This window comes from Vibrio sp. A11, assembly GCF_013048705.1.
In the GTDB taxonomy this organism is placed as follows: domain Bacteria; phylum Pseudomonadota; class Gammaproteobacteria; order Enterobacterales; family Vibrionaceae; genus Vibrio; species Vibrio metschnikovii.
Genome location: NZ_VHSI01000005.1, coordinates 1 through 57671, shown reverse-complemented (window position 1 = coordinate 57671; position 57671 = coordinate 1). Strand labels below are relative to the sequence as shown.

At 43.3% G+C, this 57671-nt stretch carries 49 protein-coding genes and 3 pseudogenes (1 of these 52 running past the window's edge); 29 read left to right on the top strand and 23 right to left on the bottom strand.

Annotated features, from left to right (window positions below):
• On the bottom strand, positions 1-240 hold the 5' portion of the coding sequence (locus FKQ60_RS07030; RefSeq protein ID WP_170905163.1) for an ABC transporter permease. Its footprint begins 2202 nt before the window's first position; the window shows 240 of its 2442 coding nt (coding positions 1-240); the start codon lies at positions 238-240; the stop codon falls past the left edge of the window.
• Entirely contained in the window at positions 237-932 is a 696-nt protein-coding gene (locus FKQ60_RS07025) for an ABC transporter ATP-binding protein (protein WP_158137276.1), read from the bottom strand. Before FKQ60_RS07025 ends, FKQ60_RS07030 begins: the two co-directional genes overlap by 4 nt.
• On the opposite strand from FKQ60_RS07025, the gene tesA reads away from it, so the two are divergent.
• The 3 genes from tesA (at position 931) to FKQ60_RS07010 (ending at position 4761) form a co-directional block, all read left to right on the top strand.
• Positions 931-1548, top strand: coding sequence for a multifunctional acyl-CoA thioesterase I/protease I/lysophospholipase L1 (gene tesA / locus FKQ60_RS07020; protein WP_154171151.1), 618 nt, complete (start codon positions 931-933; stop codon positions 1546-1548). The genes FKQ60_RS07025 and tesA overlap by 2 nt on opposite strands.
• A gap of 154 nt (positions 1549-1702) precedes the next feature.
• Positions 1703-2899 (top strand): enoyl-ACP reductase FabV, encoded by a 1197-nt coding sequence (gene fabV / locus FKQ60_RS07015; RefSeq protein ID WP_170905164.1) that lies wholly within the window; start codon positions 1703-1705, stop codon positions 2897-2899.
• Between the two features lie 206 nt (positions 2900-3105).
• A complete protein-coding gene (locus tag FKQ60_RS07010; RefSeq protein WP_170905165.1) occupies positions 3106-4761 on the top strand; it encodes an ABC-ATPase domain-containing protein in 1656 nt (551 codons plus the stop codon).
• Between the two features lie 108 nt (positions 4762-4869).
• On the opposite strand, the gene FKQ60_RS07005 is transcribed toward FKQ60_RS07010, so the two are convergent.
• Complete coding sequence (locus FKQ60_RS07005; protein ID WP_158145436.1) at positions 4870-5493, bottom strand: DNA-J related domain-containing protein; 624 nt, start codon at positions 5491-5493, stop codon at positions 4870-4872.
• A 641-nt stretch (positions 5494-6134) separates the two neighbouring features.
• Here FKQ60_RS07005 and FKQ60_RS17790 point away from each other — a divergent pair.
• Positions 6135-6362 (top strand): hypothetical protein, encoded by a 228-nt coding sequence (locus tag FKQ60_RS17790; RefSeq protein WP_306687226.1) that lies wholly within the window; start codon positions 6135-6137, stop codon positions 6360-6362.
• Between the two features lie 25 nt (positions 6363-6387).
• Here the strand turns inward: FKQ60_RS17790 and FKQ60_RS06995 are convergent, their stop codons facing one another.
• Positions 6388-7089, bottom strand: coding sequence for an HAD-IA family hydrolase (locus FKQ60_RS06995; RefSeq protein ID WP_161425700.1), 702 nt, complete (start codon positions 7087-7089; stop codon positions 6388-6390).
• Between the two features lie 300 nt (positions 7090-7389).
• The gene (locus tag FKQ60_RS06990) at positions 7390-7923 is read right to left on the bottom strand and encodes a hypothetical protein (protein ID WP_244262437.1); all 534 of its coding nucleotides are present in this window, start codon (positions 7921-7923) and stop codon (positions 7390-7392) included.
• 171 nt (positions 7924-8094) lie between these two features.
• Here FKQ60_RS06990 and FKQ60_RS06985 point away from each other — a divergent pair, with 171 nt between their 5' ends.
• Together FKQ60_RS06985 and FKQ60_RS06980 are read left to right on the top strand one after the other, a co-directional pair.
• A complete protein-coding gene (locus FKQ60_RS06985) occupies positions 8095-8568 on the top strand; it encodes a CreA family protein (RefSeq protein ID WP_170906228.1) in 474 nt (157 codons plus the stop codon).
• Between the two features lie 112 nt (positions 8569-8680).
• Positions 8681-9442 (top strand): annotated as a pseudogene (locus FKQ60_RS06980) (IS5 family transposase).
• Positions 9443-9543: 101 nt separating this feature from the next.
• On the opposite strand, the pseudogene FKQ60_RS06975 reads toward FKQ60_RS06980, so the two are convergent.
• Positions 9544-10176: pseudogene (locus FKQ60_RS06975) on the bottom strand (SprT family zinc-dependent metalloprotease); the annotation flags it as partial.
• A gap of 483 nt (positions 10177-10659) precedes the next feature.
• On the opposite strand from FKQ60_RS06975, the gene FKQ60_RS06970 reads away from it, so the two are divergent.
• The 3 genes and pseudogenes from FKQ60_RS06970 to FKQ60_RS17785 all read left to right on the top strand — a co-directional run bounded on the left by FKQ60_RS06970 (position 10660) and on the right by FKQ60_RS17785 (position 13105).
• Positions 10660-11481 carry a DUF3100 domain-containing protein gene (locus tag FKQ60_RS06970; protein ID WP_170906226.1) on the top strand — a complete coding sequence of 274 codons (822 nt, stop codon included), beginning with the start codon at positions 10660-10662 and terminating at the stop codon, positions 11479-11481.
• Entirely contained in the window at positions 11478-11927 is a 450-nt protein-coding gene (locus FKQ60_RS06965; RefSeq protein ID WP_170906224.1) for a hypothetical protein, read from the top strand. Before FKQ60_RS06970 ends, FKQ60_RS06965 begins: the two co-directional genes overlap by 4 nt.
• A pseudogene (locus FKQ60_RS17785) lies at positions 11927-13105 on the top strand (M20 family metallopeptidase). Before FKQ60_RS06965 ends, FKQ60_RS17785 begins: the two are co-directional and overlap by 1 nt.
• Before the next feature lie 47 nt (positions 13106-13152).
• Here the strand turns inward: FKQ60_RS17785 and FKQ60_RS17425 are convergent.
• Positions 13153-13671, bottom strand: a complete 519-nt coding sequence (locus FKQ60_RS17425; RefSeq protein ID WP_212752399.1) for a LysR substrate-binding domain-containing protein — start codon at positions 13669-13671, stop codon at positions 13153-13155.
• Positions 13650-14123: a LysR family transcriptional regulator gene (locus FKQ60_RS17420; protein ID WP_212752398.1), complete on the bottom strand. Its 474-nt coding sequence runs from the start codon at positions 14121-14123 to the stop codon at positions 13650-13652. Before FKQ60_RS17420 ends, FKQ60_RS17425 begins: the two co-directional genes overlap by 22 nt.
• A 530-nt stretch (positions 14124-14653) precedes the next feature.
• Here FKQ60_RS17420 and FKQ60_RS06950 point away from each other — a divergent pair.
• Both FKQ60_RS06950 and FKQ60_RS06945 read left to right on the top strand, forming a co-directional pair.
• Positions 14654-15958 (top strand): inosine/guanosine kinase, encoded by a 1305-nt coding sequence (locus FKQ60_RS06950; protein WP_158137271.1) that lies wholly within the window; start codon positions 14654-14656, stop codon positions 15956-15958.
• Positions 15959-16224: 266 nt separating this feature from the next.
• The gene (locus FKQ60_RS06945) at positions 16225-17922 is read left to right on the top strand and encodes an EAL domain-containing protein (protein WP_170906222.1); all 1698 of its coding nucleotides are present in this window, start codon (positions 16225-16227) and stop codon (positions 17920-17922) included.
• A gap of 5 nt (positions 17923-17927) precedes the next feature.
• On the opposite strand, the gene FKQ60_RS06940 is transcribed toward FKQ60_RS06945, so the two are convergent.
• From FKQ60_RS06940 to FKQ60_RS06930, 3 genes are all read right to left on the bottom strand, one after another.
• Positions 17928-19028 (bottom strand): trypsin-like serine protease, encoded by a 1101-nt coding sequence (locus FKQ60_RS06940; protein WP_170906221.1) that lies wholly within the window; start codon positions 19026-19028, stop codon positions 17928-17930.
• A gap of 377 nt (positions 19029-19405) precedes the next feature.
• Complete coding sequence (gene gcvT, locus FKQ60_RS06935; protein WP_170906219.1) at positions 19406-20539, bottom strand: glycine cleavage system aminomethyltransferase GcvT; 1134 nt, start codon at positions 20537-20539, stop codon at positions 19406-19408.
• Between the two features lie 239 nt (positions 20540-20778).
• Complete coding sequence (locus tag FKQ60_RS06930; RefSeq protein WP_004396627.1) at positions 20779-21402, bottom strand: XRE family transcriptional regulator; 624 nt, start codon at positions 21400-21402, stop codon at positions 20779-20781.
• Between the two features lie 324 nt (positions 21403-21726).
• On the opposite strand from FKQ60_RS06930, the gene gcvH reads away from it, so the two are divergent.
• The 6 genes from gcvH to msrB all read left to right on the top strand — a co-directional run bounded on the left by gcvH (position 21727) and on the right by msrB (position 29572).
• A complete protein-coding gene (gene gcvH, locus FKQ60_RS06925; RefSeq protein WP_004396628.1) occupies positions 21727-22107 on the top strand; it encodes a glycine cleavage system protein GcvH in 381 nt (126 codons plus the stop codon).
• Between the two features lie 189 nt (positions 22108-22296).
• Positions 22297-25161, top strand: coding sequence for an aminomethyl-transferring glycine dehydrogenase (gene gcvP / locus FKQ60_RS06920; protein ID WP_170906218.1), 2865 nt, complete (start codon positions 22297-22299; stop codon positions 25159-25161).
• 178 nt (positions 25162-25339) lie between these two features.
• Complete coding sequence (locus FKQ60_RS06915) at positions 25340-25576, top strand: RNA-binding protein (RefSeq protein WP_004396630.1); 237 nt, start codon at positions 25340-25342, stop codon at positions 25574-25576.
• A gap of 312 nt (positions 25577-25888) precedes the next feature.
• Positions 25889-26101 (top strand): cold-shock protein, encoded by a 213-nt coding sequence (locus FKQ60_RS06910; protein WP_004396631.1) that lies wholly within the window; start codon positions 25889-25891, stop codon positions 26099-26101.
• Positions 26102-26491: 390 nt separating this feature from the next.
• Complete coding sequence (locus tag FKQ60_RS06905) at positions 26492-28231, top strand: formate--tetrahydrofolate ligase (RefSeq protein WP_170906217.1); 1740 nt, start codon at positions 26492-26494, stop codon at positions 28229-28231.
• A gap of 216 nt (positions 28232-28447) precedes the next feature.
• Complete coding sequence (msrB, locus tag FKQ60_RS06900; protein ID WP_170906216.1) at positions 28448-29572, top strand: peptide-methionine (R)-S-oxide reductase MsrB; 1125 nt, start codon at positions 28448-28450, stop codon at positions 29570-29572.
• A gap of 168 nt (positions 29573-29740) precedes the next feature.
• Here msrB and folE read toward each other — a convergent pair whose 3' ends face one another.
• Positions 29741-30394, bottom strand: a complete 654-nt coding sequence (folE, locus tag FKQ60_RS06895) for a GTP cyclohydrolase I FolE (protein WP_004396634.1) — start codon at positions 30392-30394, stop codon at positions 29741-29743.
• Positions 30395-30544: 150 nt separating this feature from the next.
• Here folE and moeA point away from each other — a divergent pair, with 150 nt between their 5' ends.
• The 3 genes from moeA (at position 30545) to FKQ60_RS06880 (ending at position 33451) form a co-directional block, all read left to right on the top strand.
• Entirely contained in the window at positions 30545-31780 is a 1236-nt protein-coding gene (gene moeA, locus FKQ60_RS06890) for a molybdopterin molybdotransferase MoeA (protein WP_170906214.1), read from the top strand.
• A gap of 8 nt (positions 31781-31788) precedes the next feature.
• Positions 31789-32541: a molybdopterin-synthase adenylyltransferase MoeB gene (gene moeB, locus FKQ60_RS06885; protein WP_170906213.1), complete on the top strand. Its 753-nt coding sequence runs from the start codon at positions 31789-31791 to the stop codon at positions 32539-32541.
• 79 nt (positions 32542-32620) lie between these two features.
• On the top strand, positions 32621-33451 hold the full coding sequence (locus FKQ60_RS06880; RefSeq protein WP_170906212.1) for a sulfurtransferase: 831 nt from the start codon (positions 32621-32623) through the stop codon (positions 33449-33451).
• A 40-nt stretch (positions 33452-33491) separates the two neighbouring features.
• Here the strand turns inward: FKQ60_RS06880 and FKQ60_RS06875 are convergent, their stop codons facing one another.
• Positions 33492-34481 carry a sugar-binding transcriptional regulator gene (locus tag FKQ60_RS06875; RefSeq protein WP_004396638.1) on the bottom strand — a complete coding sequence of 330 codons (990 nt, stop codon included), beginning with the start codon at positions 34479-34481 and terminating at the stop codon, positions 33492-33494.
• A gap of 487 nt (positions 34482-34968) precedes the next feature.
• Between FKQ60_RS06875 and tal the strand changes: the two genes are divergently transcribed.
• Entirely contained in the window at positions 34969-35919 is a 951-nt protein-coding gene (gene tal / locus FKQ60_RS06870; RefSeq protein ID WP_158137263.1) for a transaldolase, read from the top strand.
• Positions 35920-35997: 78 nt separating this feature from the next.
• The gene (gene tkt / locus FKQ60_RS06865; RefSeq protein WP_158137262.1) at positions 35998-37989 is read left to right on the top strand and encodes a transketolase; all 1992 of its coding nucleotides are present in this window, start codon (positions 35998-36000) and stop codon (positions 37987-37989) included.
• Positions 37990-38071: 82 nt separating this feature from the next.
• Here the strand turns inward: tkt and FKQ60_RS06860 are convergent, their stop codons facing one another.
• The 3 genes from FKQ60_RS06860 to FKQ60_RS06850 all read right to left on the bottom strand — a co-directional run bounded on the left by FKQ60_RS06860 (position 38072) and on the right by FKQ60_RS06850 (position 41631).
• Positions 38072-39274, bottom strand: a complete 1203-nt coding sequence (locus FKQ60_RS06860; protein WP_170906211.1) for a nucleoside phosphatase — start codon at positions 39272-39274, stop codon at positions 38072-38074.
• A 3-nt stretch (positions 39275-39277) separates the two neighbouring features.
• Positions 39278-40837, bottom strand: a complete 1560-nt coding sequence (locus FKQ60_RS06855) for a PAS domain-containing methyl-accepting chemotaxis protein (RefSeq protein WP_158145398.1) — start codon at positions 40835-40837, stop codon at positions 39278-39280.
• Positions 40838-41004: 167 nt separating this feature from the next.
• Entirely contained in the window at positions 41005-41631 is a 627-nt protein-coding gene (locus FKQ60_RS06850) for an OmpA family protein (protein ID WP_161425570.1), read from the bottom strand.
• A 152-nt stretch (positions 41632-41783) separates the two neighbouring features.
• Between FKQ60_RS06850 and FKQ60_RS06845 the strand changes: the two genes are divergently transcribed.
• Together FKQ60_RS06845 and FKQ60_RS06840 are read left to right on the top strand one after the other, a co-directional pair.
• A complete protein-coding gene (locus FKQ60_RS06845; RefSeq protein ID WP_154171180.1) occupies positions 41784-42410 on the top strand; it encodes a thiol:disulfide interchange protein DsbA/DsbL in 627 nt (208 codons plus the stop codon).
• A gap of 15 nt (positions 42411-42425) precedes the next feature.
• The gene (locus FKQ60_RS06840) at positions 42426-42896 is read left to right on the top strand and encodes an FKBP-type peptidyl-prolyl cis-trans isomerase (protein ID WP_170904454.1); all 471 of its coding nucleotides are present in this window, start codon (positions 42426-42428) and stop codon (positions 42894-42896) included.
• 107 nt (positions 42897-43003) lie between these two features.
• On the opposite strand, the gene FKQ60_RS06835 is transcribed toward FKQ60_RS06840, so the two are convergent.
• Positions 43004-43624 (bottom strand): beta-phosphoglucomutase family hydrolase, encoded by a 621-nt coding sequence (locus FKQ60_RS06835; protein ID WP_161438524.1) that lies wholly within the window; start codon positions 43622-43624, stop codon positions 43004-43006.
• Positions 43625-43813: 189 nt separating this feature from the next.
• Between FKQ60_RS06835 and FKQ60_RS06830 the strand changes: the two genes are divergently transcribed.
• Together FKQ60_RS06830 and dcuC are read left to right on the top strand one after the other, a co-directional pair.
• Positions 43814-44938 carry a fatty acid desaturase gene (locus FKQ60_RS06830; RefSeq protein WP_170906210.1) on the top strand — a complete coding sequence of 375 codons (1125 nt, stop codon included), beginning with the start codon at positions 43814-43816 and terminating at the stop codon, positions 44936-44938.
• Positions 44939-45403: 465 nt separating this feature from the next.
• A complete protein-coding gene (dcuC, locus tag FKQ60_RS06825; RefSeq protein ID WP_154171184.1) occupies positions 45404-46771 on the top strand; it encodes an anaerobic C4-dicarboxylate transporter DcuC in 1368 nt (455 codons plus the stop codon).
• 99 nt (positions 46772-46870) lie between these two features.
• On the opposite strand, the gene FKQ60_RS06820 is transcribed toward dcuC, so the two are convergent.
• Genes FKQ60_RS06820 through FKQ60_RS06810 form a run of 3 tightly spaced genes read right to left on the bottom strand, consistent with a single transcriptional unit; the run spans position 46871 to position 49636 of the window.
• Positions 46871-47632, bottom strand: a complete 762-nt coding sequence (locus FKQ60_RS06820) for a zinc ABC transporter permease (protein ID WP_170906208.1) — start codon at positions 47630-47632, stop codon at positions 46871-46873.
• On the bottom strand, positions 47632-48531 hold the full coding sequence (locus tag FKQ60_RS06815; protein ID WP_158137255.1) for a zinc ABC transporter substrate-binding protein: 900 nt from the start codon (positions 48529-48531) through the stop codon (positions 47632-47634). Before FKQ60_RS06815 ends, FKQ60_RS06820 begins: the two co-directional genes overlap by 1 nt.
• The gene (locus FKQ60_RS06810; protein WP_212752400.1) at positions 48515-49636 is read right to left on the bottom strand and encodes a TonB-dependent receptor; all 1122 of its coding nucleotides are present in this window, start codon (positions 49634-49636) and stop codon (positions 48515-48517) included. Before FKQ60_RS06810 ends, FKQ60_RS06815 begins: the two co-directional genes overlap by 17 nt.
• A 153-nt stretch (positions 49637-49789) precedes the next feature.
• Between FKQ60_RS06810 and FKQ60_RS06805 the strand changes: the two genes are divergently transcribed.
• On the top strand, positions 49790-51073 hold the full coding sequence (locus tag FKQ60_RS06805; protein WP_170904459.1) for a hypothetical protein: 1284 nt from the start codon (positions 49790-49792) through the stop codon (positions 51071-51073).
• Positions 51074-51440: 367 nt separating this feature from the next.
• Positions 51441-53072, top strand: coding sequence for a methyl-accepting chemotaxis protein (locus FKQ60_RS06800; protein ID WP_158137252.1), 1632 nt, complete (start codon positions 51441-51443; stop codon positions 53070-53072).
• Positions 53073-53143: 71 nt separating this feature from the next.
• Here FKQ60_RS06800 and FKQ60_RS06795 read toward each other — a convergent pair whose 3' ends face one another.
• The 3 genes from FKQ60_RS06795 to FKQ60_RS06785 all read right to left on the bottom strand — a co-directional run bounded on the left by FKQ60_RS06795 (position 53144) and on the right by FKQ60_RS06785 (position 56188).
• Complete coding sequence (locus FKQ60_RS06795; protein WP_154171190.1) at positions 53144-54331, bottom strand: PLP-dependent aspartate aminotransferase family protein; 1188 nt, start codon at positions 54329-54331, stop codon at positions 53144-53146.
• A gap of 14 nt (positions 54332-54345) precedes the next feature.
• Positions 54346-55341, bottom strand: a complete 996-nt coding sequence (locus FKQ60_RS06790; RefSeq protein ID WP_158137249.1) for a 2-oxoglutarate and iron-dependent oxygenase domain-containing protein — start codon at positions 55339-55341, stop codon at positions 54346-54348.
• 259 nt (positions 55342-55600) lie between these two features.
• Positions 55601-56188, bottom strand: coding sequence for an alpha/beta hydrolase (locus FKQ60_RS06785; protein ID WP_170906207.1), 588 nt, complete (start codon positions 56186-56188; stop codon positions 55601-55603).
• Positions 56189-56418: 230 nt separating this feature from the next.
• On the opposite strand from FKQ60_RS06785, the gene FKQ60_RS06780 reads away from it, so the two are divergent.
• Positions 56419-57420 (top strand): sigma-54 dependent transcriptional regulator, encoded by a 1002-nt coding sequence (locus tag FKQ60_RS06780; protein ID WP_233268121.1) that lies wholly within the window; start codon positions 56419-56421, stop codon positions 57418-57420.
• Positions 57421-57671: the final 251 nt, after the last annotated feature.

Genomic DNA, 57671 nt, shown 5'->3' with positions numbered 1-57671 from the left:
CGCCAATAAAGAGTCTGGAATAGGATTAGCCGACACATACACGCTGTCGGCGGTAAGCGCCTCTTTCCCCTGTTTGACGACCACTTGTTCCATGCGCTCAGCTAAAGCGCTTAATGCAAACAAACAAGCAATAATCAAGGTTAACGCCAACGAAATCGGCCACAACTGACCATGACGAATTTCACTCAAACTCCAACGTAAAAACCGCTGATTCAAAGTAAGGGCTGGGCTTGTTTTCACTCGCGTTCCTCCAACTTACCCGCTTGCATGTAAAAGCGGCGCTGACAACGTGCTGCCAGTTTAGGGTCATGAGTCACCAACACTAGCGTTGTGCCATGTTGTTGATTGAGTTCAAACAGCAAATCAATCACTTTACTGGCCGTTTCTTGATCTAAATTGCCGGTGGGTTCATCGGCAAACAGCACTTGAGGTTCAACCATAAAGGCCCGAGCAAGGGCAACGCGCTGCTGCTCACCGCCAGACAGTTGATTGGGTGAATGGTGTAAACGGTGAGCAAGACCAACCGAGGTCAATAACGCCTCAGCTCGCGCTCGATTTTCAGGTTCCCCTTTTAACAGGCAAGGTAGAGTGACATTATCGAGCGCCGATAAGCTTGGGATCAGTAAAAAACTCTGGAATACAAACCCAATCGATTGACTGCGGATCGCCGCTCTCGCTTCATCATCGAGTGAAGAGAGTCCCTGACCAAGTAGATACACTTCGCCTTGTGTTGGCGTATCTAAACCGGCTAATAACGTCATTAGGGTTGATTTACCTGCGCCAGAGCTACCGACAATCGCTACGCTTTCACCAGCACCGATGGTAAGATTAATATCATGAAGAATGGTCAAGGTCTCCTGTTCAGTGGAGACCACTTTTGAAACCGACTGTACTGAAATTACAGATGGTACTGAGCTAACGGAGCTTTGCATGGCGAAACGACTTCCTTTGTTATTTTTAGGGTTTATTTTTTCTAGCATGATGCTATTTACAACGACGGCACGCAGTCAAACCTTACTAATTTTGGGTGATAGTTTGAGCGCAGGCTATCAAATGCCGATTGAGCAAGCATGGCCGACCTTACTTGAAAGCCAATTAGCATCACACCACGAGGTTACGATTATTAACGGCAGCATTTCTGGAGATACCACAGGTAACGGGTTAGCGAGACTTCCTTCACTACTTGAGCAGCATCAACCTCAAACCGTACTGATTACCCTTGGCGCGAATGATGGCTTACGTGGTTTTCCACCTCAAGTAGTAGAAAATAATCTGCGCACAATGATCGAACAAATTAAACAAGCCAATGCACAGTCTGTGTTAATGCAAATTAAAACACCGCCCAACTATGGTAAACGTTACAGTGACTCATTTGCTGACGTCTACCCTCGCTTAGCCAAAGAGTTTGACCTACCTCTGATCGATTTTTTCCTTGAGCAAGTGATCATCAACCCCGAGTGGATGATGAGCGATGGGCTACACCCAAACTCAGCCGCTCAACCTTGGATCGCTCAATTTATGGCCCAAAAACTCGCGCCGTTACTGTAAATAATCATTCATGACGGCAACACCAGCTTGACGATTTAATCACCCTAGCAACCGTAAATTGCCTAAAACTGTCTGATTTAATGGTTCAGCTCAATAAACTTTACCATGCTTTACGTTATTTTATTGGTTCATCCACTGCACACAGGCCATCTTTATGCGCATTGAACCACTCATTCAAGGCATGGTTGCTCGCTCTGCTCATCCCTATGGATGCCAGCAAGCCGTTCTTCAACAAATTCATTACGTAAAATCCGCGCCATCGATCAGTCAAGGCCCTAAGCGAGTATTGATCTTAGGCGCTTCATCCGGCTTTGGGCTCGCCGCTCGCATTGCCTTGACCTTTGGTGGTGCAGACGCCGATACCATCGGTGTTTCATTAGAACGCGGACCTTCGAGTAAAGGCGTTGGCAGCGCGGGGTTTTATAATAATCATTTTTTTAAACAATACGCCGAACAAGCCGGACGAGTAGCGATTAATATTACTGGTGACGTTTTTTCGAAAAACATCAGAGACCAAGTGGTGGAAGCGATTGAAACCTATTTTGAAGGTGAAGTCGATTTAGTGATTTATAGTATTGCCAGTGGTATGCGCCGCAAAGGCGATAGCGAAGAATTTTGGCATTCAGTCATCAAGCCGATTGGTGACAGTGTTACGGGTGCCACGGTCTTATTAGAAAATGATCAGTGGCTAGACACCACCTTAGCGCCAGCGTCAGAACAAGAAATTGCAGACACGTTAAAAGTGATGGGCGGCGAAGATTGGGAAAACTGGATCGACACATTGATTAACCATGATTCTTTAGCCCAAGGATGTAAAACCATAGCGTTCTCTTACGTGGGTTCTGAACTGACTCATCCTATCTACCTTGATGGCACATTAGGCCGAGCAAAAGTCGATCTGCACCAAACCAGCCATGCTTTAAACTTGAAACTCGCTAATTACGATGGCAACGCTTACGCCGCTGTCTGTAAAGCATTAGTAACCAAAGCCAGTGTGTTTATCCCCGCATTTACCCCCTATATGCTTGCCTTGTATCGCGTGATGAAACAAAAAGGCACCCACGAAGGGTGTATTGAGCAAATGCAACGTCTATTTAGCGATAAGCTTTATACAGGTAAGCCTGTTCCCGTCGACAGTGAACGATTAGTGCGAGTCGATGAATGGGAATTAGCTCCTGATACTCAAGCACAAGTTCAAGATCTGGTTCATCAAATGAATGGCTCTAACTTCACTGAATTGGGTGACTATCAAGGCTTCAAGCAAGAATTTTTACGCTTAAACGGCTTTGGTTTTCCTGAGATTGACTACCAACAAGACGTCGACCTTTCGCCCTTTATGGACCACATTTAACATGTGATGGGTGTTCTACTCCGTCAATCAACCATCATCTCCCCATGATGTATCGATAAGTTGGCGCTTGGAGATGATAGTACTAAACCAGTAAAGCCGTAAACCTTAACAGGTAAAGGTGATGAGAAGATCGGATGATTGCTTTACTCTGTCTATAGCGGTCCCTATAATCGCGCCTTTGTCATTCTCAATAAGTGATACTCGAGATGGATCTATTAATTGCAAACCTGAAAAAACTCGAAAAACAGAACTACCGTGCCTATCAGAAAATTAAGGGCCAGTATGACTTTGGTGATTTTACCCTGTCTATCGATCACGTTCAGTCCGATCCTTACGCATCAGCCTCTCGTTTGCGAGCACAACGTGCTTGGTCACTGACTGGATTAGAGTGGTTAAAAGACTGCTCAGCCACATATCAACAAGCCGCCCGCGACTTTATCGCTCGCCGCTTTGCTGAATTAGCCAAACAAGAAAACAGCCTATCTATCTCATTGACTGGGCAAACCGTATTGGACAGCACGTCTGTTCTGTTCAATCAACAAGGTATTGAGCTTCGTTTTCGAATCAATTTACCCGCAGAAGGTCGTGATATTTTGGCCAAAAAAGCCATTAATATTTTAACGTTTCATCTGCCAAAATTTATCCGTCGAGCCACCTTAGAGCGTGAACTGGATAAACCCGCGTTGATTACCCATTGCCAAGTGATTGAAGATCAGCAAGCGCTGCGTGATCAGTTATCAGCTAATGGATTGGTTGCTTTTGTTGCTAATGGTAGTGTCTTACCTCGTGTTGCGGGTAACTGCGATCTACCGATGAAAGAAGCGGTGCCTTTTCAAGCGCCAAAAACCCTGCAGATAACACTTACGACGCCAAACCAAGGCCCGATCACCGGCATGGGAATTCCTAAAGGTATTACCTTAATCGTCGGTGGTGGTTTTCATGGTAAATCAACCTTATTAACCGCATTAGAGCGTTCGATTTACAATCACATCCCCGGAGATGGTCGAGAAGGTATCGTGACCGATCCGCAAGCCATGAAAATTCGTGCGGAAGAAGGACGTTGTGTTCACAACTTAAACTTATCAAATTACATCAATCATCTACCTATGGGTAAAAACACCCATGATTTTAGTACTCAAGATGCTTCAGGCTCAACCTCACAAGCCGCTTGGTTACAAGAGTCTATTGAAGCAGGCGCAAGCACTCTGTTGATTGATGAAGATACTTCTGCCACCAACTTTATGATCCGTGATGAAAGAATGCAGGCTTTAGTCGCGAAAGGCGATGAACCCATCACGCCATTGGTGGATAGAATTGGTCAATTAAGAGATGAACTCGGCATTTCAACCTTGTTAGTCATGGGTGGTTCGGGAGATTATTTAGATATCGCAGATACCGTGATTCAAATGCATGATTATCAAGCGATCGATGTTACTGCGAAAGCACAACAAGTGATCCAACAGCATCCAACCTTACGTCGCAATGAGTGTGAAACGCCATTAACCGCTTTCCCTCCTCGATCATTAAACCGCAGTGTTTTACAAAAAATATTGGCAGAGGGTAAATTTAGAGTATCGGCTAAAGGCACCAGTTCACTACGCTTTGGTAAAGAATTTGCTGATATCTCGGCACTGGAACAGTTAGAGTCCTCTGCGGAGATTAACGCTATCGGCTGGCTTTGTTTTCAACTTGCCCAGCAGCCTGGTTGGGCAACTCATCCGGCACGAGAGCTGGAGGCATTATTGGAAGGTGAATGGTACAGCAAGATGCCCAATCAAGGCGATTTGGCGAAACCACGTATTTTAGATGCGATGGCCACCTTAAATCGTCTACGTAAAGCACAATTTAAAATAGCCGAATAATCCACGTCGCTTAAAGATGGTCATTTTCAATATCCTCAACACACATGATAACAAACCGTTTCTGTGAGTTGGGGATATTATACAACGACGATAAATGCTCAATCCTATCTAATGCTCATGCCTCAAGACATTCCAAGCGGCGCACAAGATTCGAAATTGAGCAGCATTACCATTATCGCGATCCGGGTGCCAACGCAACGCTAATCGACGCCAAGTCTTACGAATTTCAAAAGAAGAGGCATCAGCGGGCAATTCAAATAATCGTAAAGCTTGAGAACGATCGAGGGTTTTAATGTCGTCCCCACCCACAAAACGCTGATAACGGGTCCAAAATTCATTCAGTAACCGCTTCACTTCCCCTTCACTGACTTCATAGTGCTCCCAACGCGAATAATAATCACGCAGTGGATCATCAGGATCTATCGCATAGTGCGAATGACTAAATACTGGCAATAGCGCAATATCCATCGCTTCAACTTGTAACCAGTTTTTCGGATACAACATCTCTTGTAACTGGTATAACGCGTTCATGATCAGAAAGTTTCGCTTAAAAAGATCTTTATCAGCAGCACTATCAAGCACAGGAATTAAGCCCTGCTCGCTAAGATGAGCCGCTAAGGTATGTACCTTCCAACCAGAAGATTGCCGTTTCAAAACTTCTAGGATCGGCCATAACAAAGGGTTTTCCATATAGGTTTGAAAGGTGGTACTCAAAGCCTGTGAATTCGCCATACTCTACTCACGCTACGTTGTCTCATTCCCATTCAAAGCTAAAGCTAGGCATTTGTCGAGTTTCCATCTGCAGCTTAGCGTCAGTTTTTGAACTGGTCTGCGCTTCTCATGTAATTGTTGAATGTAAATCCTCATTTTGCCACTTATCTGGCTTACTGAAGCAGAACAAAAAATCACCTCAACCGATCAATATCACAAATAAAACAGAAAATATGAAACCACTCTCAAAAATGAATCAAAGCCATCTTTATTTACTCAGTATCGTCACAAAGCCGATTATGCTTAATGCACTATTCCTAAACACTCATGCTTAGAGCGCGGAAAATTGCTGATAATAAAAACCGCCATCCTTGCTGTATACTCAAACGACTTGAAGTTGCAGGAAGGCGGCAAGTGAGTGAATCCCCATGAGCGCAAACTATGTGATTGGGGTGAACGAACGTAGCTAATACCGCTGAACCTTCAAGTAGAAAGGGTATAGCATCAGATAAGATGAATAGATGACCTAATAAAAGTAACCCCCGATACTGCTTGGAATGGTGAAAATAATTTCAAGAATGGAGCGAATGGCGAAGTTTGTCGCAGCTTCAAGGTAAGAGAGGGAAGATGAGCAATTTTTTTTATGCTGCTGAGTAACAATTATGACAACAATAACCCCAAAAATTGATATTGACGCTTGCCCATTATGTCAACATGACGAGTTTTTCATCTCTCAGAATGGCGAAAAGTTTTTTTGCGCACAATGCGGTTTTCATACCCATCAGTTGCCGCAGATCCAACAACAAGTCTTATTAAGCAAACCACCTGTCACACTGGCAGCCACTTATCTCCCCCATCAGTTGCATCCCTTAACCCCAACTCAGCATTGACACGAAAAATAGCAGCATAAAATGCTCAGCGCTTAAGAGCCTGAGCTTGCCTGCTATCGGTTAATGAGTAGTTAAGAAACGCCATTAATTGATCCAAATGATCAAGGGCAATGACATCAGCATGCGATACAGGATGAACAAGTAGCGGTGAACACAGTTGGAACGTCACAACTCCAGCACGGATCCCCGCTTCAACACCTTTCGGTGTATCATCGACGTATACGCAATCCGCTAATGAGAATCCCATACTCATGGCACAGTAGCGCACCAGATCGGGTTCAGGTTTCCAACTATTCGCCTCAAAGGCGGAATAAATGCGCCCACCAGTAAAATAGCGCTCTAGACCCGCTAATCTTAATTCAGCGACCATTTTGTCGTGTGGCGCATTTGAAGCAACACAATATTCAATATTATGCCGTTTGAGCTGCTCTAATAAATTAATCGCACCTGGCATAGGCTTAAGCTCAGTATCAAACAATGAGGTAAGCTCTTGCCGGTAACGAAGTTCTAGTTGATCAATATCAGCACTGATACCTGCAAATTGACAGGTATTAACCAGAATATCGGCAATTTTACCACCAGAAAAATGCTGCAAAACATTCTCAAGCGTTAATGAAACACCCAGCTCATTAAACACTCGCACTAGCGCGATACAGCTCAAACGCTCGCTATCAATCAACGTTCCTTCACAATCAAAAATCACACAGCGAATGGTACGGTTTTTCATGGCTGTCCTTATTATGCTTTGTGATGGCTAACGGCAGTTAAACAATCCCTATGCGATTTAACCTTATCACTCATTGCCGATCATTGATTGATAACCTATAGCGTTAATCATCAACACCAAGGCGACTTCAGGGGAAAGGGATAAGCCCCAAAGTAGTGTATACCGATGAGATAGCACTCGAATGATAGAGTTAACAAAATAAAGGAAAAGACCGACAATAATCCCGTATCTTCAGGCAACATCACGATTCTCTTCTATAGAAGCAAGGTGAATGCAATAACTCAACGACGCCGAAAAGTGTTATGGCTGGGAATGCTCAATATAGATAGAACCGGAGACTAGGTTTTCTTGCTGATATTTAGCCACGACAGCAGAAACAAACTCATCACTAGAGGTAAAGATCGGGTTGTTTTGCATCACCACATCAGAGATAAGCAGTGACGAGCCATCACTGGTCACAATGGCAGCAGCCATCGGTTGAGCGTCAGCAAATCCCAAATATAAGCGACAAGGCGGCGAATAAATGATCTGCGTGAAAAACTCGACTAATAAAGCTTGTTGGGCCGCTTGCTCACAACGCGTCGCTTGTAATAACGCAAACATAATGGTTAAACGATGAAAGTCCACCAAATAAATGGCCGCTAAATGACTCTCGGCAACGTGATGCTGCGCCGTAAACGCTTCACTGGGTAAGGCTTGATTTAATGTCTGATAAACCGTAAGGCCTTGCAGACTTTCTGGCGTCGGGAACTGGACATCAACCTGGTCATACAGCCATTGATTCTTCGCATCAATCAGCGCTTGCATGTCGTTAGATGAAGATAAATGTGTCATAGTCGTTTCTTCTTTGGCGAGCAATTTTGCCCAAAGCACTTACCCATCGCAGGGTGAAGAGGCAAAGTTAGGATAGGTTCTCAATATTTTTCCTATCATAGCACAGTTATCTACACGCTTTTGTTTTGCTTACTGTTATTATCATGCTCTGTTTTGTCGAGGATCCCAGATATGCTCAAAAAATTAACCATCCTAGCCGTAAGTTCTTTATTACTATCCGGCTGTGATCGCTCTGCCGTCGGTGATGTCAGCTTAGGCTTGTTTACCATGAAAGACATTAAACTCCATCATTTAACGGATCCCATCGTTACGGGGGTCACCTGCCATATTGCCAGTATTGAAGCAGATTTGAGCCTAGCCGATCCTTCTGACTCATCAATTTCGTGCCGCCAAACCGGAGAAATTACTGCACAGATGATCGCTAACATCGACAAATCCAAATCTGGTGAGGTCGTGTTTAAAAAATCGAAGAGCATTTTCTTTAAAAGCATGAAAATCCGACGTATTTATGATCCGCAAACGCAAACCTTAATGTATGTGTCTTACTCGACCAAAGAGACTTCAGGTAGCTTTAAGCACAGTCTTTCCACTGTGCCATTGTGGGGAACCGCGGCGTATGTGGAGCCCACTTCGGTTGCAAACTAAGTAAAACAAAGCTAGCGCTCTTAGCTTTGGCTACTAGGGCGTGATGGCTTTTTGAGCAGCATGGTAAGGCGTTATAATTTGTTTCGCCAAAAATAAACTGTAACTCCATACCATGCCGAGACTAATGCTAACTGATAAGCGGTGGCAAAAGCTACTTCAAGTAATGCAAAACACTGGCCGCATTTATAATAAATCTGAACATAGAATGACCTTTGAAGGGATTCTTTACTGCATGCGAACAGGAGTTCAATGGCGTGATCTTCCAAAAGAGTTTGGGGACTGGAACACGGTTTATCGTCGCTTTAACCTGTAGTCGAAGAAATGCCTGTTAGATATATTATTCAAAGAGTTATCAAAACTTTCCGATTATGACTGGGTGTTTGCAGACGGCTCAATAGTCAAAGCTCATCAGCATAGTACAGGAACAGCGACACCAGATAATAAGTGTATTGGAAATAGTCGCGGCGGTAACTCAACGAAAATTCATTTGGTTGTGGATAGCGGCGGATTACCAATCTATTTTGAGCTATCAGAAGGCCAGAGAAATGATATTGCTCGAGCCGAGAGCCTTGTTGACAACCTTAAGCAGGTCAACGTATTTATCGCTGATAAAGGCTATGACAGCGAAGCTTTAAGGGCTTATGTTGACTCTAAAGGTGGTGAAACCGTTATACCGAAGCGAAATTATGGACAAGATATCGACAAAGAAAGCATGGATTGGTGTCTCTTTAAGTATCGACATTTGGTAGAGAATGCTTTCGCGAGAATTAAGTACTTCCGAGCAATATCAACGGGATATGATAAGTTAGCAAGAAATTACGCCAGTATGGTATCGCTGGCGTTTACTATAATGTGGCTGCCGATGTATTGTTGAGCGAAATATGTACAGTAAAGATCAACAGGCCCTAGGATCAATCCAAATAATAAACTTGCACCGCCCCATCGATTTTGCCAGTGCGGATGCACTGGCTTTTTTTACTCACTCAAATACAACTCTGCCATGCCATCTAAGCGGCTTTTTACTTCTTTCCAGTTGGGCATCACGCTAGTTAGCAAACGCCAGAATCTGTCGCTGTGGTTGTGCTCCGCGATATGACATAGCTCATGTAAAATTACGTAGTCGATACACTCTTTGGGTGCTTTGACCAAATGTGGATTCAGCATGAGATTACCTTTCGTCGAGCAGCTTCCCCATTGTTTGGTCATCGGCAAAACCCGAAAACTCGGAATTCCTTTAACCCAAGTGGTTTGAGGAAGCAAAGCGGCTAAGCATTGGTGAAAAACACGCTCAGCACGCACATTATACCATCCCGAAACTAACGCTTTGGTCAAGGCTTGCTTTTCTTTGTTAAAGCGATTCAACGTAACCAGCAACTTGCCTCGTTCCATTTTAACATTCGCAATCGCATCTCGGTCTTCAACCACTTTGAGCACATAACGACGGCCAAGGTAAAACTGCATCTCACCGCTAACATAATCTTTGCGTTGGACATATTGTAAGTGACCATAAAACTCCTTAAGCGCATCGTAAATCCATTTCGCTCGCTTCATTACCGCTTCATGGATATCGCTACGTTCGGCATCATCAGGGGCAGTAACCACCACTTCGTGAGGAAAGGCGAGATGTTGTGGTGCTGGCAGAGTTTAAACGATAAAGGGGATCGACATAACATCGACACACTTTAAATTACCGGCTCGATCAGGCTATAGGCTCATCACTAGACAATTGCTAACCGTGAATTATTATGCATTGTTTTGTGTATTGATAATCATACTTTTGGTGTGTCCTACTTTTGCTCTTGGTTGTAGTGGTACAGTAAATTTGGCCACCTAAATAGAGGAGTTAAAAGACATCTCTATACTAGATAACCGTAAACTTGCCCCACAAAAACACCTACAAATAATAAACAAAATTAACACAAGAAATACTCGACTATTAACATTAGGTTAAGCTTCCTATCCAAATTCCCCATTACTTTATTTCATAGTCCATGAAAAATAGGCATAGCATAAGTATGACATAAGTCATACTTGTAAAGGCAATAAATCACTTACAATTGGAATGGTTAAATTTATTGTTAAGGAAAAAGCATGGAAAATAATAAATCACAGCTAAAGACTTTTGCTATTAGCATTCTTTTAGTTATGTTTTTAATATTAATTTCTCAGTATATAATTGGTAAGCAAGAGATTAAAATTGGTATAGCTACTATACCAATTTTGCCAATGTTATTTGCAGTGATATTGGGCATGATATTATCCTCTTTACCAACCCGTAATCGCTTTAAAATCTGGGGTAAAATATTCACAAAAGAAGAAGAAAGTTTTTGTGGTAAAATGGTTGGTTTTAGTCTTTTAATATTAGGGACGCAATACGCAGGGATGATAATACCAAACCTTAAAATGATTTTAAGTGTTGGTTTACCTTTATTACTACAAGAGCTAGGAAATCTTTTACCAATATTAATTGCAGTTCCTTTAGCTGTTAAATTTGGTTTCGGTAGACGAGCAATAGGCGCATGCTCTTCAATTAGTAGAGAACCGTCAATTGCAGTAATTCAAAATAAATTCGGCACTGGCTCTCAAGAATATATTGGAGTACTTGCTATTTATCTATGTGGTTCTGTAATTGGTACATTATGGTTTAGTGTATTAGGCAGTATTGCACCATTAACAGGCTTACATCCTTTAGCGCTAGCTGCAGGTTCTGGTGTAGGCTCTGGCTCAATGCTTAGTGCGGCATCGGGAGCACTAATTAACGGTTTAGATGAAGTATTAGCTCAACAGGTTCTCAGTGTCGCTGCCGCTTCCAACTTATTATCATCAGCTTTAGGCGCACTTTCTCTCACTTATTTAGGGCTCCCTCTTTCAGAAAAAATTTTCAAGCTAACCAATAATAGGAAAACTCTATGAAAAATATAATTTTAGATATGAGGTTTGTTTTTCTAGCTATTCTATTAGCCATGTTTACACAAACTTTAACATCAGGAATAGCTATTTACTCAATGTGGGATAGTTTAATATCCATGTCATTAGTGGTTTTTATTTCACTGGTAGCAAAGCACTATCTTCCATCATCACTTCCTGCTTTTGCTTATGCTACGATTATTGGAATAATTATTTGCTTACCAGAAACACAACTAAGGCATTTTTTTATTGATTCTATCGGTAAAATATCATTTTTATCTTGCTGCGTTCCTTTATTAGCCTTTGCAGGGCTATCTGTAGGAGGTCAACTTGATGAATTGAAAAAAATGTCTTGGAAAGTAATCTTAATTTTTATGATTGTTTCCACATGTTGCTTCTTTGGAGCCTCAATAGTTGCACAAATTGGATTCACGATTAAGGGAGTAATTTAATGACAAACTTATACTATATTGATACAAACCTTTTAAAATTAGAATCATTTAGTAAAAAAATACGACAAGATTTACATAAAATACCTGAACTGTCAGGACAAGAGTTTAAAACATCACAATATTGTCGAGAATTAATGACTAGCTTTGGTTATAAAATTAATACATTCGAAGGTTTTACGGGATTTACTGCTGATCTTATTGTAGACAGAATTAAACCATTAATAGCAATTCGAGCGGATATGGATGGTCTAGAAATGCCAGATATGACTGATAACGATCATTCATCTGTCCATGAAGGATGTTCTCATAATTGTGGTCATGATACCCATATGGCAATAGCTTTGACCACGGCAAAATATCTATCTGAAAACAGACCGAAAATGACTCGTAATGTCAGATTTATTTTTCAGATGGCAGAATAAGATATGCGTGTACCTGGTGCAGATAAGATGGTTGAACTGGGATGTATGAATAATGTTGATGAAGTTTACGCTTTACATAATGATGGCGCACTAGAAACCGGATGCATTCATTTCAATAATGGCATAATGTCTTCATGGGGGTCAGCTTGGACATTAACGATCCATGGTGTTTCAGCACATGGTTCTACTCCGCATAAAGGGCTTGATGCTATTAGAGAAGCAACTCGTTTAATTGATTACATGGATTATGTTGTAGCGAAGAAAACTGATCCATTTTGTCCAGCTGTATTTGGTTGTGGAATGATTAATGGTGGAACGATCCCTAATGCCATCGCTGATCATGTTCAAGCTCGTGGTACTATCCGTTCTATGGATGAGAATACCGACAGGATTTTAAAACAAAGCTTTAAAGAAATAGTTTCACGTAGTGAAGCTGGTGGATTTAAGACTAAAATAGATTTTTCTGGCTACCCCGCAGTAGAAAACCATCCACACGCCTACGAGAATATTTTAGCTTCAGCGGAAAAGTTTTTACCAAAAGCAAATATTAATGCAAATGGAAAACCTATGACAGGTAGTGAAGATTTTAGCTACATGATTAATGCTGTACCTAATCGTGTAGGTGCATTATTTTTTCTTGGCAGTGGGAACAAATCTAAAGGAATTAATAATTATTTACACTCTAACCCATATTTCATTGACGATGACTGTCTGCTAGTCGGGGCACAACTATTTATCAATATCGTCACTCGTTGATACCTACAAGGTTTAATACTTGATAAAAAAGCATTAAACCTTTATTTTTATAATAATGGTAACGATTGGTATACCTGTTCATTAATTTTATTTTTTTTATTTTTTTCAGCCAACTGAATCATGTTCTTATTAACATGAGGTGCATACAGAGAAATAAATTCATACATACAGTTAGTTAAACGCTTATTTTTATTTAAACATATGTGAGTATAACTAGGCTTAACAATATGGTCTATGTTAATACAACATAGACCACTTTTATCTTCTTCTGAAAACGCAGTACTTGCAATAACACCCACCCCCATCCCTCTCTTAACGTAATACTTAATTATATCCGTATCAGTCGCAGTCAATGAAATATTAGGCTTTATTTTATATTCAGTAAAAACTTTATCTAATTTAGATTGACCATTAAAGCCAAAAACATACGTTATAAGAGGATAGCTACCAAGTTGATGAATAGTAACGCTTTCTTCTAATTTAGCCAAAGGATGATCATGAGGTACAATAATACTTCTTGTCCAACAATAGCAAGGTATTGTTATCAAATCTTCATAAAGATACATAGCTTCGGTTGCGATAGCAAAGTCAACATCACCATTTTTATCATCTCTGATATTTGTGCTGGAGCACCTTGATGAAAATGCAATGCAGTATTAGGATATTTAGTTTTAAACTTCTCAATAACATCAGGTAGATTATAGCGTATTTGTGTGTGTGTAGTAGCGATATGAAGTTCAGTTGCTTTTCCAACATTTTCATCCGATGTAATATTTTTTATTTTAATAAGTTGATATAAAATATCATTCACAATATCATAAATCTTCTTACCTTCATCACTCAATGAAATTAACTTATTATTTTTTCTGATAAAAAGTTCAATATTTAATTCATCCTCTAACATTTTCAACTGCTTACTTACAGTTGATTGAGATGTATAAAGTTTTTCTGCTGTGGTCGTGATATTAAAATCATTCTTTACCACTTCAAAAAAACTTTTCATTTGATTTATATTCACACAACACCCCATAAAGTAAGATTTACATCGTCAACATCCGTCAATCATATAATACTTTATTAAAATATAAAACTATCAAAAATAAACACAGAATATAGAGTCTATAGCCAAACAACTTGAAGTTGCAGATAGGCGACAAGTGAGTGAGTCCCGATGAGCACAGACAAACGATGTGGTTGGGTGAACGAATGTAGCCAACACCGCTGCTGCTTCAAGTAGGAAGACTATAACTCAGTTAACTAATTCACCGTACCACTACAAACTGATACATAAGATAATTGAATATATGAAAAGTTATTTGCATTTTATATAAGACTAATCACTCCATTCGCCCATCTAAGACCCACGCTGGTATAACAGGCTTTATTTCACCAGTCGAGAATATCGCCAATTAGCACTCGATCTCCACCAACGCGTAAGTAAAGTCCCACCTGTTACCGACCAAATTGGCTATTGATGTAAATATTATAAATTGTTTCATTTTTTTGTGATAATATCCGCGAAACTTTTCCTTACCAATGACTCTGGACATGAAGTTTCCCGGACAACGCAAATCGAAACACTACTTCCCTATTCACGCCCGTGATCCACTTGTAAACCAAATACAACAAACGCCTAAGCTTCGTCATCCAACTGTGGTTGGTGTTGGGCAAACGATTGTTGATATTGAAGCCAGAGTAGATGATGCTTTTTTAGCCAAATATCAATTAAGCAAAGGCCACTCGCTGGTTTTAGAAGAGAGTCAAGCCGACGCTCTTTACGAAGAACTGATCGAACGCAAACTCATTACCCATTTATACCCGGGTGATACCATTGGTAATACGCTGCACAACTATTCTGTGCTCGCCGATAGTAAATCTGTCTTACTGGGTGTCATGTCTAAAAATATCGAAGTGAGCTCTTACGCCTATCGATATTTATGTCAAACCTCTTCACGCATGAATCTAAACCATCTACAAACGGTGGATGGTCCAATCGGTCGTTGCTATACCTTGATCTCAGAAGATGGTGAACGAACGTTTGCGATTAACGAAGGGCATATGAATAAGCTGCGCGCCGAGAGTATTCCTGAAGAAGTCTTTGCTAAAGCTTCTGCATTGGTCGTCTCTTCTTATCTGATGCGTGGTAAAGCCGAAGATCCGATGCCACAAGCGGTACAACGGGCTATTGGATTAGCCAAGGCTCATCATGTACCCGTGGTATTGACCTTGGGGACAAAATACGTCATCGAAGGTAATCAAACTTGGTGGCAAGAATATCTTAAGCAACATGTCACCGTCTTAGCGATGAATGAAGAAGAAGGGGAAGCCTTAACCGGAGAGAAAGATCCGCTCTTAGCTGCCAATAAAGCCTTAGATTGGGTGGATTTAGTATTGTGCACTGCTGGCCCTGTTGGATTATACATGGCAGGTTATGTTGATGATTCAGCAAAACGTGATACTGAACTACCACTACTGCCTGGTAACATTCCTGAATTTAACCGCTATGAATTTAGCCGTGCGATGCGTAAGGAAGATTGTCAACAGCCAGTAAAAGTCTATTCGCATATTGGCCCCTATTTAGGTGGCCCATTAGAAATCAAAAATACCAATGGCGCTGGTGATGGTGCTCTGTCCGCTTTGCTGCATGATATGGCAGCGAACCGCTATCATCAAAACAATGTGCCTAACTCAGCAAAACATGCGTTACCTTATCTAACGTATTCATCTCTTTCGCAGGTTTGCCGTTATGCCAACCGAGTCAGCTATGAAGTTTTAACACAGCACTCACCTCGTCTATCGAGTTCATTACCTGAACGCGAAGACAGTTTAGAAGAAGCGTATTGGGATCGTTAATCTCTCTAACCCACCTTCGTGCATGACATAAAACAATGACTGAAGAGACGTCATCACTTTTGACCACAGCCGGGCTCAACCTAGCTGTGGTCAATTTTATCGAATCGAGCATCATCTTCTTAAACTCAAGAAAACTCATCGAGATTTCCTTAATTATCACAAATTTGACTTATAACTGACTGATAATACACATTGTTAATTGAGCGCTACTAAACGACACGTTATAGTAGGTTACGGATAACAATATTAAGATCAGGTGTACTGGCATGTTGTTGACAGAAGAAAACACTATCGAACCGCCTCATTCACTTCTCAGTCGTCACCAACAGCGTTTGATTCATATCTTCGATATCTTTAGTGAAGGTATTTTCCATATGGACCGATATGGAACCATGACTTTTTATAATCCGAGTTTTTATCAGCAGTTTGGCTTTAATTCGGCCACTATTGGTTTAGAAAATTGGATGGCGTTGGTTCACCCACTCGATAGGATGGCACTAGAACAACGCGTCGATGGTCATCTTAATCAGGAAAGTCGAGTCACCACTGAATATCGCGCAAAAACCGTTGATGGTCGCTATATCTGGTTACTGGGCACTGCGGTAACTAAAGTCGAAAACGGTGAAATGTTTATGGTCGGCAGTCATCGAGATATTTCTGAACAAAAAAAGATGACGTCTTTTCTGCAACAAGCCGCATTTTATGATGTGGTTTCTGGTATGCCGAATACCACAAAGTTATTGCGAGACATTGATGATGCTAAACGTGCTGCATCGCCAGCGACACTGATATATATTCAAATTGAAGATATTAAATCCTACCTAAATCAGTACAGCGCTGAAGTCATTCAACATATTCTTCATCATATGCATAATGCGTTAAGTAATCTGATTCATCACCACTCGACACTGTATCGCGTACGTTCCGACGATTTTGCTATTTTATTACGCGAATCCGTGTCAGACCAAGATTTACCTCTATTGTGTCAATCGATTCTTGAGCGTTACTCTCACTCTGCTCAAGAGCAAGGTCACCTATTGGGTGACCGAATGAACATTGGTGTTTTACCGCATTTTTCGGATCAACTCAGCGCGGTACAAATTCTCAATATTGCGGCACAAACCTGTCAATACGCGGGAGAAAAAAGTCGCTCAAGAATCGAGATTTACGCAGGGAAAACTCAGCATACAGTGGATCGCTACTTTTTTATTGAACGCGGTTTAAAAGAAGCGTTATGTCATCACTCTTTGTCGGTTAAATTTCAACCCATCATTCATGCGCAAACCGGTAAAGTCGCCAGCTTTGAAGCTTTAGTTCGTTGGCGGTCGTCAGAGTTTGGTGAGATCTATCCAGATGAGTTTATTCCGGTAGCGGAAAAAAAGGGACTGATCACCGAGTTAGGCTATCAAGTCTTTGAAAAAGCTTGTCAGTTTATTCATCGTTATCATGTTCAGCATGGTTCAAGTACGCGAGTGAACGTCAATGTATCTGTTTTGCAACTGCTCAACAGCAATTTTCCAGCCAATATCAAAATGATGGCTGATGCCGCTGGCGTCTGCCCTTCATCCATCGTGCTCGAGCTGACCGAAACCGTGATATTGGACGGCAACCGACATGCTTTAAATCAACTGAATACACTCAGTAAGATGGGGTTTCAACTGTCACTGGATGATTTTGGCGCTGGCTTAAGTTCCATTTATAGCTTCTTTGATTTGCCCCTAAATCAAATCAAAATTGATCGAACAATGGCTTTGAAGACACTGACGAATGCCGCCTCTGAAGAGTACTTACGATTTATTGTGCAGCTATGCCGCTCAAGAGGCATGGATATTGTGATTGAAGGGATAGAAAACAGCGCAATGCAGCAAAAATTTTGCCAAATGGGCGTCAACTATCTACAAGGTTACTGGTTCTCGAAACCTCTTTCTTTAGCCACCGCCAGCCGCTATACCCTACTCCATTAAACCTATCACTTCCTCTTTTGCTGATAACGTGCGTACCCTAAAAGCAATAGTACAGCGCTGATCAAGCCATCAATAGCACCACCTCCCGAAGCGTTAGGCGACGCAATACTTCCTGAGTCTGCAGCAATGGGCGCAGGAGAAACCGATGAATTACCACTCCCCGCTAAAAATGCTAAACGCACCTCTTCTGTAACGATATAGTTGGCCGTCAGCTGTCCATTTAATACTTGATCTATCCATTGACGATAACCATAAATCTCCGTAAATACTGAGGTAACCTGTGATTGTGGAAAACCTACGCCACATTCCGCGGGGCCAAAACTTGTGATGCCCACTTGCACCAAATGACCCGCATTATTCCAGTAGATAGGACCTCCCGAATCCCCTTGACAAGTTCCATTAGCAAGACGGCTATCAGGATTAATGCCGTCCCCTTTAAAACAGAGATGATGTGGATTTAACGCTAACGGCGTAATATCCAACTGACAACGAGCATTCGATACATACTGCATAGTGGTAAACAGTAATCGGTCATCTTCATCAAATCCTGAACGCGTATTACCGTGACCCACCGCTTCAAAAATACCGTCATTATCGTCATCATCACGACCATTAAATCCAAGTCGATAAGCTTGGCTCGTTGGTCGATTCACAAACCCTTGCCCATTTAGCCCTCGCTCTAAACGGATGATCGCGATATCGTTCGCCCATAATGAGTTAACGGAATCGTCGTAATTGGGATGATAGAAAAACGCTTCGCCACGTACTGTGGTAATGCTGCTGCGTGGAAAGTCTGATTCATTATCAAATTGCCCTGCGACAGTAAACAATAACCCGGCAATATTAAGCTGCCCTTGCCCGTCAAATAAACAGTGAGCGGCGGTTAAAACATGCCGCTGGTCTAGGAGCGTCCCGCCACAAAAGCTACCCCGACTGAATAGCCCATCATACTCAATACGATCATAAAATAAGCTAACGAATGAAGGATAAGTGGTAATCGTCGTCGGTTTACCATTAACGATACGTGATGTCAGCTCAGCAAAAACCATGGGACTCATCAATAGCGTGAGGCATAAAATAACCATCTGAATGGGTTTCTTTATCATAGACACCTCATATATCTAGCTAAGTAAGATAGTTAAAGTGTAGTTCTAGATAACGGAATCAACCCAAAAAACTTGATGCAGCAAGTGAATAGCGCGTCATCAACCTCGATAAACAGAGGTCAATAATAAGATGAGAATCGGCGAACTGATCCAAACGAGTTAGCGATTCAAATTGTAAGAAGGAAAGAGAAAAGAAAACCAGTAGACTCGTGGTATTTTGCAAACAATTACCGAGTGAGTCATTGAAAAATTAAGGCCTTTGAGCGAAGAGAAGAAGAAGAAGAAGAAGAAGAAGAAGAAGAAGAAGAAGAATAAAGCAGCATGGCCGTGCTGCTCTATTCTTAACATTAACCGAGAAGAGATAAGTAAATAATTCGCTATCCTCGATAATAGCGTTGTGGAACGAATGGCATCTTCTCAATCGTCATCGGCAGCATTTTACCACGGACTTCAGCAAACAACTCATGACCAATCACCGCGAGATTCGCTCGAACATATCCCATTGAAATAGGCTGCTCCGCTGTCGGCCCGACGGTTCCACTGGTAACGATACCCACTTTATTACCATCAGAATCGAACAACTCTGTTCCTTCCCGAACAGGCGCTTTAGTTTGACCCACTAATCCCACTCGCTTACGATCAACCTGTTTGCTCTCTATCTGTTTTAGAATAATTTCAGCACCGGGAAACCCGCCAGCCCGTTCGCCACCGATCCGGCGCACGGGTTGTATCGCCCAAAGCAGACTGGCTTCTACTGGCGTGGTGGTTTCGTCCAAATCATGACCATACAAACACAGGCCACACTCTAAACGTAGCGAATCACGAGCTCCAAGGCCTATCCACTCGACATCGGAATGCTCCGCTAATGCTTGTGCAAACGCGACAGCTTTATCAGCAGGTACGGAGATTTCAAAGCCGTCTTCTCCTGTATACCCACTACGGCTGACAATGCATTCAATGCCGTTGATCGCTAAAGTTTGGATATCCATAAAACGCATATCTGCTACCGCAGGTTGCCACTGAGCCAATATCTGAGCCGCCTTTGGACCTTGCAGAGCAAGTAGTGCTCTGTCTTCAATGACTTCCAAGTGGACTCCAGCAGGTAAATGCGCTGTTAAATGGGCTATATCCTGTGCTTTACAGGCTGCATTAACCACTAAAAAAAGATGATCGCCTAAGTTGGCCACCATCAAATCATCTAAAATACCACCTTGTGGATTGGTGAAAATCGCATAACGCTGCTTACCAACCGGTAAATCGATGACATCAACCGGAACTAAACGCTCTAAAGCCGCGGCCGCATCAACACCATGCAAACGCAATTGTCCCATGTGTGAAACATCAAACAATCCAGCCGCTTGACGCGTATGTAAATGCTCTTTTTTAACACCGAGCGGGTATTGAACCGGCATATCATACCCAGCAAAAGGGACCATTTTTGCGCCTAATTCAACGTGCACAGCATGCAAAGGAGTAGTCAGTAGCGAATTTGAGTGGGGTTGTTGCGTCATTGTTTTCTCCATGTGGCGAGTTGCCGATCAAGCCGCCAGTTGATTGAGCGTTCTCTTGATAGCCATATCATCACGCTCAAGTGTTTGGCTTAAGTTTCCAATAATAAACAAGAAAAACAAGCATGCGCTTATTTTGATTGCCGAACAAGTTGCAGCCAAGACACGCTGCGAGAATTAACACTTAGATCACAATTTACTTATCCGTCTTTGCAACAAAATGGCTTCAACCGACAGGTCCGTTACTTTGCCGTAACCCATAAAATCAAGGCGTCTTGCTCACTAACAGACACTAACATATGCCCCATCGTCGCATCATAATAGACACTATCGCCTTCGCTAAGAGGCACTGGCTCATAAAACTCACTATAGAACAGCACCTCACCGCTCAAAATTAGCAGGAACTCTTCACCGTCATGCCTTACCCAATCGGGATAATCGCTAAAATCTCGAGCGCGGATGGTGCTTTTGAACGGCATCATTTTTTTATTGGTCAACTGTGTTGCCAATAGCTCATGTTCATAAGTAGGCGTTGGATGTGGTTTACCTAGTCCACTACGGGTAATATCTCGACGACCAGTAGCGATAATTTTCTTTGGTGGGTCAAAGAGTTGGGGCATATCGATTTGCAATCCATGCGCGAGTTTTTGCATCGCTTGGAAGGTCGGCGAAATCTGCTCGTTCTCTATTTTACTTAAGGTAGAGCGAGCCAATCCCGTTCTCTGACTCGCCTCTTCTAGGGTAATTCCCAAATTCGCTCTAACTTGCTTAATGCGTGGCCCTAATTTAAGTGGCTCGATGTTTTCTGAGCGATCTTCTTTAGCTAATGTCATGGATGGATACTCATCATGAATGGGCTCTGTCATGCTTATTATCCTGTAGTGAACCGCTATCAATAAGTATCATTGTGCATCAAGCCTGACACAGAAAAAAGAGTCACTCGCAAGTAAAGCGTGCTTTAAGTAGCAAAAACAGCACTCTTGTTTCCTATAGGAAATTTTTAATTGATTGTTGATTTGGCAAGGGGTATGTTACCAACATGTTAGCCAAGCAATCGTTTGGTTCAATGACGTTTAATACCCTCAAAAAGAACAGATTGGCTCAATTCAGTGAGCAAGCACACAAAAGTTCTTTTTGAACTATTGCACACTCGCTCGGCGAGCGTTCGCTACCAATTTGGAGAAAAAACAATGGATAAAACACTGAAGTTTACTGATAGCCATGAATGGGTGCGTGATAACGGCGACGGTACCGTCACGATTGGAATTTCAGAACATGCCCAAGCGATGCTGGGTGATGTGGTGTTTGTCGAGTTGCCCGAGCTAGAGAGTGAATTTGACGCAGGAGATAATTTTTCCTTGGTTGAATCGGTCAAAGCGGCATCTGACATTTATGCTCCAGTATCGGGCATGGTTATCGAAATTAACGAAGAACTATCCGATCGCCCAGAGCTGATCAATGAAGAACCTTATGACTCTGGCTGGATTGTTAAAATTAAAATGTCCGATGCTTCTGAACTCGATGATCTTAAAGATGCCGATGAATATCTGACGTTGATTGAAGAAGATTAATTGATCAACAAGCTGCCACCTAATAGGTCGAAGCCACTTGATATGGTGAAGACCAAGGCAGCTTTTCATCATGATTCTTATTCACGACAACCCAGTGATACCAATTATCCGTCAACGTTTATCGGTATAATTAGCGTTATCAAACATGATGGTAAGCCATACTACAGCTCTATCTATAGGTAAGGGAAAATGACCGAGTTACTGCACCGCCTAAGCACACAAAACGAATTTATTGCACGCCATAACGGACCACGCGTCAATGATCAACAGACCATGTTAGCCACTATTCAGGCTTCCAGTCTTGATGCGCTAATTAACGAAACCGTCCCCGCTAATATTCGCTTAGAAGCCGCCCTTGATATTGGTGAGCCGCAAAGTGAAACCAACATGCTCGCGACGCTGAAAGCCTTTGCTCAACAAAACCAGATTAAGCGTACTTTTATTGGTCAAGGTTACTACAACACGTTTACACCTCACGTTATTTTACGCAATGTACTCGAAAATCCTGGTTGGTACACGGCTTATACTCCTTATCAGCCTGAAATCTCTCAAGGTCGCTTAGAGTCACTGCTTAACTATCAACAAATGATCATCGACTTAACGGGTATGGAGATCGCCAACGCGTCATTATTAGATGAAGCGACAGCGGCCGCAGAAGCCATGGCGTTATGCCATCGTGCTGGTAAAAGCAAAAGTAACGTCTTTTTTGTCGCGGACGATGTCCATCCTCAGACGATTGAAGTCATCAAAACCCGAGCTGGATTCCTTGGCTTTGAAGTGAATGTCGCGCCTATCGAGAGTTTGGCGGAGCAAGATGTGTTTGGCGCATTACTGCAATACCCAAATACTCGCGGGGAAGTGCGCGATTTAACTGCCATCATCGAACAAGCGCATCATAATAAAACTTTGGTCACCGTTGCCACCGATTTGCTGGCCAGTGTGCTGCTTAAACCGGCCGGAGAGATGGGTGCGGATGTTGTGATTGGCTCAGCACAACGCTTTGGTGTGCCAATGGGCTACGGTGGTCCTCATGCCGCGTTTATGGCAACTCGTGATGCTCACAAACGTACTATGCCTGGTCGAGTGATTGGGGTATCTATCGATGCCAAAGGCAATCAAGCGCTGCGCATGGCAATGCAAACGCGTGAGCAACATATTCGCCGTGAAAAAGCCACCTCAAATATTTGTACCGCTCAAGCACTTCTGGCGAACATGGCCGCTTTCTATGCGGTGTACCATGGTCCTGAAGGTTTAAAAACCATTGCGCGCAGAACCCATCACTTCACAGCCATTCTTGCCGCCGGGCTAACCAAGGCGGGCTATGAGTTAGATCATCATAGCTTTTTTGATACGTTAACCATCAACACTGGTTCGGCAACAGAAAAGCTTTATCAGCAAGCTCAGCTAGCCGGAATGAATCTACGTAAATCGGCGCAGCAAATTGGTATTAGCTTGGATGAAACGACGACGGTTGAAGATATCAAAGCCCTATTTGACGTTTTTGCCGTTAACGAAGCGATTGACGATTTATCGACCACCATTGCTGACAATGAATTAGCTGCGATTCCTGAATCTTGCCGCCGCCAATCCAGCTTCCTTACTCATCCTGTGTTCAACACCCATCATAGCGAAACACAAATGCTGCGCTATATGAAGAAACTGGAAAATAAAGATTTCTCTTTAGCTCACGGTATGATCCCACTTGGCAGCTGCACCATGAAGCTCAATGCCACCGCTGAAATGATCCCGGTCACTTGGCCAGAATTTGGCGCGTTACATCCGTTTGCACCAAAACAGCAAGCGCAAGGTTACGCCGCACTGGCTAACGACCTTAAACAGAAATTATGCCAAATTACCGGTTACGACGCTTTTTCACTGCAACCAAACTCTGGCGCTTCTGGTGAATATGCGGGTCTGATTGCTATTCAGCGTTATCACCAAAGCCGTGGTGAAGGACACCGCGATGTGTGTTTAATCCCAAGTTCGGCTCACGGTACTAACCCAGCGACCGCTTCCATGTTATCGATGAAAGTGGTGGTCGTGAAATGCGATAATAATGGTAACGTTGATCTGACTGATCTGGCGGCAAAAATCGACAAACATCGTGCAAATCTTTCCGCGATCATGATCACCTATCCTTCCACTCATGGTGTCTATGAAGAACAAGTACGCCAAGTGTGTGAAATGGTGCACCAAGCTGGCGGCCAAGTGTATCTCGACGGTGCCAATATGAACGCACAAGTTGGCCTCACCTCTCCCGGTTTTATTGGTTCAGATGTGTCGCACCTTAACCTGCATAAAACCTTCTGTATTCCACATGGTGGTGGTGGTCCAGGCATGGGACCGATTGGGGTTAAATCTCATTTAGCGCCTTTCTTACCCGGGCATATTGAAGGTGGTGTGGAAGGCACGGAATACGCCGTTTCTGCCGCGGATTTAGGCAGTGCGTCGATTTTGCCTATTTCTTGGGCTTATATCACCATGATGGGCTCAAGCGGATTAGAACAAGCAACCAAATTGGCGATTCTTAATGCCAACTACATTATGGAGCGCCTGCGTCCACACTACTCCATTTTATATCGTGGTCATAATGGTCGTGTCGCGCACGAATGTATTATTGATATTCGCCCATTAAAAGAGCAAAGCGGGATCAGTGAAGAAGACATCGCCAAGCGCTTAATGGATTATGGCTTCCATGCGCCAACCATGTCATTCCCCGTCGCGGGTACACTAATGGTTGAGCCAACCGAATCCGAAAGCTTAGCTGAGCTCGATCGTTTCTGTGAGGCTATGATCGCTATTCGCCAAGAGATAGATAAAGTGCAAACTGGCGAGTGGCCATTAGAAGATAACCCACTAGTCAATGCGCCGCATACGCAAGTCGATTTAACCGTTGAGCAATGGTCACATCCTTATTCTCGCGAAATCGCTTGTTTCCCATCAGAGCACAGCAAAACCACCAAGTACTGGCCAACCGTCAATCGCGTCGACAACGTCTATGGCGATCGTAATCTGGTCTGTACCTGTCCAAGCATTGATAATTACGAAGAGTAATAAACCGTGACGGTCACTCGTCCCTAGTTCTGTGCTAATTTGAAAAATCAATGGCGAGCTTAATGGCTCGCCTTTTATCCTCTCTTATCAAGGCAAACACTGTTAACACAAAGATTTCCTTGGTTTCACCTTGAGAAACTGAGACAATACAGCGTCAATTCCTACAAGATTATTATTCATGAAACTGTTAGTTAGAAATTTATCCCGTACTACCACCGAACAAGACATCCGCGTTTTATTCTCCGCTTTTGGTGAAGTAAAAGCGTGCAATCTAGTACTGGACCAAATCACAGGTCACTCAAAAGGCTTTGCATTTGTCGAAATGCCAAATCTCGAAGAAGCCAAACAAGCCATCGCGAATCTCAATTTAAGTGATGTCCATAAAAGCAAGATTCGCGTTAAAAAAGCCGATTAAGCGTTTTTTACACAGCGTATACACAAGATATTAGGCGTCAAGCATACACCCTAACTCTTTGTTATTCATACACAAGCTCCCTAAAAACAATCAGACATGAAAAATAGTTCTCGCTATTTAGGATTCTGTGTGTATAGTTAAAGTTGGCTCTTACAGAAGAGTTGTTAATGTAAATTCAGTGTAAGTTTTGTTTTATACAAGTCGCGAAACCTTTCGTTAAACCTGTGTCAACTTCACCTAGATAGACCATTCAATAGCTTGCGTTATCAGCCAAAATTCATTCTATTAAATTTAAGATATTTAGAGGTAACTATGTCTGGTAAAACGACTGGTACAGTAAAATGGTTCAACGAAACTAAAGGTTTCGGTTTCATTTCTCAAGACAACGGCGGTAAAGACGTGTTTGTTCACTTCAACTCCATTGTCTCTGATGGCTTCAAAACATTAGCTGAAGGTCAAAAAGTAAGCTTTAATGTTGAAGAGGGCAAAAAAGGTCCACAAGCGACTGAAGTAACGCCTCTGTAAGCTAAATTTCAAAACGCAGTGCTCTGCACTGCGTTTTACTTCCCCCCTGCACTCTCGTTTATTCTCCGCTTATTGCAGTCTCACTTTATTAGGAAATCTATGTCTAGAAGATCAACCAGACAACGTCAATGGTACAAATTGTCTCGCAAGAAAGAAGCTTTTTATAGCAACAAATAACTCTCCTTTGTCTTAATCTATTGCCTGTTATCCATGGCTCTGCTTAACCATCATACCTCCGATTAGCCTGCTGACATCATTAGTTCGTCAGCATGTAACGGAAGGCTGAGATGTCTCTTTTTACTATCATTCTCCTTTACAAGCATTTTTTACACGTTACTATCGCAGCAAAATGGTCTTCTTCACCCTATTTAGCCTTACTACGAGGGTTTTATGCTGTCAGATAGTGAGATTTGCCGTACAACTCCCCTACAAAACATTGAGCTCATCGCTAAAAAAGCTGGCTTATTGACTGATGAATTTCATAGCCAAGGCTCTTATAAAGCCAAAGTTTCATTACATTGCTTACAACGCCTTAAAAATGTCTCTTCAGGAAAATTAATCTTAGTTACGGCCATTACTCCTACGCCACTTGGCGAAGGTAAAACGGTGAACACGATCGGCTTAGCACAAGGTCTTGCGCACTTAAATAAATCCGTTATCGCTTGTATCCGTCAACCCTCCATGGGACCGATTTTTGGTGTCAAAGGCGGAGCGGCAGGTGGTGGCTATTCACAAGTTGCACCGATGGAAGAGCTCAACTTACATCTTACCGGTGATATTCATGCCGTCACTTCGGCGCATAACTTAGCCGCAGCAGCGATTGATGCCCGTCTATACCACGAAACTCGTCTTAGTTACGAAAATTTCTCCACAAAGACAGGGTTACCTGCACTGCGAATCGATCCTAAACGTATTGTTTGGAAACGAGTGGTCGATCATAACGATCGCGCCCTGCGTTACATCACTGTCGGCCGTAATCCTGAAGGCCAAACAACGAACGGCATTGAACGAGAAGACGGCTTTGATATTTCCGCCGCTTCTGAATTGATGGCGATTTTAGCGCTGGCGAAAAACTTAGCCGATTTACGTCGCCGACTTGGTCAGATTATTCTCGCTTATGATCTCGATGGACAAGCGATCACCGCCGAAGATCTCAAGGTCGCGGGGGCTATGGCGGTTTGTATGAAAGACACGATAATGCCAACGTTAATGCAAACCTTGGAAGGCGTTCCAACCCTCATTCACGCGGGTCCCTTTGCCAACATTGCCCATGGTAATTCATCGATTATTGCTGATGAGATTGCCAGTAAGCTAGCGGATTACACCGTGACAGAGGCTGGTTTTGGCTCTGATATGGGCTTTGAAAAAGCGTGTAATATTAAAGCCAATGTAGCTAATAGAGCCCCAGATTGTGCCGTTATCGTCGCAACTTTACGTGGAATTAAAGCCAATTCAGGGCTATTTGAATTCAAGCCGATAGACAGTCAGTTACTTTTTCAACCCGACAACGCGGCACTGACCGCCGGCTTCACCAACTTACAATGGCATATCGATAATGTGAATCGCTATGGTATTCCAGCCGTGGTGGCCATCAATCGTTTTCCACAAGATAGCGAAGAGGAGCTTCAGCAACTAGTTAGTCTGATTAAACGTCTACCTAATGATGTCAAAGTCACTGTTTCAGATGCCTATTCTCAAGGAGGGCATGGCGCACTAGACCTTGCCCAGCAAGTCATCGCTCAATGCCAAAAAACCACACATTTTAAACCTCTTTATCAAGCGCAAGATTCACTGCTCGATAAACTCACTGCGGTTGCGAAAAGTTATGGCGCAACGACCATCGAGCTTAGTGCACTGGCTAAGCAACAACTGGCCGAATTAGAAACGCTATCTTATCAGCATTTCTCCGTTTGTTTGGCTAAAAATCCGATGTCTCTCACCGGAGATCCAGCCATTAAGGGTGCGCCCAAAGCCTTTACTCTCACCATTAGAGAGTTAAAACCATGTGCTGGTGCGGAATTCATTTATGCCCTATGTGACAACGTGCTTACCATGCCCGGACTTCCAGCAAAACCCAGTTTTATGGCGATTGATCTCGATGATGATGGCAACATCATTGGTTTGAGTTAACCAATAACATGATCAGCAAGAGCAATTTCTTCACTTTGTTGCTCTTTCTTGCTCTATTTTACGTATAGATAACAGAGTCTTGATATTGTCGATAAGACACTACTGCTTAGCGTGCTTAAACAATGGTAATACACTCCGCTTTTTAGCACGACGGCCGTTTTAAATAGGCAATAATCACCATCACTGGTCATCTAAATAAAATAGGTAAAGGGCAAGATGAAGCGTTTTACAATATGGTTTTCCTCCAGCGTGCTAACGCTATTAGTTCTATTCTCTATCACTACTCGAGCGAATAATCCGTCTTTATCCGCAGCAGAGTCGTCTTATGCAATCGCGACTTTAGCGGGAGGATGCTTCTGGTGTACAGAGGCCGATTTAGAAAAACTCGAGGGCGTCGTCAATGTTGTCTCTGGTTACGCAGGTGGTACATTAGCAAACCCAACCTATCAGCAAGTATCATCTGGAAAATCGGGACATATTGAGGTCATTCAAGTCACTTTTGATGAGCATCTGGTCAGTTATGAACAAGTGTTGGATTATTTCTTACGCCACATCGACCCAACAGATGCAAAAGGTTCGTTTGTAGATCGCGGACTACAATATCGACCGGCGATTTTCTACCATGATTCAGCCCAAAAGCAGATCGCTCAACAGCTAATAAAACAGGTTGATGCTTTAGGTATTTATCAAAAGCCCCTGAATACTGAATTGATTGAGTACACCGAATTTTGGCCCGCGGAAGAGTACCATCAAGATTTTTATAAAAAGAATCCGATTCGTTATAAATACTATCGTCATGCTTCAGGACGAGATCAATATTTAGACCAAATTTTTGGTCGTGAGCGTAATAAGAACCCCATCACATTACGTCAATTGATTGACAAATCGCTTGCAGAACAAAACATCAAGACCTACCACAAGCCATCGCCTGAAGAGATTCGAGCCAAGCTAACAGATGTACAATATTATGTCACTCAGCAAGAAGGCACGGAAAGCGCTTTCAATAATGAATACTGGGATAATCATCAACGCGGTATTTATGTAGACATCGTCACTGGGGAACCACTCTTTTCGTCGCAAGATAAATTTCGCTCAGGAACAGGCTGGCCAAGCTTCACCAAGCCGATTAATTCAGCGTACATTATTACCAAAAGCGATTTTCGTCTTTTCTATACCAGAACTGAAGTACGCAGTCGGTTCGGCGACTCACATCTTGGTCATGTCTTTAAGGACGGTCCGGCACCTACTGGCCTGCGTTACTGTATGAACTCTGCGGCAATGCGTTTTATTCCAGAAGAGAAAATGGCAGCGGAAGGATATGGCGATTATTTGCCCTTGTAGCATGAATTGGGCTGATATTGGACGAATAAGGTTGTTGCTCTACAACCCGAGAGATTGAGCTTAACTCGATAACGTCGTGCAATCTCATCACTCGCGCCAGCGGCAAATAAAAAGCCCCTCATTATCTCTGATGAGAGGCTTTTTATCTATTAACACCACAACGAGGTATTAACGTAATCCATGCAAAAATTCGGCGCGGGTGGCAGGGTTAGATTTAAATATCCCCCCTAAAGCGGTCGTGGTGGTTACGCTTGTCGCGTCCATGACACCTCGAGACTTTACACAATAGTGGGTAGCATCAATGGTCACCGCAACATCATCCGACTCAAGTAACGTCTGCAACGCAACTAAAATCTGTTGCGTTAAACGCTCTTGCACCTGAGGGCGCTGAGCAAAAAAACGTACAATGCGATTAATTTTTGATAGGCCAATAATTTTACCACGTGGAATATAAGCGACCGCAGCTTTACCATCGATGGTCACTAAATGATGCTCACAGGTACTGGTCACGGTAATATCCTTGACGCGTACCATTTCACTGACTTTCATTTTATTTTCAATGACGGTAATTTTTGGGAAGTTTTTATAATCAAGCCCAGAGAAAATTTCATCGACATACATTTTGGCAATCCGATGCGGTGTCTCTTGTAGACTATCATCCGCTAAATCTAGACCCAGAAGAGTTAAGACTTCACGCATATGAAATTCAATTTGCGCTTTTTTCTCTTCACGGCTAATTGCATTGGGTTGCATTGGCGTTTCCTGACCGCGGCTCTCTAGTGCTGCTTTCACTAACTGGGCGGATTCGCTCAAAATTGACATTTCCCCTACCTCTTCATTACCCCTCTCGAATGGCAGACAAGAATACTCGGATTTTTGAATAATTACATCCCTATTTTATGGGCGGACATTATTGTCATGCCCTTTCTGTGTTAAAGTACCGACAAAAATAACCACCATAGGATCAACAATATGGGCTGTTGTGATGCGCCGGGCTTAATGCCGATTGAAGATGCGCTGCATTCCATGCTTTCTCGTATTACCCCAGTGAATCAAACACAGCAACTTCCGCTTGCTGAAGCTCTGGGGTTTGTCTTAGCCGAAGATGTTCTCTCTCCGATTCCTGTGCCTCCTTTTGATAACTCAGCAATGGATGGCTATGCCGTCAGACGCGCTGATATCGTCCATAATCAACCCTTGCCCGTAGCAGGAAAATCGTTTGCAGGTCAACCATTTACTGGAGAGTGGCCACCACTGACCTGTATTCGGATTATGACTGGCGCACAAATTCCAATCGGTTGCGATGCGGTGATCATGCAAGAGCAAGCGCAAGTCACCGAGCACGGTATTCAATTTTCTGTGAACCATGTTCAACCCAATGCCAACATTCGTCCGATGGGCGATGATATCGGACACAATGATCTGGTCTTGCGCAAAGGTGCACGCTTAACCGTTCGTGATATCCCAATGATCGCGACTTTGGGTATCAGTCATGTGAACGTATTACGTAAACCTAAAGTCGCCTTTTTCTCTACCGGAGATGAACTAAAACCACTCGGTGAGACGCTCTCTGAAGGACAGATTTACGATAGCAATCGCTATGGTATTAAACCGTTGATTGAAAATTTTGGCTGCGAGGCTATCGATCTGGGGATCATCCCTGATTGCCCAGCGACATTAAAAGCGACCTTTAATCAAGCGCAACAGCTTGCGGATGTCGTCGTCACGTCTGGTGGAGTTAGTGTCGGCGAGGCTGATTACACCAAAGATATCCTTGCCGAACTTGGCGAAATCGGTTTTTGGAAGCTCGCGATAAAACCAGGTAAACCTTTTGCTTTTGGTCGATTAGAAAACGCTTGGTTTTGTGGTTTACCGGGCAACCCGGTTTCGGCGATGCTGACTTTGTATGTTCTGGTACAGCCTATGCTGGCCAAACTGGCCGGACACAGCGAATGGCAAGCGCCTCCGTCTATTCCTGCACGAACCAAAAGTCCCTTCAAAAAATCGCCAGGCCGCACCGACTATCAGCGTGGTATTTATCACCTTGAAAATGGACAGTTTGTCGTAGAGAGCACCGGCAATCAAAGTTCTGGCGCTTTTCGTTCAATGAGCCTTGCTAATTGTTTTGTGGTATTAGAGCAGGATCGTGGGCGAGTAGAGGCTGGTGAAATCGTGAATATTCAGTTGTTTAATGCCTGTTTATCTTAAGGAACACTATGGATATTTTATCTGACCAAGAGATGCTGCGTTATAACCGGCAAATCATCCTTAACCAGTTTGATTTTGAAGGGCAAGAGGCACTTAAACAAAGCTCTGTATTAATTTTAGGTGCAGGAGGCTTGGGCTGTGCCTCCAGTCAATATCTGGCTACGGCAGGTGTCGGTACGATAACCTTGATCGATGATGACTGCGTCGAACTATCGAATTTACAGCGCCAAGTGTTACATAGTGATGCCGATGTCGGTCGTAAAAAGGTCGACTCTGCCGCAGAATCGTTGCGCCAACTCAATCCTTATCTAACCGTCAATACGGTGGATCAACGTTTGGCTGACGAGCCGCTAAAACGCTTAATCGAACAACATACTGTAGTAGTCGATGCTTCGGATAATGTCGAGGCGCGTAATCAATTGAATCGACTCTGCTTTGCAACGAAAACGCCGTTAATATCTGGCGCGGCGATTCGTATGGAAGGCCAAGTCTGTATATTTCGATACCAGCATCCTGATGAACCTTGCTACCAATGCTTAAGTGCTCTTTTTGGCCACCACGTACTCACTTGCGTTGAAGCGGGAGTAATGGCACCTGTCGTCGGTATTATTGGCGCAGTCCAAGCCATGGAAGCGATAAAAATCATCGCCGATTATGGACACACCAAACTGGGTAAGCTTTTAATCTTGGATGCCTTATCAATGACCTGGCGTGAGATGACTTTACCTAAACAGGCCAGTTGCCCAATTTGCCACACCTGAAGGATAACGACGTGAAAAACGCGGTATTGTTATTTAGCCGCATGCTCACTACTCCCCCTTATTATAAGGAATAAGCCGCATGTCCCCACTGATTACTCCAACTTGGCTCTATGAACATTTAAGCTTACCTCAGTTAGTCATTTTGGATTGCAGCATTGAATTTCAGATTCCGAGCGAAGGTGAAAAAGATTGGCAAAACAAAATCCCCGGCTCACGTCGATTTGATTACGACCATGAATTTTGTGATATTGATAGTGCTTTGCCACACATGATGCCTGCCCAAACGCGTTTTAACCATCTCGCGCAACAATTGGGCATCAACCAAGATTCAGTGATTGTCGTCTACGATAATAGTGGGACGTTTGCTTCTCCCCGCGCTTGGTGGATGTTCCATGCTTTCGGTCATCAGCAAGTCTATATTCTCAATGGTGGATTACCAGCATGGAAAAAGGCAGGTTATCCTTTGGCTCAAGCGTACTTAGCGACCGTAGAGAACGGTGATTTTACTGGTGAACTTGAGCCGCGTTACTTTGTTGATGCTAACTACGTATTGAGCAAACTCAACGATCCGGCCAGCCTTACCATCGATGCACGCTCAGCAGAGCGTTTTCTAGCTCTGATTCCTGAACCTCGCCCAGGCATACGAAGTGGTCATATCCCGCATTCATGCAATCTGCCCTTTACTCACTTGATGAATGGTGGCGAGCTAAAACCAATCGACGAATTAACCCCTATTCTCGCCGATAGTCTATCGGCTGCTGATGAGTATCTGTTTAGCTGCGGATCTGGCGTGACGGCGTGTATTGTTCTTCTCGCCGCTTATCTTTGTGGTTATCAAAACCTCGCCATTTACGACGGTTCATGGACAGAGTGGGGACAACGTAATGAGCTACCTATCGAGCCATCCTGATCGCGTCATTATCATTGACGGATGGTACTGCGTTAATCATCTACTGCACGTTGCGCATCTGCTCATCGAGGTTTAATACTGTCAGAGCATTACTGACACTCGTGGCAATAACATCTATCGCTCCAGTGCGTAATGCTCCCAGCAACGCCAGCGGCTTGCTATTTTCAGCCGCAATAGCGATCACTTCAGAGATGGGTCGAAACTCTTCAATCCCTAATCCAATCACTCGATCACTCATCACGGTATTGGCGATTTGCCCATGAATATTAAAGAAATCGTAACCAGCAAAATCGCCAACCACACCTTGCTGTAAACGAGACTGAACGACTTCATCGGGGGTAAACCAACCGAGATCAACCATATAACTGTTTTCACTCATATCGCCAATCCCTACTAAGGCAATATCGGCTTTACGAGCTAAATCTAAGGTTTGCTTAACCGTCGCATTTTGCATAAAAGCCAATTTTTGCGCACGATTTTCCGCATAAGCCGGAGCGTATAGCGTTTCCGATGTGCCACCGTATTTTTTGGCCATTTGGCGACAAATATGATCGGCATTAAACATCCCCCCACGAGGATGAATACCGCCAATACTGCATACAAACTTACAATCTCGTGGCGTAATGACGCCGATATGATGGGCAACTGCCGAGACATTTCGACCTTGTCCGATAGTCACGACCATGCCATTTTTTAACGTGCCGGATAGATAATTTGAAACTAAGCCCGCAACTTGTTGCCTTTGTTGCTCTTCATTCGGTTGATCCAAGGCGACTAGGGCACGTTTTATACCAAAACGTTCAATCAACCGCTGCTCAATTTTCGCGCTAAAAACAGGGTGGTATTTAACGGTGATTTCGACAATACCTTCATCACGCGCCTGCTTGAGCATACGTCCAACTTTCGCTCGTGAGATAGCAAATTTTTTAGATATCTCTTCTTGGGTCGCTCCATCTTGATAATAAGCGACAGAAACTTCCGTTAGTAAATCGGTACTTTCAACAGATATATCTTGATGCAAAGTCGTCATGATGATCTCTTTATTCTGCCAACCCATTGAAGTTGAGAGCCGCAGCGAATAGGTGGATGACAAAAAACATGTGCACGCTGACAATTAACGCTTCAAACAGTAAGGATCGGGCGCGCAAAAAAACGAATATTGAGCATATGCTCATCGTGCTAGGATAAGTGAAGTCCGCCTCCATTTGCAACATTTGTTCATGACAATGACATTTTCTCAGCGTAACAGGTTTCTCTCAATCAACCCTTGTCGTAACTAGCTTCGATTAGGCAAACGTTTCTTTTTCTACCTGCGAAATAAATAACATAAAATTGTTGATTCACATCACCATAAGCCACTAACTATGATTGACTTTCTAAGTGGATAAGATAAAGATGGTCACATCATTTACTCAACGAACGAGCAAATGTTCATAACATAAGTTCGGTCGCTGATCATAATTGCGTTAGCTTTTCTGCCATACATTGGCTTGGCCAAAAGAAATAGGATGAACGATATGAGCAACAAATTAGAGCAACTTCGTAAACTGACTACTGTGGTTGCGGATACTGGTGAAATCGATGCCATTAAAAAATACCAACCTGAAGACGCTACCACCAACCCTTCGCTGATCCTAAAAGCTGCCCAAATCGCAGAATACGCGCCGCTGATTGATGCTGCTATCGACTACGCAAAATCGCAAAGTTCAGACAAAGCACAACAAATTCAAGATACCTGCGATATGTTGGCAGTGAACATTGGTAAAGAGATCCTGAAAACTATCCCAGGACGCATCTCAACTGAAGTCGATGCTCGTCTCTCTTACGACACCGAAGGCAGTGTCGCCAAAGCTCGCCAACTGATCAAAATGTATAACGATGCTGGGATCAAAAATGATCGCATCCTAATTAAACTGGCTTCAACGTGGGAAGGTATCCGCGCGGCGGAGATTCTTGAGAAAGAAGGCATCAACTGTAACCTAACCCTATTGTTCTCTTTCGCGCAAGCTCGTGCTTGTGCTGAAGCTGGTGTATTCCTCATCTCACCATTTGTTGGCCGTATCATGGACTGGTACAAAGCAAAAGAAGGTCGTGATTTTGCACCGCAAGAAGATCCAGGCGTAGTGTCAGTATCCACAATCTACAACTATTACAAAGAGCACGGCTACAACACAGTAGTGATGGGCGCAAGCTTCCGTAATATCGGTGAGATTTTAGAGCTTGCGGGTTGCGACCGCTTAACGATTGCTCCTTCTCTACTGGCTGAACTTGAAGCTGCAGAAGGTGAAGTGGTTGAGAAATTGGTCGACTCAAAAGGCAGCAAAGCTCGCCCAGCACCAATGACTCACGCTGAATTCCTATGGGAACATAATCAAGATCCAATGGCAGTGGAAAAACTGGCTGAAGGTATCCGTAACTTCGCCGTTGACCAAGGTAAACTGGAAGTCATGATTGCAGCAAAACTGTAATTCGCTCAAGAATTAAAATTTGGGGAACGATTGACGTTCCCCTTTCCTTTCTAAATCTATTATTTGTCGGTAATTATTATGGAACGTAAACAACTCGCTAACGCAATCCGTGCATTGAGCATGGATGGTGTACAACAAGCCAATTCTGGTCACCCAGGTGCACCAATGGGTATGGCGGATATCGCTGAAGTACTTTGGCGTTCACACCTCAATCACAACCCACAAAACCCACAATGGGCTGACCGTGACCGCTTTGTGCTGTCGAACGGCCATGGTTCAATGCTGATTTACTCACTGTTGCATCTAACTGGGTATGAGCTATCAATTGACGATTTGAAAAACTTCCGTCAATTGCATTCTAAAACTCCAGGCCATCCAGAATACGGTTACGCGCCAGGTATTGAAACCACCACTGGCCCTCTAGGTCAGGGTATTACCAATGCGGTGGGCATGGCGATGGCTGAAAAAGCGCTCGCGGCTCAGTTTAACAAGCCAGGGCATGACATCGTTGACCACTTTACTTACGTATTTATGGGCGACGGCTGTTTGATGGAAGGTATCTCCCATGAAGCCTGTTCATTAGCTGGTACACTTGGCCTTGGCAAACTGATTGCGTTTTGGGATGACAACGGCATCTCGATTGACGGTCATGTTGAAGGTTGGTTCTCCGATGACACGCCAAAACGTTTTGAAGCTTACGGCTGGCATGTGATCCCAGCGGTTGACGGCCATGATGCACAAGCGATCAACGCAGCGATTGAAGCCGCCAAAGCCGATCCGCGTCCAACACTCATCTGTACTAAAACCATCATCGGTTTTGGCTCGCCAAACAAATCAGGTTCTCATGATTGTCACGGTGCGCCACTAGGCCACGATGAAATCAAAGCGGCGCGTGAATTCCTTGGTTGGCAATATGGCCCATTTGAAATTCCGGCTGATATTTACGCTCAGTGGGACGCCAAAGAAGCAGGCCAAGCTAAAGAAGCAGCTTGGGATGAGAAGTTTGCGGCTTACGCTGCTGAGTACCCAGCAGAAGCGGCTGAGTTTAAACGCCGCGTTAATGGCGACCTTCCAGCGCAGTGGGAAGAGCAAGCCAATGCTATCATTGCTGAGTTACAAGCTAACCCTGCCAACATTGCGTCACGTAAAGCATCGCAAAATGCCCTTGAAGCGTTCGGTAAATTATTACCAGAATTCATGGGCGGCTCTGCTGACCTAGCGCCATCAAACCTGACCATGTGGTCTGGTTCAAAATCACTCACCGCTGAAGATTTCTCTGGCAACTACATTCATTACGGTGTGCGTGAATTTGGTATGACAGCGATCATGAACGGTATCGCATTACACGGTGGCTTTGTCCCTTACGGCGCGACTTTCTTAATGTTTATGGAATACGCCCGTAACGCACTGCGTATGGCGGCGCTGATGAAGATCCAAAACATTCAGGTTTATACGCATGATTCGATTGGTCTAGGTGAAGATGGCCCGACTCACCAACCGGTTGAGCAAGTTGCTTCTCTACGCTTAACACCAAACATGAGCACATGGCGTCCCTGTGACCAAGTGGAATCTGCAGTCGCATGGAAACTAGCCATTGAACGTAAAGATGCGCCATCAGCGCTGATATTCTCACGTCAAAACCTTGCTCAGCAGCCTCGCACCGCAGTGCAAGTGGCTGATATTGCTAAAGGTGGTTATATCCTTAAGGATTGCGCTGGCAAACCAGAGCTTATCTTGATTGCAACCGGTTCTGAAGTGGAGCTCGCGGTGAATGCAGCGGCTGAACTTGAAGCGCAAGGTAAGCACGTTCGCGTGGTTTCAATGCCATCGACCGATGCCTTTGATAAGCAAGATGCCGCTTACCGTGAAGCAGTATTACCTGCAGACGTGACCAAGCGTATCGCGATTGAAGCAGGCATTGCTGATTTCTGGTACAAGTACGTTGGTTTTGGTGGCAAGATCATCGGTATGACGACCTTTGGTGAATCGGCACCAGCGGATCAGTTATTCAAGATGTTTGGCTTTACAACTGAAAATGTGGTGAAAACTGCTAACGAACTATTGGCTTAATCGTTAACCGAACTGACTTTATAAAAAATCCCGCCTTGGCGGGATTTTTATTTCAAACTGTGTGGTTAGACTCAACCGAGGATTATAAACAACCGTTTTTATTCCATCGACATACCGGAGGCTCAGCATTGGCTAAACAATCATTACTGCGACAGATCGCTGCTCCGAGTGGCCAATCGGCGTCTTTTTTTACTGGTGCATCATTGGGTACGCCTAATGCTTGCAGGTATTTGGGTAGATAAGCGACACGAAAACACGACGTTTCCGGTTTATGGCAAGCACCGCTATTGATACAACACTGCTGCTCATCATTCGTTTGACGATGCTTAAACGCTCCCGTCAAATACCATTCAACTTGCCTACCTTGTTCGGTGGGGATTTTTCGATACTGGGCTTGTTGCTGATACTGATAGTTATAAGGATCTAAAATACCGCCTGACTGAGTCAATTTCAGCGTCTCTTGACACGCTGATAACTGCCAATTTTTTTGACGACTGCCTATACCATGTTGGCAACTTTCAGCAATGCCCAATACTTTCGCCGCCTCATCTTGCCCCAAGCCTAAAAATGAGTAGCTGTACATGGGTAACTCTTGATTTCCAACTTTGACACGATGTAATGCATCATTAGGTTCGCAATCGGGGCATGGGAAAGTAATCTGGCTGGAAGCTCCGCCCATTTCTACAATACCAAATTGCGTATTTTGCACTTCATCGTGTACCGCTAACCAAGCGTATAATCCCTCTTCATAGCCGGAAAGGGTTTTCGTCACCACGTCAACCGAATCAGGCAATTGCTGGCGTAAAGCTTGATTCAGCGCTTGCCACATTTGTTGACTTTGTTGTGGATTATTTTGCTCAGCAATACGCATGCCTGCCGTGGCATACACCATCACCGACTGCAGTTCACAGGCCGTTTGCCAGTTAAAGGCTCGCCATGCTGGCTTGCCCTTATTATTGCGCGGCCCCTCTGTCTTTATCTGTTGTAATGTATCAGCCAACTGAGTGACCACTAGTGGAATATCCTGCGCGGTTTTCCCTCTATTCTGGCGAATAGGATCGGCTAAAGCCTCCATCTTAGGACCTTTATGAACTTTCCATTGGTCTGAACGCTGCTCATAGACATACATTCGCGTACCGCTACTGCCCGCATCATAAATAATATGACATGGGTTCTTGTCACTGGCGAAGGCACTCGTTGCTGACAACAACGAAATAAGTAAACTGCTGCCGACTATCATGCGCTTAGACAGTAACGTCATACCTTGTTTTCTACTTTGATACATCGTTTATTTCTCTTCAAACCTTTTCGCAAGTTGATGAAAATCATCAACTTTATGATTCATTTCAATGCTATATTCTTCAACTTTATGGGTTGCAACAAGATTTTGAGTGGCGGCAGAGGCAATCGAGTGAATATGTTGATTGACTTGATGAGTGATATCACGTTGCGACTGCGCCGCTTTCGCCATATCCGCCACCGTATCGTGCATTTCTAGTAATAAACTTTCAACTTGTTGTAAACGAGAAGCACTTTGCTCAGCAACCTCGCCACAAGCTTGGGTTTGCTGCTGACTTTGATGAATTTCTTTTTGCCATCCATCAATCGCTTGCAACATCGCATTGATACTCGCTTGGATCTGCTCGGTGGCTTTTTGCGTACGTCCCGATAATGCACGGACTTCATCAGCAACCACAGCAAAACCACGTCCTTGCTCACCGGCTCGCGCCGCTTCAATCGCCGCATTCAACGCCAACAGATTGGTTTGATCAGCAATTCCGCCGATTTCTCCCATCAATTGACTCACTCGCTGAGCTTGATCGCTCAAAGCATAAGTGGTTTGAGTCGCTCTTTCTGCTTGCTCGTTGAGCTGTAATAAATTTTTCTGAGTCAGATCAATGCTCTGTCTGCTTTGAGTACACTCCACACGAGCCTGATCAATTAACGCATAGGAGACTTGGGTATTGTCAGATACAGCATTGGCAGCGGCTTCGACCTCATCGGTAGCTTGCATTACCCGACGAATATCTTTTTCTTGCTGGGTTAAGGCTTGTGCTACTTCCGTACTGGTTTTGTGTAAGGTATTGGCCATAACTTGTAATGGTTTCGCCGAATCCATCATCCGGCCTAATACCGTTCGAATCCGTGCAGACGCCATTTTTAAATGATAATCAGCAATTGAAAACTGACTATTACCTGAGTAAATCAATCGACTAACGCTGTCGTATTGTTGGCGTAGTTGAGCGAGCTGACGCGGCGTATCAATCAGCTCTTGACGAAAAAACAAGCCCAGTGAAAGAGCAGGGAAAATACTTGCCAAAAGCTGAGTGCTCTGATCACCCCACAAATAAGCTGCAATCGGAGCACTCAATGAACCAAGTAATATCGCATAACGAACGGAATCCGCGATTGTCAGTGAAAATTTACGACCAGAGCGTTCAGCTTGACGCAGCCCTTGGTAGGCTTTGTTAGCAATATCAACCCAACGGCGTTCAGGCTTGACTCGTACTGATTGATAACCAGCTATTTTTCCGTTTTCATAAATAGGCGTCACATAGGCATCCACCCAGTAATAGCCATTATCTTTGGTTTTATTTTTGACGATTCCACGCCAAGCATGGCCTTGTTTGAGGCGCTTCCACATATCAGCAAACGCCGCTTTAGGCATATCATCATGGCGTACAATGTTATGATTTTGTCCTAATAGCTCTTGTTCGGTAAATCCGGCAATACGACAAAAGGTTTCATTACAATAGGTGATCACACCTTTTAAATCGGTGGTTGAAACCAGTTGATCGTGTTGGCTAACGGGAACTTCTTTTGTTGAGGAAAACTGACGGCCTGACATAATTTCGTAACCTATGATTGGTTTTGTGGCGACTGTATACACAAAATAGAGAAATGTTTCAAAGTATTGTCTCATTTTAGTTGCACAAGCGTGAAAACTATCAATCTACGCTTAAATGAACCGTAAAAACTATTCAGTCAGTCACATTTAACCGTATTCATCATCACTTACTGACTATCCATAATCATCAGCAATTCAACACGACGATTACAAGCTCGGCCTTGAGGCGTTTGATTGGTACAAGCAGGAGTATGCTCGCCATAACCACGGGTATAAATGGCGGCTAGTGATACTTGTTGTTCAAGTAAAATATTTTTCACCATATCCGCTCGGCGCATTGAAAGACCGTCGTTAAATCGCTCAGTGCCGGTATTATCGGTGTGCCCTTCAATCACAATATCAATCTGTGGCGTATTCGCTAAATAGCGTCCGAGTTGGGCGAGCCATTGTACTGATGCACTTGGCACCACCGCCGATCCAGTTTGAAACTGCACTGCACGTTTGAGTTTGACCATCGTATGATCGCCAGGGATAAGTTCATAATCTAAGCCATTGGCGGACAGGAAGCTTTCTAAACTACTATCGGAGAGGGTTTTCATCGGTTGATGCGTAGCAGGCATAGACTCGGGTTTTGCGGCCATAAGTGAAGCAGGAGCCAAACGCCAGTCAGGATAACGAACCTCGGCATCATTTTTCGGTGCGGTGTCTAATAAATTGCTTTTGAACATTTTATCAGTCGCCAGAGAGCCACACCCCGATAAAAACAGTAGCAGTGATAGTATGAAGACTTTCATCCGTTGGGTTCCCATTTTTTAGTATCACCTTGGTTATCGGCCGCCAGCGCAAAACTTTATGATGTATTGCTAACAATTTGCTCTTCTGCTGTTTGCCTCACAAACAGAACTGGTTAGACTGAGCTCTCTTTATGATTTTAATTTGGTTGATTATGAAAAAAAATTTTATTCGCTTTTGTGGGCTTATCATTAGCGTAGTGTTGATTCTTGGTTGTAGCGAGCCAACAGGCCCTAAGCAAGGTGTTCATTACCAGAAATTATCTAACCCTCTGAGCTCTCCTTCTCTTGCGCCGATCACCGAAGTGTTTGCACTCACTTGTACTCACTGCCGAACCATGGAAACGTTTTTGCCTGAACTCGAACAGCTCACTGGGCAACGCTTCGGCAAACTGCATGTTACTTTTAATCAAGGCGCTCAACTGGGCGCGATGATTTATTACAGTGCAGTGATGCAGTTGGATGACATCCCTGATCACGATATGATGGATGACCTATTTGCTGCCGTACAAATGCCTGAAGGCACCACGCCAGCAGAGCGTAAAGCCGCCATTGATCATGCCTTTCATAGCCGACATATCATTAGTCCCTATGATTTTAATGAGATGCAGCAACAACAGCTAATGACAATGCTCGCTTCTGCAGAGCAAATGTCGACACAATCGCAAATTAATGCGGTCCCCACTTTTATTGTTAACGGTAAATACCTGCTGTTAACTAGCGGTCATAGTGACCTAGCCAATATGGCAGAAACGCTGACTTATTTACTTAAACAACCTTAATAAAGTATCTGTATTATGAATAAAATATTGATTGTTCTCGTTCTCTTATTAGCCGTGTTTTTTATCTATCGAAGCTGGAATAACAGTAAGATAGCGGAACAAAATCATGCGGTAGGAGAACGCTTTTTACAAGAAAACCGCCAACAAAATGACGTCATTGAAACTGAAAGTGGCTTACAGTACCAACTCTTACAAGCGGGTACTGGCGAAACTCATCCTAGCCCAACGAGTCGGGTAAAAGTGCATTATGAAGGTCGTTTTCTTGATGGCAGCGTCTTTGATAGCTCCATTAAACGTAATGAGCCCATTGTGTTTGGCTTAAATCAAGTCATTAAAGGTTGGCAAGAAGGTGTGCAATTGATGGTGGAAGGACAAAAAATGCGCTTTTTTATTCCTAGTCATTTGGCTTACGGCAAAAATGGGGCGGGTCCCATTCCTCCTGCAGCAACGTTGATTTTTGATGTTGAACTGATTGAAATCCAATAACTCAGCTTAGCCTTGGTATAACCGTCAACAAGAGTCATTGTGAATAAAACTCATCATAATGACTCTTATCTGACCGTATCTAACCGACTGATTACCCCTTTCCCATCTTAAGCGGTTACCGTTAACACTCGATTCACTGGATAAAAAACTAACCCCGCAGCGGTCACTAATACACAATCCATTCCGCCTGCATGCGCCGCTTGCATACCAAGTTCAGTATCTTCAAATACCACGCACTGTTTAGGTGTTAACTCAAGCAGCTGGCAAGCACGTAAAAATGTTTCAGGATGAGGTTTATGATGTTCCACATCCGTTGCCGTGACTAAAGCATCAAGTTTATCAAGTACCTCAACCTGAGCTAATAAGTTTTCCGCTGATCCTCTCTGACTGCCTGTGCCTATCGCGATTTTCTTTTTACCTAGCTGAGCACAAAAAATGTCATACGTCGCAGAAATCAAACCTCCCTTATCGGCCAATTGTGCAAAGGTATGCATTTTATGGTCAGCGACCTGATGAGCATTCAGATCTAAGTCGAATCGTCGATTGATCTCACTGACAATCTTAAAACTCGGCATGCCTCCCATGCTATGTAGCCATTTTCCATCAAAGGGAAAATTAAAATGGTCTGCGGTCGCTTGCCACGCTTGAAGATGCGCTGGCATCGTATCGATCAAAGTACCATCCATATCAAAAATCAGCCCATCATATTGGCTTAAGTTAAGTGTCATCTATACCTCCAAAGGATCAAGCCGTCACTGTTTACGCTACTTGATATAACCGAAGACAGCAAGTGAATGGTTAATCAGCGATTGAGTCCGTCGGTGATGTTCGGATCACACTTTGTAGCAAAACCTTTTTGACTTACAACTGTACGCTGATATTCTAGTGCACAGTTGTAAGCTAAAGGGCACTTTTATATGGTTAATAAACCACCATTGATCTGGCTTAATGTCATGATTTTTTCACTCAGCTTTGGTCTGGCGGCATTCGTTGCCCCTTGGTATGGCTGGCAATTTGGCTATAGCTGGGAACATCTTTTCTGGCTAGTGGTTTGCTTTTCATTTTGTAATTTATCCATTACCGTAGGCTACCATCGTCTATGGTCACATAAAGCTTTCGAAGCACACTGGCTAATCCGTTTACTGTGTGCATTAGGCGGTGCATTCGCGCTGCAAAATAGTGCTCTACACTGGGCATCGGATCATAGAGTCCACCACAAATTTGTCGACCAAAACGATAAAGATCCCTATTCCGCCAAGCGTGGATTTTGGTATTCACACATCGGTTGGATGCTTCGCCACTATAATCAAGCCACTTACGCTGATTACACGAATTGTCGTGATCTACAAAAAGATAAAATTGTCATGTGGCAACATAAATATTATGTTCCACTGGCAGTTGTCATGAATATAGGCGTGCCTTTACTGCTCGGTTGGTGGTATCAAGATATCATCGGTATGTTACTGATTATTGGCGCGGTCAGATTAGTCCTTAACCATCACACGACCTTTTTTATCAATTCACTGGCCCACATTTGGGGTAAGCAGCCCTATACCGATAAAAATACCGCACGTGATAACGGAATTTTGGCTTTCTTTACCTTTGGTGAGGGCTACCATAATTATCACCATATTTTTGAAAACGATTACCGTAATGGAATTCAGTGGTGGCACTATGACCCAACCAAATGGGTAATCAAAATATGTTCCTGGTTGGGATTAGCCAAAAAATTACGCGTCGCGCCGGCACTGAAAATTGAAACTGCACGGGCAGAAATGCGTTTAAAGTATGCGAAAAAAATCCTCAGTCAACAGCGGCAACATCAGCGGATCTTTACTCATATTCAACAAGAATTTGATGGTTTTGTTGAAACACTTCACGATTATTACGATCTGAAAAAACAGGTGTTAGAAAGCAAAGCCAATTCAGCGATACAGAGTTATGAACGCTCGATCCTCACAACACGCTATCGACAAGTAAAGATGCGTCTACAAGAGAAAAAGCAACGTTGGCAGCTATTAACCAAGCCGTATGCTTATTAAGCTATACCCAAACGACTTGGAGTTGCAGGCAGGCGGCAAGTGAGTGAATCCCCATGAGCATAGGCAAACGATGTGATTGGGGTGAACGAGCGTAGCCAACACCGCTGCAGATTCAAGTAGGAAGGGTATATTCATGATCTCTTCAAACGGGTGATAGTAACTGCCGTATGAACATAATGATTGAATGTTCATTCGGCGAAAACTCCCCGCATGGTCATATCACTCACCACCAAAATACACACCAGAAAAATCAGCAAGCATTATTAATTTAACACGCCAATAACCAATAAAAATCAATACAACAACGTATTTATACGGATTTTTATTCTGCCAATATTTTCATTTGTTTTAGATCATACTAGTAGTAAGTTAAGCTCGTGCTATTGCCAAGTTTTCAGTAAATTCTCCAGTTACAAAAAGCCATAATTTGTTACATGGGTGAAGCCCATTTTACTGGAGAAGACTATGCTTGAACTGCTGATTGGCGCAATCGTCACCATTGCGGTCGGTTATTTTATCGTTAAGGGCTATAAACCAGCGGGGGTACTATTAACCGCCGGAATAGCCTTATTATTAATGACTGGGATATTAGGCTACGCGATTTTACCCGCATCAATTACACCAACCGGTAACTTGATTACCGATTCAATGGAATATGTGAAGTTTACCCTACAAAACCGTGGTGGCGGTTTAGGTATGCAAATCATGTTATTGTGCGGTTTTGCCGCTTATATGACCCATATCGGGGCAAATAACGTAGTGGTTAAACAGTTTTCTAAGCCACTTTCTGTTATTCGCTCGCCTTATGTCTTACTGGTTGCAGCTTACATTGTCGCTTGCTTAATGTCCCTTGCGGTAAGCTCTGCAACAGGCCTAGGCGTGCTACTGATGGCAACTCTCTTCCCTATGATGACGGCGATGGGTATTTCTCGCCCTGCTGCAGTAGCGGTGTGCGCTTCTCCAGCCGCCATTATTTTATCCCCTACTTCTGGCGATGTGGTGATCGCGGCAGAAAAGTCTGGGCTAGCTTTGCATGTCTTTGCGGTAGAAACCGTTCTTCCTGTTTCCATTTGTGCGATCATCGTGATGGCAATCGCTACCTTCTTCTGGAATAAATACCTTGATAAGCGAGACAATACTCCAATGGAACGCGTAGACGTTTCTGCGATTGAAGTGAAAGCGCCAGCCTATTACGCGATTTTGCCTTTCTTACCAATTATTGGCGTTTTCCTATTTAATGGAGAAACCATCCCCGGCTTATCGTTGGATATTTACACCATTGTTGTCGTATCGATTTTTGCTGGTGCGGTGATTGATTTCATCACTAAACGCTTTGATGGTAAGAAAACACTCGAAGATCTGGAATCTTGCTATGAAGGTATGGCAGAGGCATTTAAAGGCGTGGTGATGCTGTTGGTTGCGGCAGGGGTTTTTGCTCAAGGACTGATGTCGATTGGTGCGATTGATAACCTACTTGGATTAGCCGAAACCGCTGGCGCTGGTGGTTTAGCACTGATGCTAATTTTAACCATTTTAACCATGGCTGCGGCTATCGCCACAGGCTCGGGTAATGCTCCGTTTTATGCATTTGTGGAACTTGCCCCAGCACTAGCCGCGAAAATGGGCGTTAACCCAGCGTTTTTAATTATTCCGATGTTACAAGCTTCAAATCTAGGCCGTACCGTTTCTCCGGTATCAGGGGTCGTAGTTGCCACCGCAGGTATGGCGCATATCAGTCCTTTTGAAGTCGTTAAACGTACTTCTGTTCCGGTGTTGGCAGGTCTTATCACCGTGATTATCGGTACTATGGTATTGGTACCAATGATGGCTTAGCACAGTAGCGGCATTCTGTTTACAGATTTAAAAATAAGGCGCATTACTGCGCCTTATTTTTGAGTTATGGTTTTTGAGTTATGGGTTAAAAGCTGAATCTTATTGACGCAAGACTCTTGCTTGAGCGCCAAACACCATTACTGCCGCGCACAATATCATCGTAAACACCACAGCAGGGCCAATCGGCCAATCCCAATAAAGAGAAGCTGCAAATCCAGCCATCATGGCGATATAACCTATTGCTAAGCCAGCAGCGGTTTTACGTTGCCAAGGTAAATAGCATACCGCCAACGCTGGTATAATTAACGAGGCAAACTCTAAGTACACCCCTAAGTTAATCACGAGCGGTGGGATGGCAACAGCGAATAGAAAATAAAACGCCTTACCTTGTAACCAACAGGAGCGATAACGCACAACGATTAACATCGCGAGAGCAATAACCAATACGGGAATCACGTCTTGCCATTGAGCCCACAATAAGCGACCGTTTAGTAAACTCTCTATACTTTCTTTACCATGCGGCTGCTGAGCGACCAATAGCATTGCTGCACAAGCAGCCAACACATAAAAGAGTCCAATGAAGGCTTCCAAATGGGTTTTGATTCGCCCCTCAAAAAAGCACAACAACCCCGCCATACTAAAGGTGACTAAGCTGGCAGCCAACATTTTCCACCATAAGGAACTGCTGTATTGCGGCCACCATAACTCCATCGCTAACATACCGACCGCCGCCATTTGCGCCATCGCTAGGTCAATAAATATCACCCCTCGCTCTAGCACCTGCCTACCCAGAATCCAGTTGATCCATAAAGAGATAAAACCAATCAACAATGGGGCTAACATCCATCCGTAAGCACTCATTATTGTTCCTTAACTAGGCTCAATAAGCGCTCAATAGAATCATCGACCAGTGCAACTAATGATGAGGTATTCGGCTGTCCACCAACACTTTGCGCCAGTTCCACCACCGGCACATTGGTACGCGATGCTAACCAATAAGCCGCATCTTTAGGCTGGTGAGAGGCATAAACAATACCGGATAAACTCGACCAATCTTGCTGTGCTAAGCGATTTAAATGACCCGCCGTTGGCGGAATACCAGGTTTTGGTTCTAAATCCGCGACTTGTTCCATGCTGAGCCAATCAAATAAATAGGCGAATGTGCTGTGATACCCCGCCACTTCCATCCCATGTAGAGGCACAGCTCGCGCTTGCCACTCTTGCATTTTTTTATGCCATTGCCAGCGAAAGCGTGCGCCATTGGCTTTAAACTTCGGAGCATCATCGGGGGCTAGCAATGCCAGACGATCACTCAATGCGCGTGACACAGCAATCATATCACCAATCGCAAACTGAACGTGGGGATTACCATGGGCATGAACATCGCCCATGGAGCGATCAACGTGATCATGCTCATCCAGTAAACGCACATAATCACTGACCCAAAACAAACCAGGCTGACCATTTTGTACTTGACGATTACGGCTCTGCCGCTGCAACTCAGGCAGCCAACCAATTTCCAGTTCAGCGCCGGAGCAAACCACCAAATCGGCATTGCGCATGCGCGCAATCAGTGAAGGGCGAGCTTGTACATAATGAGGATCTTGCAATGCCGTAGTGGCTGAAAAAACTTGTGCCTGCGGCGCATGAGCATGGACTAAGTCAGCCCAATCGGGCTGACAAACAAACACATTTAAGCTCGCCATCGCCGGCATACTGACACAAGCGAATAGACTCAATAATTTAAAACGCATGAGCATGGTGCGCTCCAAAAGACATGACATATTGTAAACTGAATAAGGTTTGATCGCCCTGAGTATGATTTTCACGGGTAATTTGTCCACGTACCCGACCAAAATGAGACGCGTGCCAATCTAATGCCAGATCCCACTCTTTCAAATCATCACGACTGAATTCACCATGGAAATGATCATCATGCGCATGGACATCGCCACTCACGGTGCGCATTTTTCCATAACGGGTACTCACTGTCCAAGTCGGATTAAATTGATAAGCCACTTCTGCGTACCAACCATTAGCACTTTGTTTCGCGCCTGGAGCTGTCGCCATTTGTGTATCAAAGCGATTGTCCAAATACCAAAACTCGGTTGTTGCTCTTACATTACGTTGACGATAATTACCTTCCGGTGCCCATTTCCACGTGAAATCCGTACCGTACAAATTACGACCTGTTAATGAGGGCCCATGCGAATGACCGGCATGATCGTGATCATGGTCATGATCGTGGCTGTGATCGTGTGCGCCTGAAAACTGACGGCCATTACCGTTATACAGTGAACTGATTCCCCAGCGCCAACTGTGTTCAAGTCCAATATCAGCCCCCACTTGGAGGTTAGCCGTATATACCCCCACCGTCGCTGGCTTATCATAACCAGCATCTAATGGCTTACCACCTAACGCTTCGACGCTGGCTTGCAGATAAAAATCGGTTGGTAATAACCAAGTCATTTGTACACCATCATCAAAATAATGGCCGCCAAGTAAGGCGCGATACACTGCCGGACGCTCAACAAAGGCGTCTTCATGCATGTGCTTACTGTTTAAGTAGCCGACATTGGATAACAGACGTCCTGCTTTAAGCTTTAAGCCAAACGGTAAACTCATGGTTTCTATCCAGGCCTCTTCCAGCTCTAACTCGGTTTTAGAACCATGGCTATCTAATACCGCCACCAACTGACCTTTAAAGTTATGATCGATGTTACTGCTTAACATCAGCTCAGAATGACCAAGGCCAAATCCCTTGTCACGACTTCCCCAATGGCGATTGTCGCTCTGATAAGCACCATCTAAAACAACACCAATATCGACTTGTGGTGATGCTAAGCTTTGTCCAATAAAACCCATTACACCAAACCCAATCACCGCTACGACTGATTTATTCACCGAGTTTCTCCTATAAATATACACAATGATTATTGATTACCTATTGATGGCAACGAATGTTATGTTATAACATATCAACAATCAACTACTACTATGGTACTTAAGGAAAAATCCATGTTATCTCTATCTCATCGTCAAGCCCCTCGGCTGGCGGCACTGTCACTCAGCGTATTATTGCTATTAGGTTGTCAAGAAGGTGAAAATCACGCGACCAGTAACGAAGACTCCGATCATCATCACTCAATGATTACTTCTCGGCTGCTGATTTCAGAACACAATAGCCAAACACTACACCTGTTTGATAGCCAAGCTTGGCGTCAGCGCACCCAATTTACTTTGCAACAAACACCCTCAGGGCTGAAAACCAGTCCAAAGGGGCGATACGCTCTAGCTCTGCAACGAAATTTTGATCAAGTCGAAGTGATTGATAGTGGTATTGTCGCCGAACAACATGGCGATCATTATCATTTGCACAATCATAGTCCGAGATTGTTGTCTGAACGCTATCAGGGAGTAAAGCCAACCCACTATGACGTTACACAAGATCAAGTCGCGCTGTTCTTTGATGGTGATAACACGACTAGCGCAAACGCGCAATTTCGCGTATTAGATGAGCAATCGATAGGTCAAGTTTCTAGTGTCGCTATCCATTCCTTTGACCATGCCCAGCATGGTACTGCTCAGTTACTGAGAGATTTCGCTTTTACTGGCATTAAAGATCAAAGCACCACTAGCTTGCCGGATAAAGTGATTGCACTGAAAAGACACGGTGACCATTTTCATCGCCTCCAGAGCTTCACGGCTCAAGACTGCCCTGCTTTACATGGCAGTGCGCAAACGGCAAACTTGGTCGCTTTTGCGTGTTTAGAGCACGTGCTTGTCGTCAATGTACAGGGGGAAACGATAACTTCACAATCCATCAATAATCCAACGTTTAATAACGGTACTCGCTTTGGAACGTTATTTGGCTATCCTGCTAATGACACGCTACTTGCGGTGGCTAATAACCAGCAATTCTTTAGTTTGAAAAATGGTCATTTTCAGGAAATCGACTGGAAAACCGAGCAAACTCAACGCACACTCGCCTATTTAACCACCGAGGAGTACTTATTCATCGTTACGCCACAAGCACGGTTGATCGCTTATCATGCGGCGGATAATTTTGCTCAGCAATTCAGTTTATCGCTCTGGGACAATGTACCAACATTAGCAGAAGGCCAACGGATCCAAATGGCCTTCGATCCGAGAAATCAACAGTTATTCATCACCAATCCGGCTGACCAAACGGTGCTGCAACTCAGTGTGACTGAGCTACGGATTGTACAGCGTCACCAATTAGGCTTTATCCCTCAGTTTATTACTTGGTTAGGCACTACTGAACACGAGCATCATCACTAAACCTGTCTTTGCAGCCCATCGTTTCGCTGGGCTGCAATATAGTCATTTAGCCTACCAATCGTTCAACATTTAATCACATTCAGCGTTTTAATGTGATTAGTATCATATTTTTTTGGCTAAACCCTACGCTTCGTGCTAGAATCCGCGCCAATTAGATAGTCAGATAATTCTTACACACTGGCTATTACTAGGGATAACTTACCCACAGTACTTGAAGTGGCTCGCTATATAGCAAGTAAATGTATGCTTGATACACAAAGAGAAGCTTTGTGGTGAAAACCATGCAATACCGCTATCTTCCAGCAGCAAGGGTATATCATCATACGGATGTGACCGATTAGTTTTTACCGCGAGGTCACCCACTACCATGTCGTTTTTAAAAAATTTAGCTATCCGCAAAAAAATTGCGCTGGCGTTTAGTATTATTGCTGCCGTCAATATTATCTTTGGCGCATACCTTTACCGCTCTCTTAACTCTATTCAACACGATGTACTTAACCTGACCGACGATACCTTACCATCCATGATGATGGTCAATACCATTAAGTACAATATGTCATCGGTACGTCGAGCACAAATTGGTTTACTTTCTTCAACGGATAGCCACGAGATCGCTGAGGATATGCGCTGGATGGACGACCACTATCGGACTATTCAAGCAGATTTAACCCGCTATGAAAATAGTATTTGGAGCGATCATGAGCGCTCAATTTTTATGCCAGTCAAAAACTTATGGCAAGAGTATCTGCGTGTTCTTGGCTCATTCAATAATGATGTCATGAATCACAACATGACAAAGGCTCAACAAGATTTACAAAATGCTTTACCAACGTTTGAGCGTCTAGAACTGGCGGTGGATGAGTTACTAAAACTGAACCTTTCCTATGTCGATAATAACCGCACTGAATTAACAGATTTAATTGATACTATTAGTCAATTCTCTATTTCCAGTATTGTTGCCCTGCTTGGCTTTATGGTCTTTATGACTTGGCTACTGGCGAATTTAATCTGCCGTCCTTTACAACAAGTGGTTACTCAAGCCAACGCGATTGCTGATGGTAACTTAGGCCATCAAATGGATCGCCAACAAATTGGCCAAGATGAGCTCGGTGAACTCGCTGACGCTTGCACCACCATGCAAAATAACTTGCGTGTGATGGTCGAAGAAATTGTCGCCGGTGCAACACAATTAACTCAAGCGGTTGATGAAGTCAGCGCCGTCTCAGAACAAACTTCACAAGGTATGCGCGAGCAGCAAGAAGAAGTGATGCAAATTGCGACCGCAATGACAGAGATGAAATCCACAGTAGCAGAAGTCGCACGTAATACCGAAGTGGCTTCAGATTCTGCGCGTGATAGCAATCAACAAGCCATCACTGGCGCACAACAAATGAATGCAGTCGCTAACTCTATTATCCAAGTGACACAAGAGATTTCTCAAGCCGAGCAACGCGTACTAGAACTGGAAGATCAAGCGCAACAAATTAATATGGTGGTAGATGTGATCAGCAATATTGCTGACCAAACCAATTTGCTTGCTCTCAATGCCGCAATTGAAGCCGCGCGAGCTGGCGAACAAGGTCGTGGCTTTGCCGTAGTTGCCGATGAAGTGCGAGCCCTTGCAGGGAAAACTCAGCAATCAACAGGTGACATTGTGGCTATTATCCAGAACTTGCAAAGTTGCGCAGCAAAAGCACGCCAAGCAACGGCACAAAGTAGCGAATTAATGGGCCAATGTGTCAACCAAAGTCATCAGACTCAAGAAGCCATCGAACAAATCAGCACCCAAAGTGCACAAATTGCTGATATGACGATTCAAATTGCCAGCGCTTGTGGTGAGCAAGATTCCGTCAGTGAAGAGTTGAGCCGCAACATTGAACGCATCAATGAGTCAGCGAAACAAGTCGCGCAAGGTTCATCAAGTGCCGCTCAAGCCTGCGTTGAACTCAGTCAACTCGCCGCTCAATTACAAAGCACGGTCAATCGCTTTCGGGTATAAAGCGATGGTTTGATAACCTGTTTTTAATATTGAATACAGAAAATGGCGAGCTTTTATGCTCGCCATTTTTATTATAAAACAGACACAAATGCCCCCTTAACTTTATCATGAGCCAACGCTATCGCTTGGCTTAGATCAGCAATGAGATCATCAGGATGCTCAACACCGATACTTAAACGAATCAGTTTATCGGTTATCCCATACTTCTCCCTCTGCTCTTTATCTAAGCCAGAATGAGTTGTCGTCGCAGGATGACAAGCTAAACTTTCCAAATCACCCAAACTTACCGATTGTTTGAATAGCACCAGACTATCTAGGCATTTTCTTACCGCATTAAGATCGGATCTTAATTCAAAACTGACCATCGCTCCCCATACTGGCGGATTTTTATCATCACGACTTTCGGTTTCTAATCCAGGGAAATAGACTCTTGCTATCAGAGGATGCTTTGCTAAAAACTCAGCGACTTTAAATGCTCCATTTTGGTGCTGTTCCATTCTCAAAGATAGAGTCCTTAAACCTCGATGTAATAAGTAGGCTTCTTGAGGACCAAGGCATGATCCAAGCTGCTTATTGGATATTCCACGGATGAGATTTAAATAATGGTCGCTCCCTGAAATCACGCCAGCAATAATATCTCCATGACCACTTAAATACTTGGTGGCACTGTGTACAACAATATCAATACCCAATTCTATCGGCTTGAGTACAGCAGGAGATAAAAAAGTATTATCACAGACTGTAATCGCACCTATATTTCTAGCTGTACTAACAACTGAATGAATATCATTAACTCTGACGGTTGGGTTAGAGATAGATTCAAAAAATATGACTCGAGTATTGGGATTTGCTCGCAGAGTTAAATCCGATACATCAGCGTAATGAACAACTTTTATGCCCATTCGAACCAGTAAGTTATCGCATAAACTTTGTGTTCCTCCATAAATAGGATCGACAATCGCTAATTCATCGCCGGTATCTAATAAAGAGAGTAATACACTACTGATTGCTGACATACCACTCGAAACAGCTAAAGATTGTTCAGCCCCCTCCATATTCGCTAATTGAGTTTCTAACATACTAATGGTTGGATTACGCATTCGGCTATAAACATAACCATTTTCTTCGCCTGAAAAAATCTTTTTACCATTTTCAAAATTATGGTATTCAAATGCACTACTTTGATAAATGGGTATAGTTAATGAGCCAAATTGATCTTCTATTACACTACTGTGTAGTAATTGTGTTTTATTATTCATATTTATCTACTTTTTTAGTTTTTAACGATTGTTTTATAATATTTATTAGCCACTTCAGGATGAGATCTTAAACGCCCTTTTAATACATTATCTCCCACTTGATAGAATAGTGGGTTATTAGGATCTGAAGTTGGACCTAAAGCTTGATTTTTTAACCTTTCTGGTAAAAATAATTTAGGCACTCGACTCTCTAATCTAGGCCCCATGAAATACGCAATAGAGAACCGCTCCTGTCCATGATTAGGACTAACTACACGATGTTCAGTCGCCTTTAAGTAACCATCTGAAGCAAGCTCAAGTAATTCACCAATATTCACAATTAAGGTGTCTTTTTTCGGCGGAACCGCGAGCCATTTATCATTAATTAATACTTCGAGACCACTAACCTTATCTTGGAGAAGTAAAGTTAAATAACCTGGGTCTTTGTGTGCTCCTACGCCTTGACGTGAAGAGCTCTGTGCCGAATCAACATAAGGATAACGGATCAACTTTAGATGTTGATATGGATTACCCATTATCGAGTGACTAAATACATCGGGATCTTGTTCTAACGCCAAAGCAAAGGCTGATAACAACTCTTGAGCAATAAAAGACAGATCATTCATAAAGTCTAAAATAAGCTCACGCATATGAGGAATACTTTCTGGCCATTGATTAGGACCATAAATATTCATCCATAACGGTGAGTCTTCTAATTGCCTTACTGGTTCTTCATTCATGACATCAAACTGTTCACGTATATCTATGCTCCCTTTGGTTTTTTCCTCTCCAATACCAGAAAAACCTCTGAAATGTGGGGAGTTAATCATGGAAACTTTATTTTTCTCTTCTGAAGATAAAGTGAAAAAATCAGTAGCTATATGATGAATATGATTGATTTTTTCATTATTAACACCAAAATCTGATAGATAAAAAAAACCAACATCTCTTGCAACTCGGCTAAGTGAATAAATAAATTGGTCTCTATTGGAGTAAAGTTCGGCTAAAGATAGCGTTGGTAATTCATGCATTATTATTTTCTCCGTAGTTTATATTCTATTTTAATAAAACTATTATCACGAATACGTTATGAATAGTGATTAAAAATACAGGTGTTCAATAAATCATAAAATTAAGATTTAATAGTCCCTCACCATAAAAATAGTGGTATTTAAATTTAGGTAAAGTTAAATATTCCATCAATAACTAATCTAATAAGTTTTAAACACGGATATTGATATCTACTATCACTCCCTAAATTTAAATCTAATCGCTAATTTTAAATAAATATTATTTAAATGAATTAACATTTCGTTGAACTTGTAATTGAATATCATCAATAAGTGCTTTTACTTCCGGCCATGGTCCATGTCCTGACTCAATATTAATATGACCAACATAACCCGCATCGTAAGTCAGTAAGCCCAAATCAGAAGCTAAACAGCAAGCATGGTCATAGTTCATCCAAGGATCATTTCTACTCACTACCATGGTCCCCAAAACACCAAGGGCGCGAATTGTTAACGTTTCAACAATCGAACGTTCGTTCGGAAAATCAGCCTTATGACCATAAGAAGTGAATCGATACGGGGAAGCCGGTGCAACAAATAAGACACCACTCACTTTCGATTGTAACTGTTTTCGAGCGATAGCATCTAAAGCGGCTAAGCAACCGAAGCTATGAGCAACGATGATAATGGGTAGCGTTTGCTGGTCTAGATACTGCTGGATCTGTGCTGACCATTGACTAAGAATCGGTTTATGGTGATCAATCGCCTTTATCCTCTCCGTGTTAGGGTATTGAGTCTGAAGCCATGTTTGCCAATGTCCATTAGGGCTGCCTTTATAACCTGGAATCACCAAAATTTTATCTATCATACTCAATCCCTAATCAATATAGATGAATGTAACCTATTGATTGCACAAGTCATGCCAAATCAGTGAATTTTATAAATTAGTTAAATATCAATGTAATCAACTGAAAATTAATGGTTTTTACATCTCTATTTCGCTAAAAAATTCCATATAACTTTTTATTACTATATGGAATAAAAACTCATTTCTAAATAACAATAAACCCTTTACATTTAACAGGTATTCCTCGAAAAATGAGTATGACAAAAATGGTTATTGGCGAAAATCACGGTCTAAAACAAACAATGCAGCAAGTACAATTGGTTTCACTGACTGATTCTACAGCTCTTATCCTTGGGGAGACCGGATCTGGAAAAGAAGTGATTGCCCGTTATATCCATAATCACTCTCAGCGATTTCAAAACGACTTTATTCGAGTAAACTGTGGTGCGATCCCTTCGGAACTGATTGATTCAGAATTATTTGGGCATGAGAAAGGCAGCTTTACTGGTGCAATCTCTCAAAAAAAAGGATGGTTTGAACGCGCTGATGGCGGTACGTTATTTTTAGATGAAATAGGTGAATTAAGTTTAGCGGCTCAAGTGCGTTTGTTACGAGTATTACAAGAAGGCTCATTTACTCGGGTTGGAGGGGAGAGAGAAATCAGCGTTAACGTTCGTATTATTGCTGCTACACATCGAAATTTAGAACTCTCTGTCCAGCAAGGATTATTTAGAGAGGACTTGTGGTTTCGTATTAATATTTTTCCAATCCATCTGCCAGCATTGCGCCAACGTTTTGGTGATATGCAACAACTTACTGAACATTTTGCTCACAAAGCGTCCAATCGTCTAGGTTTACCTCTTTGTTTACCAAGTGATGAACAGATAGATTACTTAAAACGCTACCATTGGCCAGGTAATGTTAGGGAATTACAAGCCATTATCGAAAGAGCGGCGATTTTAGGACAGGGAAAATATCTTGCCATTGAACAATCGTTGATCTTACAACCTGACTCTTTGCAAGAGCCGACCACATCTCGACTAAGCAGTGAAAGTCATTCGGAAGTCTCATCATTCCTTAGTTTAGAGAAGGTGATATATGACCATATTTGTAATGCTTTACGTCATTGCCACGGAAGAATAGAAGGTCCTTTTGGAGCAGCGAAACTACTCGCCATTAATCCAAATACGCTACGTTCAAAAATGCGTAAATTAAATATATCTCGTCATGCTTGCCATCATAACCGTTCCTAAAATCTATACCCAAACCACTTGACCGACAAGTGAGCGCCGATAAGCATAGACAGGCTATGTGATTGAGGTGAACGAACGTGGCCAACACTCCTGCAGCTTCACATAGGAAGGGGATAAACGGTATAAAAAAATATCCTCCGGCATAGCCGGAGGTTTTTCATATGCGCCTATAAGGCTTTCTTACAAGCAGCGCCCTAACAGGCGCATCACGATCTGACATTTGCATATGACGATTACTTACGGCCCGTAAA

Coding starts and splice junctions, on each gene's coding strand:
- tesA (WP_154171151.1), top strand. CDS start 931: ATGGCGAAACGACTTCCTTTGTTATTTTTAGGGTTTATTTTTTCTAGC.
- FKQ60_RS07025 (WP_158137276.1), bottom strand. CDS start 932: ATGCAAAGCTCCGTTAGCTCAGTACCATCTGTAATTTCAGTACAGTCG.
- fabV (WP_170905164.1), top strand. CDS start 1,703: ATGCGCATTGAACCACTCATTCAAGGCATGGTTGCTCGCTCTGCTCAT.
- FKQ60_RS07010 (WP_170905165.1), top strand. CDS start 3,106: ATGGATCTATTAATTGCAAACCTGAAAAAACTCGAAAAACAGAACTAC.
- FKQ60_RS07005 (WP_158145436.1), bottom strand. CDS start 5,493: ATGGCGAATTCACAGGCTTTGAGTACCACCTTTCAAACCTATATGGAA.
- FKQ60_RS17790 (WP_306687226.1), top strand. CDS start 6,135: ATGACAACAATAACCCCAAAAATTGATATTGACGCTTGCCCATTATGT.
- FKQ60_RS06995 (WP_161425700.1), bottom strand. CDS start 7,089: ATGAAAAACCGTACCATTCGCTGTGTGATTTTTGATTGTGAAGGAACG.
- FKQ60_RS06990 (WP_244262437.1), bottom strand. CDS start 7,923: ATGACACATTTATCTTCATCTAACGACATGCAAGCGCTGATTGATGCG.
- FKQ60_RS06985 (WP_170906228.1), top strand. CDS start 8,095: ATGCTCAAAAAATTAACCATCCTAGCCGTAAGTTCTTTATTACTATCC.
- FKQ60_RS06970 (WP_170906226.1), top strand. CDS start 10,660: ATGGAAAATAATAAATCACAGCTAAAGACTTTTGCTATTAGCATTCTT.
- FKQ60_RS06965 (WP_170906224.1), top strand. CDS start 11,478: ATGAAAAATATAATTTTAGATATGAGGTTTGTTTTTCTAGCTATTCTA.
- FKQ60_RS17425 (WP_212752399.1), bottom strand. CDS start 13,671: ATGTATCTTTATGAAGATTTGATAACAATACCTTGCTATTGTTGGACA.
- FKQ60_RS06950 (WP_158137271.1), top strand. CDS start 14,654: ATGAAGTTTCCCGGACAACGCAAATCGAAACACTACTTCCCTATTCAC.
- FKQ60_RS06945 (WP_170906222.1), top strand. CDS start 16,225: ATGTTGTTGACAGAAGAAAACACTATCGAACCGCCTCATTCACTTCTC.
- FKQ60_RS06940 (WP_170906221.1), bottom strand. CDS start 19,028: ATGATAAAGAAACCCATTCAGATGGTTATTTTATGCCTCACGCTATTG.
- gcvT (WP_170906219.1), bottom strand. CDS start 20,539: ATGACGCAACAACCCCACTCAAATTCGCTACTGACTACTCCTTTGCAT.
- FKQ60_RS06930 (WP_004396627.1), bottom strand. CDS start 21,402: ATGACAGAGCCCATTCATGATGAGTATCCATCCATGACATTAGCTAAA.
- gcvH (WP_004396628.1), top strand. CDS start 21,727: ATGGATAAAACACTGAAGTTTACTGATAGCCATGAATGGGTGCGTGAT.
- gcvP (WP_170906218.1), top strand. CDS start 22,297: ATGACCGAGTTACTGCACCGCCTAAGCACACAAAACGAATTTATTGCA.
- FKQ60_RS06915 (WP_004396630.1), top strand. CDS start 25,340: ATGAAACTGTTAGTTAGAAATTTATCCCGTACTACCACCGAACAAGAC.
- FKQ60_RS06910 (WP_004396631.1), top strand. CDS start 25,889: ATGTCTGGTAAAACGACTGGTACAGTAAAATGGTTCAACGAAACTAAA.
- FKQ60_RS06905 (WP_170906217.1), top strand. CDS start 26,492: ATGCTGTCAGATAGTGAGATTTGCCGTACAACTCCCCTACAAAACATT.
- msrB (WP_170906216.1), top strand. CDS start 28,448: ATGAAGCGTTTTACAATATGGTTTTCCTCCAGCGTGCTAACGCTATTA.
- folE (WP_004396634.1), bottom strand. CDS start 30,394: ATGTCAATTTTGAGCGAATCCGCCCAGTTAGTGAAAGCAGCACTAGAG.
- moeA (WP_170906214.1), top strand. CDS start 30,545: ATGGGCTGTTGTGATGCGCCGGGCTTAATGCCGATTGAAGATGCGCTG.
- moeB (WP_170906213.1), top strand. CDS start 31,789: ATGGATATTTTATCTGACCAAGAGATGCTGCGTTATAACCGGCAAATC.
- FKQ60_RS06880 (WP_170906212.1), top strand. CDS start 32,621: ATGTCCCCACTGATTACTCCAACTTGGCTCTATGAACATTTAAGCTTA.
- FKQ60_RS06875 (WP_004396638.1), bottom strand. CDS start 34,481: ATGACGACTTTGCATCAAGATATATCTGTTGAAAGTACCGATTTACTA.
- tal (WP_158137263.1), top strand. CDS start 34,969: ATGAGCAACAAATTAGAGCAACTTCGTAAACTGACTACTGTGGTTGCG.
- tkt (WP_158137262.1), top strand. CDS start 35,998: ATGGAACGTAAACAACTCGCTAACGCAATCCGTGCATTGAGCATGGAT.
- FKQ60_RS06860 (WP_170906211.1), bottom strand. CDS start 39,274: ATGTATCAAAGTAGAAAACAAGGTATGACGTTACTGTCTAAGCGCATG.
- FKQ60_RS06855 (WP_158145398.1), bottom strand. CDS start 40,837: ATGTCAGGCCGTCAGTTTTCCTCAACAAAAGAAGTTCCCGTTAGCCAA.
- FKQ60_RS06850 (WP_161425570.1), bottom strand. CDS start 41,631: ATGAAAGTCTTCATACTATCACTGCTACTGTTTTTATCGGGGTGTGGC.
- FKQ60_RS06845 (WP_154171180.1), top strand. CDS start 41,784: ATGAAAAAAAATTTTATTCGCTTTTGTGGGCTTATCATTAGCGTAGTG.
- FKQ60_RS06840 (WP_170904454.1), top strand. CDS start 42,426: ATGAATAAAATATTGATTGTTCTCGTTCTCTTATTAGCCGTGTTTTTT.
- FKQ60_RS06835 (WP_161438524.1), bottom strand. CDS start 43,624: ATGACACTTAACTTAAGCCAATATGATGGGCTGATTTTTGATATGGAT.
- FKQ60_RS06830 (WP_170906210.1), top strand. CDS start 43,814: ATGGTTAATAAACCACCATTGATCTGGCTTAATGTCATGATTTTTTCA.
- dcuC (WP_154171184.1), top strand. CDS start 45,404: ATGCTTGAACTGCTGATTGGCGCAATCGTCACCATTGCGGTCGGTTAT.
- FKQ60_RS06820 (WP_170906208.1), bottom strand. CDS start 47,632: ATGAGTGCTTACGGATGGATGTTAGCCCCATTGTTGATTGGTTTTATC.
- FKQ60_RS06815 (WP_158137255.1), bottom strand. CDS start 48,531: ATGCTCATGCGTTTTAAATTATTGAGTCTATTCGCTTGTGTCAGTATG.
- FKQ60_RS06810 (WP_212752400.1), bottom strand. CDS start 49,636: ATGGGTTTTATTGGACAAAGCTTAGCATCACCACAAGTCGATATTGGT.
- FKQ60_RS06805 (WP_170904459.1), top strand. CDS start 49,790: ATGTTATCTCTATCTCATCGTCAAGCCCCTCGGCTGGCGGCACTGTCA.
- FKQ60_RS06800 (WP_158137252.1), top strand. CDS start 51,441: ATGTCGTTTTTAAAAAATTTAGCTATCCGCAAAAAAATTGCGCTGGCG.
- FKQ60_RS06795 (WP_154171190.1), bottom strand. CDS start 54,331: ATGAATAATAAAACACAATTACTACACAGTAGTGTAATAGAAGATCAA.
- FKQ60_RS06790 (WP_158137249.1), bottom strand. CDS start 55,341: ATGCATGAATTACCAACGCTATCTTTAGCCGAACTTTACTCCAATAGA.
- FKQ60_RS06785 (WP_170906207.1), bottom strand. CDS start 56,188: ATGATAGATAAAATTTTGGTGATTCCAGGTTATAAAGGCAGCCCTAAT.
- FKQ60_RS06780 (WP_233268121.1), top strand. CDS start 56,419: ATGAGTATGACAAAAATGGTTATTGGCGAAAATCACGGTCTAAAACAA.